Origin of the sequence: Streptomyces sp. NPDC060031, assembly GCF_042736805.1 — a bacterium.
Classification (GTDB): domain Bacteria; phylum Actinomycetota; class Actinomycetes; order Streptomycetales; family Streptomycetaceae; genus Streptomyces.
In genome coordinates this window covers 1-56,037 of the sequence record NZ_JBHWVM010000037.1, presented here as the reverse complement: position 1 = coordinate 56,037, position 56,037 = coordinate 1, and the positions used below count along the sequence as shown (strand labels likewise).

The 56,037-nt window shown below is 73.4% G+C and carries 47 protein-coding genes, 1 tRNA gene, 6 pseudogenes and 1 riboswitch (1 of these 55 only partly in view); of the genes and pseudogenes, 25 read left to right on the top strand and 29 right to left on the bottom strand.

What is annotated here, in order from left to right; all coding sequences use genetic code 11:
* A protein-coding gene (locus tag ACFWB8_RS18620) for a S8 family serine peptidase (RefSeq protein ID WP_385227620.1) crosses the window boundary here: on the bottom strand, nt 1-802 show its 5' end (the start). 2,765 nt of this gene lie to the left of the window's left edge; only the first 802 of its 3,567 coding nucleotides appear in the window; its start codon is at nt 800-802; its stop codon lies off the left edge, out of view.
* Nucleotides 803-960: 158 nt separating this feature from the next.
* Here ACFWB8_RS18620 and ACFWB8_RS18615 point away from each other — a divergent pair, with 158 nt between their 5' ends.
* The 5 genes and pseudogenes from ACFWB8_RS18615 (at nt 961) to ACFWB8_RS18595 (ending at nt 5,950) form a co-directional block, all read left to right on the top strand.
* Complete coding sequence (locus ACFWB8_RS18615; protein ID WP_385227617.1) at nt 961-2,451, top strand: MFS transporter; 1,491 nt, start codon at nt 961-963, stop codon at nt 2,449-2,451.
* 185 nt (nt 2,452-2,636) lie between these two features.
* A complete protein-coding gene (locus tag ACFWB8_RS18610; protein ID WP_385227614.1) occupies nt 2,637-3,776 on the top strand; it encodes an agmatine/peptidylarginine deiminase in 1,140 nt (379 codons plus the stop codon).
* A 20-nt stretch (nt 3,777-3,796) separates the two neighbouring features.
* Nucleotides 3,797-4,051: pseudogene (locus tag ACFWB8_RS18605) on the top strand (DUF6629 family protein); the annotation flags it as partial.
* Entirely contained in the window at nt 3,976-4,206 is a 231-nt protein-coding gene (locus ACFWB8_RS18600) for a DUF6629 family protein (protein ID WP_385227611.1), read from the top strand. The pseudogene ACFWB8_RS18605 and the gene ACFWB8_RS18600, both read left to right, overlap by 76 nt.
* Nucleotides 4,207-4,297: 91 nt before the next feature.
* Nucleotides 4,298-5,950, top strand: a complete 1,653-nt coding sequence (locus ACFWB8_RS18595) for a GMC oxidoreductase (protein WP_385227608.1) — start codon at nt 4,298-4,300, stop codon at nt 5,948-5,950.
* 75 nt (nt 5,951-6,025) lie between these two features.
* On the opposite strand, the gene ACFWB8_RS18590 is transcribed toward ACFWB8_RS18595, so the two are convergent.
* The 5 genes from ACFWB8_RS18590 to ACFWB8_RS18570 form a co-directional block, all read right to left on the bottom strand.
* On the bottom strand, nt 6,026-6,505 hold the full coding sequence (locus ACFWB8_RS18590; protein WP_385227605.1) for a carboxymuconolactone decarboxylase family protein: 480 nt from the start codon (nt 6,503-6,505) through the stop codon (nt 6,026-6,028).
* Nucleotides 6,502-7,584: a dihydrodipicolinate reductase gene (locus tag ACFWB8_RS18585; RefSeq protein ID WP_385227602.1), complete on the bottom strand. Its 1,083-nt coding sequence runs from the start codon at nt 7,582-7,584 to the stop codon at nt 6,502-6,504. Before ACFWB8_RS18585 ends, ACFWB8_RS18590 begins: the two co-directional genes overlap by 4 nt.
* A gap of 54 nt (nt 7,585-7,638) precedes the next feature.
* Nucleotides 7,639-7,911: a DUF6126 family protein gene (locus ACFWB8_RS18580; RefSeq protein ID WP_385227599.1), complete on the bottom strand. Its 273-nt coding sequence runs from the start codon at nt 7,909-7,911 to the stop codon at nt 7,639-7,641.
* A 16-nt stretch (nt 7,912-7,927) separates the two neighbouring features.
* Nucleotides 7,928-8,566, bottom strand: a complete 639-nt coding sequence (locus tag ACFWB8_RS18575) for a helix-turn-helix domain-containing protein (protein WP_385227596.1) — start codon at nt 8,564-8,566, stop codon at nt 7,928-7,930.
* A 71-nt stretch (nt 8,567-8,637) separates the two neighbouring features.
* Nucleotides 8,638-10,170 (bottom strand): ATP-dependent DNA ligase, encoded by a 1,533-nt coding sequence (locus ACFWB8_RS18570; protein WP_385227593.1) that lies wholly within the window; start codon nt 10,168-10,170, stop codon nt 8,638-8,640.
* A gap of 200 nt (nt 10,171-10,370) precedes the next feature.
* Here ACFWB8_RS18570 and ACFWB8_RS18565 point away from each other — a divergent pair, with 200 nt between their 5' ends.
* Both ACFWB8_RS18565 and ACFWB8_RS18560 read left to right on the top strand, forming a co-directional pair.
* Entirely contained in the window at nt 10,371-13,088 is a 2,718-nt protein-coding gene (locus tag ACFWB8_RS18565) for an alpha/beta fold hydrolase (protein ID WP_385227590.1), read from the top strand.
* Entirely contained in the window at nt 13,085-13,963 is an 879-nt protein-coding gene (locus tag ACFWB8_RS18560; protein WP_385227587.1) for an ABC transporter permease, read from the top strand. Before ACFWB8_RS18565 ends, ACFWB8_RS18560 begins: the two co-directional genes overlap by 4 nt.
* An 89-nt stretch (nt 13,964-14,052) precedes the next feature.
* Here ACFWB8_RS18560 and ACFWB8_RS18555 read toward each other — a convergent pair whose 3' ends face one another.
* The 3 genes and pseudogenes from ACFWB8_RS18555 to ACFWB8_RS18545 all read right to left on the bottom strand — a co-directional run.
* Nucleotides 14,053-15,000 carry an aldo/keto reductase gene (locus ACFWB8_RS18555; protein WP_385227584.1) on the bottom strand — a complete coding sequence of 316 codons (948 nt, stop codon included), beginning with the start codon at nt 14,998-15,000 and terminating at the stop codon, nt 14,053-14,055.
* Nucleotides 15,001-15,111: 111 nt separating this feature from the next.
* A complete protein-coding gene (locus tag ACFWB8_RS18550) occupies nt 15,112-15,357 on the bottom strand; it encodes a hypothetical protein (RefSeq protein ID WP_385227656.1) in 246 nt (81 codons plus the stop codon).
* 204 nt (nt 15,358-15,561) lie between these two features.
* Nucleotides 15,562-16,424: pseudogene (locus ACFWB8_RS18545) on the bottom strand (beta-galactosidase); the annotation flags it as partial.
* On the opposite strand from ACFWB8_RS18545, the pseudogene ACFWB8_RS18540 reads away from it, so the two are divergent.
* A pseudogene (locus ACFWB8_RS18540) lies at nt 16,413-17,545 on the top strand (substrate-binding domain-containing protein). The pseudogenes ACFWB8_RS18545 and ACFWB8_RS18540 overlap by 12 nt on opposite strands.
* Nucleotides 17,546-17,596: 51 nt before the next feature.
* Here ACFWB8_RS18540 and ACFWB8_RS18535 read toward each other — a convergent pair.
* Together ACFWB8_RS18535 and ACFWB8_RS18530 are read right to left on the bottom strand one after the other, a co-directional pair.
* The gene (locus ACFWB8_RS18535) at nt 17,597-18,391 is read right to left on the bottom strand and encodes a sugar phosphate isomerase/epimerase family protein (protein WP_385227581.1); all 795 of its coding nucleotides are present in this window, start codon (nt 18,389-18,391) and stop codon (nt 17,597-17,599) included.
* Nucleotides 18,388-19,470 carry a LacI family DNA-binding transcriptional regulator gene (locus tag ACFWB8_RS18530; protein WP_385227578.1) on the bottom strand — a complete coding sequence of 361 codons (1,083 nt, stop codon included), beginning with the start codon at nt 19,468-19,470 and terminating at the stop codon, nt 18,388-18,390. The genes ACFWB8_RS18535 and ACFWB8_RS18530 overlap by 4 nt, the downstream gene beginning before the upstream one ends.
* A 225-nt stretch (nt 19,471-19,695) precedes the next feature.
* On the opposite strand from ACFWB8_RS18530, the pseudogene ACFWB8_RS18525 reads away from it, so the two are divergent.
* The 5 genes and pseudogenes from ACFWB8_RS18525 to ACFWB8_RS18505 all read left to right on the top strand — a co-directional run.
* A pseudogene (locus tag ACFWB8_RS18525) lies at nt 19,696-20,070 on the top strand (Gfo/Idh/MocA family oxidoreductase); the annotation flags it as partial.
* Nucleotides 20,067-20,493, top strand: a pseudogene (locus ACFWB8_RS18520) (sugar phosphate isomerase/epimerase family protein); the annotation flags it as partial. The pseudogenes ACFWB8_RS18525 and ACFWB8_RS18520, both read left to right, overlap by 4 nt.
* 70 nt (nt 20,494-20,563) lie before the next feature.
* Complete coding sequence (gene cpt / locus ACFWB8_RS18515) at nt 20,564-21,097, top strand: chloramphenicol phosphotransferase CPT (protein ID WP_385227575.1); 534 nt, start codon at nt 20,564-20,566, stop codon at nt 21,095-21,097.
* 87 nt (nt 21,098-21,184) lie between these two features.
* A complete protein-coding gene (locus ACFWB8_RS18510) occupies nt 21,185-22,807 on the top strand; it encodes a N,N-dimethylformamidase beta subunit family domain-containing protein (RefSeq protein WP_385227571.1) in 1,623 nt (540 codons plus the stop codon).
* A 124-nt stretch (nt 22,808-22,931) separates the two neighbouring features.
* A complete protein-coding gene (locus ACFWB8_RS18505; protein ID WP_385227568.1) occupies nt 22,932-23,330 on the top strand; it encodes a VOC family protein in 399 nt (132 codons plus the stop codon).
* Here the strand turns inward: ACFWB8_RS18505 and ACFWB8_RS18500 are convergent.
* The 6 genes from ACFWB8_RS18500 to ACFWB8_RS18475 all read right to left on the bottom strand — a co-directional run bounded on the left by ACFWB8_RS18500 (nt 23,306) and on the right by ACFWB8_RS18475 (nt 28,055).
* On the bottom strand, nt 23,306-23,992 hold the full coding sequence (locus tag ACFWB8_RS18500; RefSeq protein ID WP_385227565.1) for a hypothetical protein: 687 nt from the start codon (nt 23,990-23,992) through the stop codon (nt 23,306-23,308). The genes ACFWB8_RS18505 and ACFWB8_RS18500 overlap by 25 nt on opposite strands.
* Before the next feature lie 69 nt (nt 23,993-24,061).
* Nucleotides 24,062-24,874 carry an ABC transporter ATP-binding protein gene (locus tag ACFWB8_RS18495; RefSeq protein ID WP_385227562.1) on the bottom strand — a complete coding sequence of 271 codons (813 nt, stop codon included), beginning with the start codon at nt 24,872-24,874 and terminating at the stop codon, nt 24,062-24,064.
* Nucleotides 24,871-25,926: a FecCD family ABC transporter permease gene (locus ACFWB8_RS18490; protein ID WP_385227560.1), complete on the bottom strand. Its 1,056-nt coding sequence runs from the start codon at nt 25,924-25,926 to the stop codon at nt 24,871-24,873. Before ACFWB8_RS18490 ends, ACFWB8_RS18495 begins: the two co-directional genes overlap by 4 nt.
* The gene (locus ACFWB8_RS18485; protein ID WP_385227557.1) at nt 25,923-26,912 is read right to left on the bottom strand and encodes an ABC transporter substrate-binding protein; all 990 of its coding nucleotides are present in this window, start codon (nt 26,910-26,912) and stop codon (nt 25,923-25,925) included. Before ACFWB8_RS18485 ends, ACFWB8_RS18490 begins: the two co-directional genes overlap by 4 nt.
* A 35-nt stretch (nt 26,913-26,947) precedes the next feature.
* A riboswitch (cobalamin riboswitch) is annotated at nt 26,948-27,086 on the bottom strand.
* 106 nt (nt 27,087-27,192) lie between these two features.
* Nucleotides 27,193-27,266 (bottom strand) — tRNA-Trp (locus ACFWB8_RS18480).
* Nucleotides 27,267-27,320: 54 nt separating this feature from the next.
* The gene (locus ACFWB8_RS18475; RefSeq protein WP_385227554.1) at nt 27,321-28,055 is read right to left on the bottom strand and encodes an ankyrin repeat domain-containing protein; all 735 of its coding nucleotides are present in this window, start codon (nt 28,053-28,055) and stop codon (nt 27,321-27,323) included.
* Between the two features lie 100 nt (nt 28,056-28,155).
* Between ACFWB8_RS18475 and ACFWB8_RS18470 the strand changes: the two genes are divergently transcribed.
* The 3 genes and pseudogenes from ACFWB8_RS18470 to ACFWB8_RS18460 all read left to right on the top strand — a co-directional run bounded on the left by ACFWB8_RS18470 (nt 28,156) and on the right by ACFWB8_RS18460 (nt 31,019).
* Nucleotides 28,156-28,647, top strand: coding sequence for a hypothetical protein (locus ACFWB8_RS18470; RefSeq protein WP_385227551.1), 492 nt, complete (start codon nt 28,156-28,158; stop codon nt 28,645-28,647).
* Nucleotides 28,648-28,782: 135 nt separating this feature from the next.
* A pseudogene (locus ACFWB8_RS18465) lies at nt 28,783-30,003 on the top strand (glycoside hydrolase family 18 protein); the annotation flags it as partial.
* A 131-nt stretch (nt 30,004-30,134) separates the two neighbouring features.
* Entirely contained in the window at nt 30,135-31,019 is an 885-nt protein-coding gene (locus ACFWB8_RS18460) for an aldo/keto reductase (protein WP_385227548.1), read from the top strand.
* 30 nt (nt 31,020-31,049) lie between these two features.
* Here ACFWB8_RS18460 and ACFWB8_RS18455 read toward each other — a convergent pair whose 3' ends face one another.
* Together ACFWB8_RS18455 and ACFWB8_RS18450 are read right to left on the bottom strand one after the other, a co-directional pair.
* Nucleotides 31,050-32,024, bottom strand: a complete 975-nt coding sequence (locus ACFWB8_RS18455; protein ID WP_385227545.1) for a PfkB family carbohydrate kinase — start codon at nt 32,022-32,024, stop codon at nt 31,050-31,052.
* Complete coding sequence (locus ACFWB8_RS18450) at nt 32,021-32,647, bottom strand: bifunctional 4-hydroxy-2-oxoglutarate aldolase/2-dehydro-3-deoxy-phosphogluconate aldolase (protein WP_385227542.1); 627 nt, start codon at nt 32,645-32,647, stop codon at nt 32,021-32,023. Before ACFWB8_RS18450 ends, ACFWB8_RS18455 begins: the two co-directional genes overlap by 4 nt.
* Before the next feature lie 153 nt (nt 32,648-32,800).
* On the opposite strand from ACFWB8_RS18450, the gene ACFWB8_RS18445 reads away from it, so the two are divergent.
* On the top strand, nt 32,801-33,583 hold the full coding sequence (locus ACFWB8_RS18445) for an IclR family transcriptional regulator (protein WP_385227539.1): 783 nt from the start codon (nt 32,801-32,803) through the stop codon (nt 33,581-33,583).
* Here ACFWB8_RS18445 and ACFWB8_RS18440 read toward each other — a convergent pair.
* Complete coding sequence (locus ACFWB8_RS18440) at nt 33,580-35,688, bottom strand: hypothetical protein (protein ID WP_385227536.1); 2,109 nt, start codon at nt 35,686-35,688, stop codon at nt 33,580-33,582. The genes ACFWB8_RS18445 and ACFWB8_RS18440 overlap by 4 nt on opposite strands.
* A 174-nt stretch (nt 35,689-35,862) precedes the next feature.
* On the opposite strand from ACFWB8_RS18440, the gene ACFWB8_RS18435 reads away from it, so the two are divergent.
* The 3 genes from ACFWB8_RS18435 (at nt 35,863) to ACFWB8_RS18425 (ending at nt 40,380) form a co-directional block, all read left to right on the top strand.
* Nucleotides 35,863-36,045: a hypothetical protein gene (locus ACFWB8_RS18435; RefSeq protein ID WP_385227533.1), complete on the top strand. Its 183-nt coding sequence runs from the start codon at nt 35,863-35,865 to the stop codon at nt 36,043-36,045.
* 76 nt (nt 36,046-36,121) lie between these two features.
* Entirely contained in the window at nt 36,122-37,810 is a 1,689-nt protein-coding gene (locus ACFWB8_RS18430) for a sigma-70 family RNA polymerase sigma factor (RefSeq protein WP_385227530.1), read from the top strand.
* Between the two features lie 149 nt (nt 37,811-37,959).
* On the top strand, nt 37,960-40,380 hold the full coding sequence (locus ACFWB8_RS18425; RefSeq protein ID WP_385227527.1) for a Helicase associated domain protein: 2,421 nt from the start codon (nt 37,960-37,962) through the stop codon (nt 40,378-40,380).
* 6 nt (nt 40,381-40,386) lie between these two features.
* On the opposite strand, the gene ACFWB8_RS18420 is transcribed toward ACFWB8_RS18425, so the two are convergent.
* The gene (locus ACFWB8_RS18420) at nt 40,387-41,778 is read right to left on the bottom strand and encodes a glutamate decarboxylase (RefSeq protein WP_385227524.1); all 1,392 of its coding nucleotides are present in this window, start codon (nt 41,776-41,778) and stop codon (nt 40,387-40,389) included.
* Nucleotides 41,779-42,034: 256 nt separating this feature from the next.
* Between ACFWB8_RS18420 and ACFWB8_RS18415 the strand changes: the two genes are divergently transcribed.
* On the top strand, nt 42,035-42,436 hold the full coding sequence (locus ACFWB8_RS18415) for a tyrosinase family oxidase copper chaperone (protein ID WP_385227521.1): 402 nt from the start codon (nt 42,035-42,037) through the stop codon (nt 42,434-42,436).
* Complete coding sequence (locus tag ACFWB8_RS18410; RefSeq protein ID WP_385227518.1) at nt 42,433-43,278, top strand: tyrosinase family protein; 846 nt, start codon at nt 42,433-42,435, stop codon at nt 43,276-43,278. Before ACFWB8_RS18415 ends, ACFWB8_RS18410 begins: the two co-directional genes overlap by 4 nt.
* Here the strand turns inward: ACFWB8_RS18410 and ACFWB8_RS18405 are convergent.
* Entirely contained in the window at nt 43,236-43,940 is a 705-nt protein-coding gene (locus tag ACFWB8_RS18405) for a response regulator (protein ID WP_385227515.1), read from the bottom strand. The genes ACFWB8_RS18410 and ACFWB8_RS18405 overlap by 43 nt on opposite strands.
* On the bottom strand, nt 43,937-45,553 hold the full coding sequence (locus ACFWB8_RS18400; protein ID WP_385227512.1) for an ATP-binding protein: 1,617 nt from the start codon (nt 45,551-45,553) through the stop codon (nt 43,937-43,939). Before ACFWB8_RS18400 ends, ACFWB8_RS18405 begins: the two co-directional genes overlap by 4 nt.
* A 105-nt stretch (nt 45,554-45,658) precedes the next feature.
* Here ACFWB8_RS18400 and ACFWB8_RS18395 point away from each other — a divergent pair, with 105 nt between their 5' ends.
* Complete coding sequence (locus ACFWB8_RS18395; protein ID WP_385227509.1) at nt 45,659-47,011, top strand: cation:dicarboxylate symporter family transporter; 1,353 nt, start codon at nt 45,659-45,661, stop codon at nt 47,009-47,011.
* 285 nt (nt 47,012-47,296) lie between these two features.
* Nucleotides 47,297-49,063, top strand: coding sequence for a S8 family serine peptidase (locus tag ACFWB8_RS18390; RefSeq protein WP_385227506.1), 1,767 nt, complete (start codon nt 47,297-47,299; stop codon nt 49,061-49,063).
* 6 nt (nt 49,064-49,069) lie between these two features.
* Here the strand turns inward: ACFWB8_RS18390 and ACFWB8_RS18385 are convergent, their stop codons facing one another.
* The 4 genes from ACFWB8_RS18385 to ACFWB8_RS18370 form a co-directional block, all read right to left on the bottom strand.
* Complete coding sequence (locus ACFWB8_RS18385; RefSeq protein ID WP_385227503.1) at nt 49,070-49,288, bottom strand: hypothetical protein; 219 nt, start codon at nt 49,286-49,288, stop codon at nt 49,070-49,072.
* Nucleotides 49,289-50,021: 733 nt separating this feature from the next.
* Nucleotides 50,022-50,690: a (2Fe-2S)-binding protein gene (locus tag ACFWB8_RS18380; RefSeq protein ID WP_385227500.1), complete on the bottom strand. Its 669-nt coding sequence runs from the start codon at nt 50,688-50,690 to the stop codon at nt 50,022-50,024.
* Nucleotides 50,691-50,734: 44 nt separating this feature from the next.
* The gene (locus ACFWB8_RS18375; protein ID WP_385227497.1) at nt 50,735-51,964 is read right to left on the bottom strand and encodes an MFS transporter; all 1,230 of its coding nucleotides are present in this window, start codon (nt 51,962-51,964) and stop codon (nt 50,735-50,737) included.
* A gap of 89 nt (nt 51,965-52,053) precedes the next feature.
* Nucleotides 52,054-52,854 carry an alpha/beta fold hydrolase gene (locus ACFWB8_RS18370; protein ID WP_385227494.1) on the bottom strand — a complete coding sequence of 267 codons (801 nt, stop codon included), beginning with the start codon at nt 52,852-52,854 and terminating at the stop codon, nt 52,054-52,056.
* A 140-nt stretch (nt 52,855-52,994) separates the two neighbouring features.
* Between ACFWB8_RS18370 and ACFWB8_RS18365 the strand changes: the two genes are divergently transcribed.
* The gene (locus ACFWB8_RS18365) at nt 52,995-53,681 is read left to right on the top strand and encodes a GNAT family N-acetyltransferase (RefSeq protein WP_385227491.1); all 687 of its coding nucleotides are present in this window, start codon (nt 52,995-52,997) and stop codon (nt 53,679-53,681) included.
* 42 nt (nt 53,682-53,723) lie between these two features.
* On the opposite strand, the gene ACFWB8_RS18360 is transcribed toward ACFWB8_RS18365, so the two are convergent.
* The gene (locus ACFWB8_RS18360; protein WP_385227487.1) at nt 53,724-54,752 is read right to left on the bottom strand and encodes a TolB family protein; all 1,029 of its coding nucleotides are present in this window, start codon (nt 54,750-54,752) and stop codon (nt 53,724-53,726) included.
* Nucleotides 54,753-54,792: 40 nt separating this feature from the next.
* Nucleotides 54,793-56,037, bottom strand: a 1,245-nt coding sequence (locus ACFWB8_RS18355) for an MFS transporter (RefSeq protein ID WP_385227484.1), incomplete at its 5' end; no start/stop codon positions are given.

Below are 56,037 nucleotides of genomic sequence, written 5' to 3'. Positions count from 1 at the left end.
CCGGGGCGACGCCGGTCTTGTTGGCCCCGCCGTCGTCGCCGACCATGGTGCCCATCGTGTGGGTTCCGTGGTCGTTGTTGTCGCAGGGCGCCGCGGTGGGGCAGACGCCGCCGGGGTCGAACCAGTTGTAGTTGTGGTCGTACGACCCGTCCGCGTTCTTGCCGCGGTACTGGTTGTTGACGGCCGGGTGCGTGTAGTCCACGCCGCTGTCGATGTTGGCGACGACGATGCCCTCGCCGCGCACCCCGAGCTGGTCCCACACCTGCGGGGCCTTGATCCGGTCGATGTTCCACTCGACGGCGTCGGCGGCGACCTGCTCGCGCCGGCCCTCGGCGGGCTTGGGGAGGGTGACCTTGTCGTCTGCGTCGATCCGGGAGACCTCGGGGCGCTGGGCGAGGGTCCCGGCGAGCTTCTCGCTGCCGACGACGCGCACCGCGTTGACGATCCAGTACGAGGTGTACTCGGCCTTCGCGCCGTCCAGGGCCTTGATCACCTCGGCCTGGGTGCGCGCGGCGTGGTCCTTCTTGAGCCGCAGCACCGTCTCGGCCTTCGCCGCGCGGGTCTGCTGCCTACCCGCGGAGCCGAGGTCGGCGGCGCTGTCGAGGTAGACCCAGAAGACGGCTTTGGCCGAGTCGTCGAGCTGGGCGCGGAGCTTGGGCTCGATCTTGCGCTCGGCCGCGCCGGGGGTGGGTCCCGGTTCCGGCGCCGCCGCGGCGACGCCCGCCCCGAGGGGCAGGAGCAGGACCGAGGTCAGCGCGGCGAGCGCCGTGCGTAAGGATCGTCGTCTGTTGCGTTGTGCCACGTGTGGTCTCCTCGTACGCCGTGTGCAGGTTGTGCGGGAAGGGAGTGCGTGACGTGCGCGGGTCATGGTGAAGGAGTAGTCATGGCCATTACAAGAGGGCGTCATGAGCCACGCCCCGCCCGGTGGCCCTTCCCGGCCGCGCACGCCAGCCTGGAGACATGACCGCGTCGCCCGACGAGCCGGCGTCCACCCCCGACGTGCGGCTCGGTACCGCGCAGGGCCGCTGGATCGTGCTGGCCACCGTGCTGGGGTCGAGCATGGCGCTGCTCGACTCGACCGTGGTCAACGTGGCCCTCCCCCGGATCGGGCAGGACCTCGGCGCCGATCTGGCCGTCCTGCAATGGACGGTCAACGCGTACCTGCTGACCCTGGCCGGACTGATCCTGGTCGGCGGGGCGCTGGGCGACCGGTTCGGGCGGCGCCGGATCTTCGTGCTCGGTGCGGTGTGGTTCGCGGTGGGCTCCCTGCTGTGCGGAATGGCCCCGAACGCCGGAGTACTGGTGGCCTCCCGCGCCCTTCAGGGCATCGGCGGCGCGCTGCTGACGCCCGGCTCGCTGGCGCTGATCCAGGGCTCGATCCACCCCGACGACCGGGGCCGTGCGGTGGGCCTGTGGTCCGGGCTCGGCGGGGCCGGCGCGGCCGTGGGGCCGTTCCTGGGCGGCTGGCTGGTGGACGGGCCCGGCTGGCGCTGGGTGTTCCTGCTGAACATCCCGGTGGCCGCGCTGTGTGTGCCGGTCGCACTGCGGCACGTACCGGAGTCACGGGATCCGCATGCGCGCGGCCGGTTCGACGTGCTCGGCGCCGTGCTGGGCGCGGCCTCGCTGGCGCTGTTGACCTATGCGCTGATCGAGGCCCGCTCCGGAAGCGCGCTGGTGGCGGGGGCGGCCGTGGGCGGCGTAATGCTGGGTGCCGCGTTCGTGTACGTGCAGCGGCACCGGGCCGAGCCGATGGTGCCGCCGGACATCTTCGCCTCCCGGCAGTTCACGGCCGTCAACCTGGTCACCCTGTGCGTGTACGCGGCCTTCGGCGGCTTCTTCTTCCTCGTCGTGCTCCAGTTGCAGGTGGTCTGCGGATACTCGGCACTGGCCGCCGGGGCCGCGCTGCTGCCGACCACCGCCCTGATGCTGCTGCTGTCGGCCCGGTCGGGGGAGCTCGGGGAACGGATCGGGCCGCGCATCCCGCTCACCGTCGGACCACTGCTGTGCGCGGCCGGAATGCTGCTGATGCTGCGCGTGGGGCCGGGCGCCTCGTACCTGCAGGACGTACTGCCCGCGCTGGTCGTGATGGGGATGGGCATGGTGACCCTGGTGGCTCCGCTGACGGCGACCGTGCTCGCCTCGGTGGACCCGGGGCGGGCCGGCCTGGCCAGCGGCATCAACAACGCCGCCGCCCGGGTCGCCGGGCTGCTCGCGGTGGCGGCCCTGCCGCTGCTGTCCGGGATGGGCCCGGACGCGTACCTCACGGCGGACCTGTTCGACGCCGCCTTCGGCCGGGCCATGCTCTGGTGCGCGGGCATGCTGGTGGTCGGCGCCGCGCTCGCCTGGGCCACCGTACGCACCCCCGCGCCCGGGGCCCCGCACCCGCAGTGCCGTACGCAGTGCGCGGTCACAGCTCCGCCGCTCGAACCCCCGCGGGCCGCGGAGCGATGAGGCCCGCCCGCGCCCGGGGCCGCCCTGCCAGGAGCCGGGCGCGGGCGGGACCACGACGGGCGGGCGGCGTCGCGGGGCCTCCACACGAGATCTACGGCGAGGGAGACGGAGGGAATTCTTGACTGAAAATTCAGTCAATGCCACAGTGCCGATACCTCTCATCCATCCCTCCTTCGGAGGTTCACATGCACCCAAGCCGCAGAACCGTGCTGCACTCGGCGGGCGCCGGAGCCGCCGGCCTCGCCCTGGGGACCCTCGCCCCACTGGCGGCGCACGCCGGGCAGTCCACGCAGGACGGGCAGGTGACGGCGGCCGCCCGCCGGATGACCGTGCCGCTCGACGACGTACCGCACGTCCGCACCTGGATGGCATGGCCGTCCAGCCGCTCGATCTGGGGCCCGGACCTGGCGGGGGTGCAGCAGGACATCGCCCTGATCGCCAAGACCGTCGCGCGCTACGAGCCGGTGCTGATGTGCGCGGCCGACGAGAGCGCGGCCGCCACCGCCCGAACCCGGTGCGGGTCCGCCGTCACCGTCATCTCCACCATCCCGGTGGACGACCTCTGGATGCGGGACACGGGCGCGGTCTTCCGCCGCGACGGTGCGGGCGCCGTCGACGCGATCGGCCTGAACTTCAACGGCTGGGGCAACAAGCAGACCCACCGCAAGGACGCCAAGGTGGCGCGGCTGCTCGCCGCGCGCGAGTCCCTGCCGTTCACCACCGCCGCCTTCACCGGCGAGGGCGGCGCGGTGGAGACGGACGGCGACGGCACCCTGATGGCCACCGAGAGCAGCCTGGTCAACAAGAACCGCAACGCGGGACTCAGCCGCGCTCAGGTGGAGGCCAAGGTGCTCGCCGCCTACGGCGCGGACAAGATGATCTGGACCCCGGGACTCAAGGGCCAGGACATCACGGACGACCACATCGACGTCACCTCCCGGTTCATCCGCCCCGGCGTGGTGATGGTCCAGGTGCCGCCCGCCGACCGCACCGACATCTGGGCCGAGGACGCCCGGGAGCAGCTCGCGATCCTGTCCGCCGCCACCGACGCCAAGGGCCGCCGGCTCCAGGTCCTCACGATGTCCGGCCCCGACACCCTGCGCTCCGACAACCCCGACTTCGTCGACTCCTACCTGAACTTCCATCTGGTCAACGGGGCGGTCATCACCTCGCAGTTCGGCGACCGGGCCAAGGACGCGGGGGCGAAGCAGGCACTGGCGGCGGCCTTCCCGGGCCGCACCGTGGTCCAGCTCGACGTGGACCGCCTGATGGGCGGCGGCGGGGGCATCCACTGCTCGACCGTGCAGCAGCCGACGGCGCAGTGACCATGCGGTGAGGCAGCGCCATGCGCCGGAGCGCCACGGCCGACCTGACGGCGGGCACGGCCATCACCGCCGTCGGGCCGTGTGCGTCATGCGCGTGCGGCGGGTCCGCGACGGGCGCGTATCTCTCGCGCTGCTTCGCGACCCGCCCGGTGAGCCCCGAGATCCGCGGCCACATTGTTGCTCACGGTGTGAATATTCCGTGGACACCGCCGGTTCTTGCGGGCTGCCTGCTCGCCGCTCCCGGCGCGCTGCTGATCTCCGCCGACCGGCGCCTCCAGGTGCTCGATGGGTGCCGGCCGCCGGGGCCCTGGCCTGCTCAGCGATGTGGAGGCTGGAATTCGCCTCCACCCGGTGCGCCTTCGCGGCGGCCGATGCGCTGCTGGTCCCGGGCTGGACACGGCACCCGGAACCGGCTTCTCCTGTTAGCTGATCGGCCAAAAGTTACCTAGACGTATGTAGTGACTTCACACGCACTCGGCAGTAGAACTCGTTCTCATTCCGCCGAGAGTGAGGAACGTCACATGAGTGGCAAATCCCTGCAACGAAACGGCTCCAAGGGCATTTCGCGTCGCGGATTCATAGCTAGAACGAGTTCTATTGCTGGAGCCATGGTCCTCGCGGGTCAGATCGCTCCGACTCAGGCACGGGCGCAGTCAGCCGTGACCGCCGCCGGTGCGATCGACAACGGCGCCCACGTGCCGGTCCTGGTGATCGGCACCGGGTACGGAGGTTCCGTCGCCGCCCTTCGCCTCGCGCAGGCGGGCGTCAATGTGCACATGATCGAGATGGGCATGGCCTGGGACACCCCGGGAAACGACGGCAAGATCTTCGCCAACACCACCAAGCCGGACTACCGGTCGTACTGGCTGCGCACCCGGACGAAGGCGCCGCTCAGCAACTTCCTCGGATTCCCGATCGACAAGGACGTCCCCAGGTACACGGGCATCCTGGACGCCGAGGAAATGGGCGGCATCATCGTCTACCAGGGCCGCGGCGTCGGCGGCGGTTCGCTCGTCAACGGCGGTATGGCCGTCACCCCCAAGCGGCAGAACTTCGGCGCCATCCTGCCCACGGTGGACGCGGACGAGATGTACAACACCTACTACCCGCGGGCCAACGCCGGACTCGGGGTGGGCCTCGTCGACCCGAACTGGTTCGAGACCGTCGACTGCTACCAGTTCGCCCGCGTCGGCCGCAAGCACGCCCAGCGCTCCGGCTTCCCCTTCGTCTTCGTGCCCGACGTATACGACTGGGACTACATGGAGGCCGAGGTGGCCGGCACCGTCCCCAAGTCCGCGGTGGACGGGGAAATCCTCTACGGCAACAACCACGGCAAGAAGTCGCTCCAGCAGACCTACATCGCGGCCGCCAAGGCCACGGGCAAGGTCACCATCTCCCCCCTGCACCGGGTCACTTCGGTCTCCCCCGCCTCCGGCGGCGGCTACACGGTCTCCATCGAGCAGCTGAACACCGACGGCAACGTCACGGCCACCAAGAGCGTGACCTCCGACCGGGTGTTCTTCGCGGCCGGCAGCGTCGGCACCAGCAAGCTGCTGGTCAGGCTGAAGGCGACCGGGGTACTGCCCCTCCTGAACGAGGAGATCGGCAAGGGCTGGGGCGACAACGGCAACGTCATGTGCGGCCGCGCCAACCACATGTGGGACGCCACCGGGAAGGTCCAGGCCGCCATCCCCTGCGGCGGAATCGACAACTGGGACGCGGGCGGCGCCTTCGCCGAGGTCGCGCCGCTGCCGACCGGCATCGAGACGTACGCCTCCTTCTACCTGTCCATCACCAAGAACCCGAACCGCGCCCGGTTCTCCTGGAACGCCGCCGCGAACAAGGTCGACCTGGACTGGCAGACGGCGTGGAAACAGCCGTCCATCGACATGGCCAAGACCATCTTCGACAAGATCAACTCGAAGGAGGGGACGATCTACCGGACCGACCTCTTCGGCACCAACAAGATCTGGGGCGACCACCTCACCTACCACCCCCTCGGCGGCGCGGTCCTGGGCAAGGCCACCGACAACTACGGCCGCCTGCACGGCTACACCGGCCTGTACGTGATCGACGGCGCGCTGATCCCCGGCAACACCAGCGTCAACCCGTTCGTCACCATCACCGCACTCGCGGAGCGCAACATCGAGAAGATCATCGCCACCGACCTCTAGCCGGTGCGGACCGCGCGACCGCAGAAGCACGAGAACCCGGGGCGGTCGGATTCACCGACCGGCCCCGGACCCATGTCAGTGGCCCGGCAGCATGCACACGCTGTCGAGGCCGAGCACGTGGTTCAGCCGGCCGAAGGCCAGCCAGGAGCCGATGCTCATCGTCAGCTCCACGATCTCCAACTGGCTGTAGTGCGCCGTCATCCGGTCCCAGAACTCGTCGTCGAGCCCGTGGTGGTCGAGCGTGTACCGCTCCGCGTACTCCGCCGCCAGCCGGGTGCGGTCGTCGAAGCGGTCCGTGGTGCGCCAGTCGGTGACGGCGTCGGAGAACTCCTCCTCGACCGTCTCCCCGTCCCGGTCGGTACGCCAGTCCAGGCAGAAGACGCACCCGTTGATCTGCGCGACCCGCAGCCGCGCGGCCTCGAACTCGCGGAGCCCCAGGGTGGTGTGGGCGTACACCGAAAGGGAGAAGTTGGCGGCGGCCATCCCGATGCCGGGGACCATGTCGCCCCACACGTACTCGATCGGGTGCTGACCTTCGGGAATGTCGATGTTCACGGCTGTTTCCTTCCGAGTTTGCCGATGGCGGGGCGCAGGGGGATGTCCAGGGCGTCGTAGAGTCCCGGTTCGGCCTCCACCAGCCAGTCGATGGCGCCGACGAGCCGGCCGACCGCGGTGGCGTTCCCGCCCGCGGAGCGGTTCTCTCCTTCGTCGGTCGCCTCGATGGTGACCTCGATGCGCGGGCGGCCCTCGATGATCACCCGGTGCGCGCCGTCGCCTCCGTCGGGCGGCGAAGGCCAGTCGGGGGCGCAGGAGGGGTGGATGCGGGTGACGTGCTCGATGACGATCCGGGCCTCGCCCTCGACGATGCCCTGGACCTCGAAGCGGATGGCGCCCTGGGTTCCGGCCTCGAACTCGCCCATCGTGCGGGTGGTCACGGTGGCATCGAGGGCCCGGCGGTCGACCGTCTCCAGGATGTCGTCCAGCTCGACCCCGAGGGCGCGGGCCATCATCCGTATCTGTCCGCCCCACACCATCGTCGGGATGGACGGCATGAGCATCATCGGCTCGAAGTCCATGGGCTGGCCCATGCCCACGAGGAGCCGGACCGAGTCCGGCTGGTCGTAGGTGGAGTAGTCGAATATCTCCTGGCAGCGGATGACGTCGATCCGGGTCCCGAGTCCGCTGAGCAGGAGCGGGAGCACGTCGTTGCCCCAGCCCGGGTCGACCCCGGAGGCGAAGAAGGAGCCGCCGCCCTCCGCGACGGCCAGGGCCACCGGATCGCGGAACTCCGGCGGGGCGTTGCGGTGGTCGTAGAGCGGGTACAGCGCGGGGCTGACCACGACCGCCCCGGCCCTGATGGCCCGGGTGATGTCGGCGAGGGCGTCATCGGGTCGGATGTCGCCGGAGGCCGCGTACACGACCGCCTGCGGACGGGCGGCGAGGACCGCCTCCATGTCGTCGGTGGCCGCGACCCCGATCACGTGGTCGAGGTCACCGAGTTCGCCGGCGTCTCGGCCGACCTTGGCGGGATCGTGGACGATGACGGCAGCCAATTTCAGCGCCGGATGGGCCTCTACGGCACGGATGGCCAAACGGCCGACGTTGCCGGTACCCCAGACAACCGTGGAAATCATGCGCGGAGGGTAGCGACAGGACCTGCAGGTTTCCAGAGTCGCGGGCCCCCGTCATCACTGGTTGCGGGCGCCCAGGACGAAGAGGAGGTAGACGAAGAAGGCGAAGAGGTGGCCCACGAACAAGTAGGCGATCAGCCTGATGACGAGACCGCGGGGGAACTTCGACTCCATGCGCCGCAATTTGGTCGGCGCGAGGGCCGGTTCGGTCGGTTCGGTCGGGGCGGCGGCCTCGGTCGGTTCGGCGGCCCCGCTCGGTTCGGCGGCCCCGCTCGGCTGGGTCGCCTCGATCGGCTCCGCCTCGGAATGCAGCGTCTCTCGCTGGGACATGGGTACGTCTCCTCGGCTATCGGTGGTGGTGCGTGGTTGCCCCGCCGCCCAGGCACAGCCCGGCGAGGCTGCTCTGCAGCAGGGTGTGGACGAAGAGCAGGTCGGCCCCGGCGGCGGTGGCCGCGCCGATCCGGTGCGGGGTGAGCGAGTCGAAGTGCGCGCTGTCCCCGGGCTCCAGCAGGTACTCGGTCTCCCCCAGGTGCAGCCGCAGCCGCCCCTGCAGCACGTACAGCCACTCCTCACCGGGGTGTACGCGGACCAGCTCGCCCGCGCCCCGGCTCTGCGGCACGTGCACGCGCAGTGCCTGCATCCCGCGGCCGGAGCCGCCGGCCGGCCAGTACGTCCAGCCGTCGGACTCGCGGGCCCCCGGGCCGCCGCCCCGTACGATGGGATCGGCCGCGGCCGGGGTCTCCCCGAGCAGCTCCGAGACCGTCGTGCCGTAGGTACGGGCCAGCCCGAGCAGCAGCGGCAGGGACGGCATCCGCTGTCCGGTCTCCAGCCGGGACAGGTGGGCCGGCGAGAGTTGGGCCCGCGCGGCGGCGGCCTCCAGGGTGAGCCCGGCACGGCGGCGCAGCTCGCGCAGTTGCGGGGCGACGGCGGGGAATTCCCCCACCGCGTCTTCGGGGCCGGGGCCACGGGCAGGACCGGTTGTCATGCCCCGATTGAGCCAGATTCTTGCCTGCCTGGCAATCTGGTTTGCCTCTGAGGCAAAAGCCTCCCCCCGCCCTACGCCACCCCGTCCGCCAGCACCGTCTCCACCGTGTCCGCCTGGTCCGCGCTCTTGTCGGGGCGGTGTCGCAGCACCCGCGCGAAACGCAGCGCGACCCCGGCCGGATAGCGCGGCGAGCGCTGCAGCCCGTCGTAGGCGATCTCCACGACCAGCTCGGGCCTGACCCGCACGGTGAACCCGTCGTCCGAGGTCGCCAGCTCGCCCAGCCGGGCGGACTGCCAGCGCAGCATCTCGTCGGTGAGCCCCTTGAAGGTCTTGCCGAGCATGGCGTACGAGCCGTCGGCGGCCCGCGCGCCCAGGTGCAGGTTCGACAGCAGCCCTGTGCGCCGCCCGTGGCCCCACTCGACGGCGAGGACCACCAGGTCGAGGGTGCGGACCGGTTTCACCTTGAGCCAGTGTTTGCCGCGCCGGCCGGCCGCGTAGGCAGAGTCGAGCGCCTTGACCATCACGCCCTCGTGGCCGCGACGCAGGGTCTCGGCCCAGAACTCCTCGGCCTCTTCCGCCTGCCCCGGCGGATCCTCGACGATCAGCCGCCGGACGCGATGGGTCTCGGGCACGAGCGCGGCGAGGGCCGCGTAACGCTCGCGGACCGGCAGGTCGAGGAGCACCCTGTCGCCGTCGGCCAGCACGTCGAAGAAATAGGGGACGACGGGGAGGGTCTGCCGGGCGGCGGCGACGTCGACGCGCGAGCCGACCCGGCTCGCGACCTCCTGGAAGGGCACCGGGCGGCCGTCCGGCGAGTGCCCGATCACCTCGCCGTCGAGGATGAACCGCTCCCCCGGCAGCGACCGGGCCAGCTCGGCCACCTCCGGCAGCCGGTCGGTGATCTCGTCCAGCGACCGCGTGTACAGCCGTACGTCGTCCCCCTCGCGGTGGACCTGTACGCGGATCCCGTCGAGCTTCTCCTCCACCGCGCAGGGCCCGAGCGCCGCCAGGGCCTCGGCCACCGACTTGGCGGTGTTCGCCAGCATGGGCTGTACGGGCTGACCGACGCGCAGGGTGACATCGCGCAGCGCCCGCGCCCCGTCGGCGAGGACGGCCGCCGCGACGCGGGGCAGCGAGCCGTCGAGCATCACGGCCCGGCGCAGCTCCGCGGCCGGCACCCCGGCAGCGGTGGCCACGCCCTCCAGTGCCACCGCGTCGAGCGCGCCCTGGCGCACCTCGCCGGAGAGCAGGCTGCGCAGGAACCGCTGCTCGGCTTCGGTGGCCGCGCCGAGCAGGCCGTCCAGGATCCGGCGCCGCTCGGCCTGCGCGCCCGCGCCCGCGACGGCGGCGAGCTCGGTCACCGCCGCGTCGACGCCGGCCACGGTCAGGGTGGGCTCGGCCGCGGGTTCGCTCTCCCGGGCCAGCGCGCGCCAGCCGATCCCCGGGCGGCCCTGCGGGAGCCGCCCGGCGAGGTACGAGATCACCAGCGCGGCCTCGTCCGCGGGGGCGGCGGCGAAGAGTTCCGCGAGCAGGGCGCTCTTCCGGGACCGGGCGGAGGTTTCGGCGACCTCCCGGGACACGCGCGCGACCTCGGCCAGCAGCATGCGGCCATCCTCCCGCCGGTCGGCGGCGCGCGCAGGTCGGCGGCGCGCGCAGGTCGGGCCGGGGCGCTCCCGCCCACCTCTGTCGCGGGCGGGTGTACCGCAGGCGCGGTATGCGCGGGCCGCGGCGTACTCCTCGAGAAGGTCCGGAGTTCAGCCTGCGGGGGCGCGGTCGGCGGGGGCCGGGCGTTTAGGGTTCCCGTATGAAGCTCCGACTGCCCCGGCGCCGCCGAAGCCGCCTGCTCGCGGGCGCGGCCGCCCTCGCCGTCGTCGCGGGGGCCGGCACACTGACGGCCACCGCCGCGGCCGGTGACTCCGCCACCGTGCACCGCCAGGACCAGGTGCTCGACATGCCCGGTGCCGCCATCGACACCTCATACTTCACCTCGGGCGGCGGGGAGAGACGCCCCGCCGTCCTCATCGGGCACGGCTTCGGCGGCAGCAAGGACGACGTCCGGGCGCAGGCCGAGCGGCTGGCCCGCGACGGCTACGCCGTCCTGACCTGGTCGGCGCGCGGCTTCGGCCGCTCCGGCGGCCGGATCGGGCTGAACGACCCCGACCACGAGGTCAAGGACGTCTCCCGGCTCATCGACTGGCTCGCGACCCGGCCCGAGGTGCGGCTCGACGCGAACGGTGACCCGCGCGTAGGCGTGACCGGCGGCTCCTACGGCGGGGCCATCTCCCTGCTGGCCGCCGGATACGACCCGCGCGTGGACGCCATCGCCCCGCAGATCACCTACTGGAACCTCGCGGACTCGCTCTTCCCGAACGACGTGTTCAAGAAGCTGTGGGCCGGCCTCTTCTTCACCACCGGCTCCGCGGGCGGGATGCAGCCGGGTCAGGCCGGAGCCCAGGCGCGCCCCGGGGCCGCCGACCCGCTCGCCGCGCCCGGCTGCGGGCGGTTCCAGCCCGAGCTGTGCGCCATGTACGAGCGGGTCGCGGTGGCCGGCAAGCCCGACGCCGAGGCCCGCGCCCTGCTGGAGAAGCGCAGCCCGTCGGCGGTCGGCGACCAGATCAAGGTCCCGACCCTCATCGTGCAGGGCCAGGACGATTCCCTCTTCCCGCTCGACCAGGCAGACGCCATGGCCAAGGCCATCGCCGCGAACGGCGCGCCCGTCTCCGTGGACTGGGCGGCCGGCGGACACGACGGCGGGATGCGCGAGGCCGACCGGGTCGGTGACCGGGTCAAGGCCTGGTTCGACCGCTACCTCAAGGACGACGAGGCAGTGGCGACCGGACCGGCGTTCCGCGTCACGCGCTCCGGCGGCATCGACTCCACCGACGGCGAGGTCAAACTGCGCGGGGCGAGCGGCGACAGCTACCCGGGTCTGCGGTCGGAACCGCGGGAGTTCGCCCTGGCCGGCCGGGAGCAGAGCTTCGGCAATCCGGCGGGCGGGGCGCCGCCGGCGCTGTCCTCGCTGCCCGGCATCGGCGGACAGCTCGCCGCCTTCGGAGCCGGGCTCTCGCTGGACTTCCCCGGGCAGAACGCCCGGTTCGAGACGGAGCCGCTGGACGCCGGGCTGCGGATCACGGGGACCCCGACCGTCACCCTGAAGGTGAGGTCGACGGCTGCGGACGGTTCGGCCGTGCTGTTCGGCAAGGTGTTCGACGTCGGGCCCGACGGCCGCCAGCAAGTGCTGCCGAATCAGCTGGTCGCCCCGGTGCGGGTGGAGAACGCCGGACAGGACGCGGCCGTCGAGCTGCGGCTCCCGGCGATCGATCACGCCGTCGAGGCCGGGCACCGGCTGCGGCTCGTGGTCGCCGCCACCGATCTCGGGTACGCGTCGCCGGCCGCGCCCGCCACGTACACCGTCTCGGCGCAGGGCCCGCTGGCCGTGCCCGTCGCGGACGGGGTACGGACCGCCTCGGCGGGGCTGCCCGCCTGGACCTGGGGGCTGCCGCTCGCGGCTCTGGCGCTGGCCGCGGGGTTGTTGGGAGTCCGGAGGACCGGCGGGGGCCGCGCCCGGGTGCGGGCGGGAGAACCGCAGCCCGAACCCGCGCTGGCCGACGTACCACTGGAAATCACCGGGCTGACGAAGCGCTACGCGAAGGCGCAGGACCGCTACGCCGTGCGGGACCTGTCCTTCCGGGTGGAGAAGGGACAGGTGCTCGGTCTGCTCGGGCCCAACGGTGCGGGCAAGACCACCACGCTGCGGATGCTGATGGGCCTGATCTCTCCGGACGCCGGGGAGATCCGGGTGTTCGGGCACGCGGTACGGGCCGGGGCGCCGGTGCTGTCGCGGGTCGGGGCGTTCGTGGAGGGCGCCGGCTTCCTGCCGCACCTGACGGGGCGCGCCAATCTGGAGCTGTACTGGCAGGCGACCGGCCGCCCCGCCGAGGACTCGCACATGGCGGAGGCGCTGGAGATCGCCGGGCTCGGCGACGCGCTGGAGCGCGCGGTGCGCACGTACTCGCAGGGCATGCGGCAGCGGCTCGCCATCGCGCAGGCCATGCTCGGCATGCCGGACCTGCTGATCCTCGACGAGCCGACGAACGGTCTGGACCCGCCGCAGATCCGCGAGATGCGGGACGTGATGATCCGTTACGCGGCGGGCGGGCGGACGGTCATCGTCTCCAGCCACCTGCTGTCGGAGGTGGAGCAGTCCTGCACGCACCTGGTGGTCATGGACCGCGGGCAGCGGGTGGCGGCCGGCGAGGTCGCCGAGATCACCGGCGGCGGGGACACCCTGCTGGTGACACTGGCCGAGCGCGTGGACGAAGGGATCGTGGAGAAGGTGGCCGCTCTGGAGGGAGTGGGTTCGGTGGTGCGCGCCGAGGACGGGCTGCTCGTACGGCTCGAAGGCGCGACGGCCGCCGCGCTGATCGCGGAACTCGTACGGCTGGAGGTGCCGGTGAGCGGAGTCGGTCCGCACCGCCGGCTGGAGGACGCCTTCCTCACCCTGATCGGAGGTCCGGCGTGAGTACGTCAGACGTGAGTACGGTCCAGGAGGTGGCCCCGGGCTACCACGCGGGCCGGACGCTGCCGCTGCGCGTGGAGGCGCTGCGGCAGTGGCGCCGGCGGCGGACGCTGGTGATGGGCGGGGTGCTGGCCGCGCTGCCGTTCGTCCTGATGATCGCGTTCGCGGTGGGCGGGGGTCCGGGCGGCGGCCCGGGCGGCGACGGCCGCATCACGCTCATCGACACGGCGACGGCCTCGGGCGCGAACTTCGCCGCCACCTGCCTGTTCGTGTCGGCCGGGTTCCTGCTGGTGGTGCCGGTGGCGCTGTTCTGCGGGGACACGGTCGCGTCGGAGGCCGGCTGGTCCTCGCTGCGCTACCTGCTGGCCTCGCCGGTGCCGCGGGCGCGGCTGCTGTGGAGCAAGCTGGTGGTCGCGCTCGGCTTCAGCCTGGCGGCGATGGTGCTGCTGCCGGTGGTGGCGCTGGCTGCGGGCACGGCCGCGTACGGGTGGGGACCGCTGAAGCTGCCGACGGGCGGCTCGCTGGCGGCCGGGGACACCGTGGGGCGGCTCGCGCTGGCCGTCGCGTTCGTTTTCGTGTCGCAGCTGGTCACGGCCGGGCTGGCGTTCTGGCTGTCGACCCGTACGGACGCGCCGCTGGGCGCGGTGGGCGGGGCGGTCGGGCTGACCATCGTGGGGAACGTGCTCGACGCGGTGACCGCGCTGGGGTCGTGGCGGGAGTTCTTGCCGGCGCACTGGCAGTTCGCCTGGGCCGACGCCTTGCAGCCGCAGCTGGAGTGGGGCGGGATGATCAAGGGGGCGGCGGTGTCGGTGTCGTACGCGGTGGTGCTGTTCGCCCTCGCGTTCCGGGGGTTCTCCCGCAAGGACATCGTGTCCTAGGCGCAGGTCAGGTCCTGCGGGAGAACCCGGGGCTGGTGTCAGCCGACGCCCGGAGTCAGCCAACTCCGGGTGTCAGCCGACTCCGGGTGTCAGCCCACGCCGGGTGCCACGGCGTCGATCTCGGCCAGCAGTTCGGGCTCCAGCGGGCGGTCGGCGACGGCCGCGTTGGCGCGGACCTGCTCGGCGGAGGTGGCGCCGGCGATGACCGAGGCGCAGCCCGGCTGGGCGGAGAGCCAGCCGATGGCGAGGTCCAGGACGGTGCGGCCGTGCTTCTCGGCGATGACGGCCAGCGCCTCGACGGTGTCGAGGCGCTCCTCGGTGAGGTACGCGTCTCGGCCTTCGAGGCGGGAGCCTGCCGGTACCGGCGCGCCCCGGCGGATCTTGCCGGTGAGCAGGCCGTTGGCGAGCGGGAAGTACGGCAGCACGCCGACGCCGTAGTTCAGGGCGGCCGGAACCAGCTCGCGCTCCGCCGACCGCTGGAGCAGTGACCACTCGTTCTGCGCGGAGACGAAGGGCGCCGAGCCGGTCTCCCGGGCGACGTGGGCGGCTTCGGCGAGCTGCCAGCCGCTGAAGTTGGAGTGGCCGATGTAGCGGATCTTGCCCTCGGCGACGAGCTCGGTGAGCGCGGCCAGGGTCTCGGCGACCGGGACGGTGGGGTCGGGGCTGTGCAGCTGGTAGAGGTCGATGTGGTCGGTCACCAGGCGGCGCAGGGACTCCTCGACAGCGCGCCGGATGTAGGCGCGGCCGCCCCGGGAGCCGGCGGCGGCTCCGTAACCCATGTCCATGCCGGCGAAGCCGAACTTGGTGGCGAGGACGACCTGGTCCCGGCGGCCCTTGAGGGCCTGGCCGAGGTGGGTTTCGGAGCCTCCGAGTCCGCCGTAGATGTCGGCGGTGTCGAGGAGGGTGATGCCCGCGTCGAGGGCGGCGTCGACCACGGCGCGGGTGGCCCGGGCGTCGAGGCGGCCGCCGAAATTGTTGCAGCCGAGCCCGACGGCGGACACCTGCAGACCTGAACTGCCAAGGGGGAGATGGCGCATGGGTTCCGTTCCTCCACTCACGACACTGACACTCATGAACACTCACGAGCGATCACACGAAGTTACCCCGCCGGCCGTGCCGCCCGGCGGCCGTGAGCACCCGCCTCCGCCTCACTCGAGGGTGACCACGGGCCCTGCCGCCCGGACCAGTACGTCGAGGACGACGCCGGCCTCGCCGACGGGCAGGTCGAGGCTCTCGTCGGGGGCGTTGCGGTCCAGGACGCCGAGCGGGACGCCGTCGGCGAAGACGTACCCGCGGTCGCCGAGGCCGTCGATCTGCACCGGCATGGCGGGGCGCGGGCCGGTGACGGTGGTGCGGTAGTGGATCAGACCGTGGTCCTGGCCGAGCTTCTCCATGGATTCGGGCGCGGGGCGCAGCACTGGCGGGCCGGCGAGGACGTCGAGGTGGGCGAGGAGCGGCGCCGTCCCCGCGGGGACGGCGAGGGCGGGCGTGATCCGCGACGGCGGCTGCGGCAGCGGACCGTCCGGGAGCGGGACGTACTTGCCGATGACCTCGCGGAACGCGTGGAACGTCGGGGTCAGTTCGCCGGCCTCGCCGATGGGTGCGTCGTAGTCGTAGCTGGTGACGGTGGGCTGGTAGCCGGGGTCTGCGGGGCGGGAGCCGGTGTGGTTGGCGCCGGCCCAGAAGCCGAAGTTGGTGCCGCCGTGAGCCGTCTAGAGGTTGACGGAGGCGCCGGTGGCGAGGAGTTCGTCGAGCGACTGCGCCGCCTCCTCGACAGCGCGGACGTGGTGCTCCTCGCCCCAGTGGTCGAACCAGCCGATCCAGAACTCCATGGCGGCGAGCGGGCCGCTCCGCTGGTAGCGGCGCAGGTGGGCGAGGCGTTCGGCGGGTTTGGCGCCGAAGGTGGCGGTGGCCAGCCGGCCGGGCACCATCCCGCCTTGGAGCATGGCGCTCTCGGGGCCGTCGGCGGTGAACAGCAGGCAGTCCACACCGCGTTCGACGAGGGCCTGTTCCACGTGGGCGCGGTAGCGGGTGTCGTTGCCGTACGAGCCGTACTCGTTCTCGATCTGTACGGCGACGACCGGTCCGCCGCGGCTCGCGAGCAGGGCAGCAGTTCGGGGACGACGAGGTCGAACCAGCCGTCCACCTCTGCCTCGAAGCGCGGGTCTGAGCAGCGCAGGTGGAGGCCGTCCACCGCGAGCAGCCGGGCGGGCAGGCCCCCGAACTCCCATTCGGCGCAGATGTACGGGCCGGGGCGGATGATCGCGTCGAGTCCGAGGTCCTGCGCGATGCGCAGGAAGCGGCCGAGGTCGCGCCAACCGGTGAAGTCGCCCTTGCCGGGAGCCGTCTCGTGGAAGCTCCAGGGGACGTAGGTGAAGTAGTGCCTGGTCGTGCGTGAGCATGCGCTGACTCTCGGGAGAGGTCGAGAAAGACCATAGGGGGATCTTCCTTGAGGCCACATGTAGACCAGCGTCAGGCACAGGTGCTCGCGCTCGTCCAGGAGCGGGGCAGCGCGCGCGTCACGGACCTGGCCCAGGAGCTCGGCGTCTCCCCGGTGACCCTGCGGCGGGACATCGAGACGATGGCGGCGCGGGGCGAAATCCTGCGGATGCACGGGGTGATCAGCCGGATGGAACCGGGCCGGACGGCGTTCGCCGCCACATCGGCCGCGTCGGCGGCGTCCGGGACGCGGGCCCGCACCGCGGCCGGCGCATCCAGCCCCTCGGCCGAGGGGCTGGTGATCGGGATGGTGGTGCCGACGACCGAGTACTACTACGCCGAAGTCGTACGGGCGGCCCGCGCGGTGGTCGAGGCGCGGGGCGCGCGCCTGAGGGTGGGACTGACCCGGTACCTGTCGGGCGAGGACCGGACCCAGGCGGACCGGCTGCTGTCCACCGGGGCGGACGGGCTGCTGCTGACGCCGAACTGGGACTCCGGCGCGCCCGGTCCGGGCGAGGGGGCATGGACGGCGGAACTGCCGGTTCCCACCGTGCTGGTGGAGCGGTGGGCCCCCCGCCGGGGCCTCCGGCGGCGGGTCTGGACCGTGTGACCTCGGACCACGCGCACGGCGCGGCGCGGGCGGTGCAGCACCTGGTGGAACTGGGGCACCGGCGGATCGCGCTGGCCAGCCGGGAGACGGCGACGACGGCGCGGCTGCGGGCCGGGTACGAGGCGGCCGTCGCCGCGCTCGGACTGGAGCCGGCGCCCGCGTGGCCGGCGGCCGGGGCCGGGCCGCTGTCGGACGCGGACCTGTTCGCCCGGACGCTGGACTACCTGCACGAGGCGGTGGCCAAGGGCGGGGTGACCGCGGCCCTGATCCACAGCGACACCGACGCGATCATGCTGATCCCGCGGCTCCAGGCGCGGGGCGTGCGGGTGCCCGAGGACCTGGCGGTGATCACGTACGACGACGAGGTGGCTGGGCTGGCCGACGTCGCGCTGTCGGCGGTGGCGCCGGCCAAGGGCGAGGTGGGCGCGCGGGCCGCGGGGCTGCTGCTGGACCGGCTGACGGCGGCCGGGACGGCGCAGGAGGGCACCCGGCAGCACCTGGAACTGCTTCCGCGGCTGACGATCCGCTCGTAGGGCACGGGCGGGGCGGGCGGGGCGAGTGACCGTTTCGATCGAGCCGCGCGTTCACTCGCGGCGACGGGCACGCACCAGCCCCGCCAGGTACTCCCGGCCCCCCGCGAGCTGTTCCGGCAGCTCGGCGGCGCCGGGGTGCCAGCGCTTCTCGTACTCCCAGCACAGCCAGCCGTCCGGATCGGCGGCGGCCGCGGCCTCGGCGAGCGGCAGTACTCCGGCGCCGAGCCCGAGCGGGGTCGGCTCCCCCGCCGACGCCACGTCCTTCACCTGTACGTAGCCCAGGTGCGCGGCGAGGGTCCGCCGCGACTCGGCCGGCGGCTCGCCACCGAGCCAGGTGTGCAGTACGTCCCACACTGCGCCCGTGCTCGGATGGGCGACCCGGTCGAGCACCCGGGCGGTGGCGGCCGCGGTGCGGTGCGAGTCGTGGGTTTCCAGCAGGATCCGCACCCCGTGGCGCTCGGCGAACGGGGCCGCGGCCAGCAGTCGGCGTACCGCGTGGTCGTCGGCGGCCGGGGCGGGCTGGTCGCCGCCGCCGGGGAAGACCCGGACGTAGGGGGCACGGAGGTCGGCGGCGAGCCCGATCAGGGCCCGGATCTCGGCGAGTACCGGCTCGTCCGGGCCGGCGGCCGCCACCCTCGCGTATCCCGCGACCCCCAGGACGGCGACCCCGGCGGCGGCCAGGGTCCGCAGTCCGACGGCGCGGTCGCCGGCCGGGCTGCCGGGGTGCAGGGGCTCCTCGGGGTGGGCGCGCAGCTCCAGGCCGTCGTACCCGTGGGCGGCGGCGAGTTCGGCGCTGCGCGCGAGCGGCGTGCCGGGCAGACCGAGCGTGGAGAACGCGTACCTCACGGACGGCTCCCCTCATGCCGGGGCGGCGGCGCGGTGGAGCCGCGCACCATCAGCTCGGCGGGCAGCGTCGTGATCCCGCCGGGCGGCAGCGGTCTGCGGCCGGTGACGAACTGCGCGGCGAGCGCGCCCGCCTCGCGCAGCGGCACGCGCACCGTGGTGAGCGGGGGCGCGGTGTCGAGGCAGACGGGCAGGTCGTCGAAGCCGGCGACGGAGACGTCTTCGGGGATGCGCAGGCCGGCCTCGCGCAGCGCGGCGGCGACTCCTGTGGCGACGGTGTCGTTGGCCGCGGCGACGACGGTGAAGGGGGCCCCGCGGCGCAGCAGTTCACGGGCGGCGTCGTACCCGGCGGACCGCTGGAGGCCGGCGTGGACGGTGAGGTCGGCGCAGCGGTCGGGCAGGCCGGGGTCGCGCCGATGCAGGGCTTCGTGGTGTCCGGCGAGGCGCTCCCGGGTGGTGCTCAGCCCCGGCGGACCGGCGACGTAGGCGATGCGGCGGTGGCCGAGCGACAGCAGGTGCTCGGCGAGGCGGAAGGCGCCGCCGTGGTCGTCGAACATGACGGTGGCGACGGGGAGTCCGGCGGGCACGGGCAGCGGGGGGCGGCCGCACAGGACCACCGGTGCCCCGGTGGCGGCGATCCGCGCGAGCCGGGCGGCGAGCGCGAGGGTGTGCCCCGGTTCCTCGACGGCGCTGCCGGTGAGGACGACTCCGCCGGCCCGCTGGCCCTCCAGGAGCGTGAGGTGGGCGAGCTCGGTCGCGGCGTCGCCCTCGGTGTTGCAGACGACGGCGAGACGGCGGGCGCCGGATTGCCCGGCGGGCGAGAGGGCGCTCTGGAAGGAGCCGGCGAGGATCCCGAAGAAGCTGTCGGCGATGTCGTGGACGAGGACGCCGACGAGGTCGGAGGGGGTGGCGGCCGCGAGCGCGCGGGCGGGGCCGTTGGCGATGTAACCGAGGTCTTCGACGGCCTGTTCCACACGGGTCCGGGTGGCGCCGGCCACCGGGTATCCGCCGTTCAGTACGCGCGAGACCGTCGCGGGCGACACGCCTGCCTGCGCCGCGACCTCGGCGAGGGTCACCGCCATCCGTACCCCTCCTTCTCTCTCGTCCGTCTCGTTGCCTTGTCGTGCTGCCGCGGGCTCATCGTCTCATCCGTGTGTGGATCTCCATGGTCGCGTATTCAGGAAGCGCTTTCCATCACCCGAAAGGGTCTTGCAGACCGTTGATGGATGACCCTAGCCTGATCGGAATGAAAGCGCTTTCTATCGTCGGCGGAGGAGGGGGACACCGTGGAGCGCAAGACCATCGAGATCGGCCTCGGCAACGGCACGGTCCTGTGGCCGGAGCCGGTGCTCGCGGCCGTCCTGGCCGATCCCGAGACCGAGGTCCATGTCGACGCGAAGGTCACCGGGGCCAGGGAGGCGGCCGTCCGGCAGGCCATAGCGGCGGGCAAGCACGTCTACTGCGAGAAGCCGACCACCCTGAGCTTCGAGTCCTCGCTGGAGCTGGCGCGGCTGGCCGCCGGGGCCGGGGTCAAGCACGGCGTGGTCCAGGACAAGCTGTTCCTGCCGGGCCTGCCGAAGCTCGAACGATTGATCGAGGGCGGGTTCTTCGACGAGGTCCTGTCCGTGCGCGAGGAGTTCGGCTACGGGGCCTTCGAGGGTGACTGGCAGCCCGCCGAGCGGGCGGGCTGCCCGAGGGCGACCGGGACCTGGTCGGGGCGCGCCGCCGGATCGCCGACATCCTGGGCGGGCTCGCGCCGTGGGCCGCCGCGCGCGGGGTGCGGCTGGGGATCGAGCCGTTGCGTCCGATGTACGCCTCGGACCGCTGTGTGGTCTCCACGCTCGGTCAGGCCCTGGACATCGCCGAGCAGTTCCCGGCGCGGGAGGTGGGGGTGGTGGCCGACTGGGTGACTCCGCTGCCCGAGGGCGTGCTGCCTGGCCGGGGGCAGTTGGGGGACGGCTGCATCGACCTGCGGGGTTTCCCGGAGCTGGCCGACGCGGCCGGATACCGGGGCCCGGTGGAGGTGGAGATCTTCCCCGGCGCTGTGGGCCCGGGACGGCGGGGACGTACTGCGGGAGGTGATCGACCGCTACCGCGAACACGTCGCGTGCGGCGGGCGCGGCCCCGGCCGGAAACTCGCTTCGCCCCTTGCCGCGATCCCCCTACTGTGGCGCGGTGACGACTCAGGTGATCGTGCTCAACGGCGGCTCCAGCTCGGGCAAGTCCGGGATCGCCCGGTGCCTGCAGGCCGTTCTGCCGGATCCGTGGCTGGCCTTCGGTGTCGACACGCTCATCGACGCGATGCCCGCGTCCCTGCGCAATGCGGACGCGTGGATCGAGTTCGCCCCGGGCGGCGAGGTGGTCGTCGGGCCGGAGTTCCGGGCGCTGGAAGCGGCATGGATCGAGGGGATCGCCGCCATGGCGCGCGCGGGTGCCCGGGTCGTCGTCGATGAGGTGTTCCTCGGCGGAGCGCAGTCCCAGCAGCGTTGGCAGCAGGCTTTGGGCGGGCTGCGGGTGTTGTGGGTCGGCGTCCGTTGCGAGAGCGCGGTCGCGGCGGGCCGCGAGGTGGCACGGGGCGACCGGGACATCGGGATGGCCGTGTCGCAGGCGGACATGGTCCACACGGGCGTGCTCTACGACGTCGAGGTGGACACGACGCACACCGAGTCGATGGAGTGCGCGCGGGCCATCGCCGCACGTGTCGAGTAGCTCGGCGCCCGGTGGCCGGCACGGGCCGACGGGACGAAGCCCGGGGCGGTAAAAGCCTGGGCCGAAGCGTGAAATAGCGTGCCCTCCATGGATCAGGAGTACATGGCCGGGGACGGCGAAGGCGCAGGCAGACGGCGGTTCCTCGCCATCGCGACGGGCGCGGCCACGGCAGCCGGGCTCGGTACGGTGGCCGGCTGCGCGAGCGGCGACGCCGGCGGGGCGAACATGGTGGACGGGGCGGGGTCCGGCAAGAACCCGAAGCCGTCCGGAGCGCCGGGCAAGGACGGGCCGCACGGCTTCGACGTCAAGGCCGAGAACGCCCGCCCCGCAAACGCCGACTGGCACGTGACCAAGGCCGGACCGGCGCGGGCCATCGAGGGGTTCGCGGACAAGGTCAGCGTGCTGCCCGGCGAGTCGTTCGGACTGCACGTGTCCACCACCGCGCCCCGGTTCACGGTCTCCGCCTACCGGATGGGCTGGTACGGCGGCGCCCGCGCCCGCCTGGTGTGGCGCTCCGAGGCGCTGCCCGGCGTGCGGCAGCCCGAGCACACCGTGGACCCCGGGACCCGGATGGTCCGCACCCGATGGGCCCGCACCACCACCGTCGAGACCAAGGACTGGCCCGAGGGCTGCTACCTGCTGCGGCTGGATGCGCAGGGCGGCGAGGGTCAGCGGTTCGTTCCGGTGACCGTCCGCTCGGCGGCCACGACAGGACGTACGGTCGTGGTCAACGCCGTGGCCACCTGGCAGGCGTACAACCGGTGGGGCGGCTACGGCAGCTACGACGGCCCCAACGGCGGCTACGCCTCGCGCTCGCTCGCCGTGTCCTTCGACCGCCCCTACGAGTACGACGACGGCGCGGGCCTGTTCCTCGTGTACGAGGCGCCGCTGCTCGCGCTCGCCGAGCGGCTCGGCATACCCCTGGCCTACACGACGACCACCGACGTGGCCCGGGAGAAGCGCCTCCTGGAGGGCGCCTCGGCGGTGCTCTCGCTCGGCCACGACGAGTACTGGTCGCCCGAGCAGCGCGCCCACTTCACCGCCGCCCGCGACGCCGGGACGAACATCGCGATCCTGGGGGCGAACTGCTGCTTCCGCCGTATCCGGCTGGAGCCCTCCGACCTGGGGCCGGACCGTACGCTGGTCTGCTACAAGTCCTCCTACGACCAGGACCCCGGTTTCAAACGCGGCCATCCGGCCACCGTCGACTTCCGCTCGCCGCCGGCCGCGGACCCGGAGAGCTCGCTGCTGGGCGTGATCTACGACGGCTACCCGGTGGACGCCCCGTACATCGTGACGAACCCGGGCCACTGGCTGTTCGAGGGCACCGGGGCCAAGGCGGGCGACCGTTTCGCGCACCTGGTCGGCGTGGAGTACGACAAGGTCAACACCGGTTTCCCGACGCCCCGTCCGATCGAGATCCTGGCCCACTCCCCCGTGGTCTGCGAGGGCCGCCCCAGCCACCAGGACACGGCGTACTACACGGTGCCGAGCGGCGCCGGGGTCTTCGCGACCGGGACGATGCGGTGGGTGGAGGCCCTCGACGCGACGGGCGACGGGCGCAGCGGCGCCAACCACGGCCTGGACGCACGGTCGGGGGCGCTGACCACCCGGGTGACGGAGAACCTGCTGCGGACCTTCGCCGCGGGCCCGGCCGGCCGCACCCACCCGGCGCAAGACAACGTCAAGGCGGTTTACGGGGGTTCGTGATGGCGCGATTGCGGTGGACTCCACCCGGAAGGGCTGTTTAGGATCACGTCACGGCATCGCGTGTCGGTCACCGACCGGGTGAGGCATGGAGGCGCCGTGACGTGCCTTTCGGAGGCATCCATACATGTCGGTACAGCTGAACCACACGATCGTCCACTCCCGTGACAACCGGGAGTCCGCCGAGTTCCTGGCGCACGTTCTCGGCCTCGAGGTCGGAACCGAGTGGGGACCGTTCATCCCCGTCGAAACCGCGAACGGCGTCACCCTGGACTTCGCGACCATCCCGGCCGCGTCCATCAGCGTGCAGCACTACGCCTTCCTGATCTCGGAGGCGGAGTTCGACGCCTCGTTCGAGAAGATCCAGGCCGCCGGGATCCCGTACTTCGCGGACCCGCACCGCAAGCACCCGGGCGAGATCAACCACAACGACGGCGGCCGCGGGGTCTACTTCCTGGACCCCAGCGGTCACGCGATGGAGATCATCACCCGCCCGTACGGCTACCAGCCGGACCCTGCCGAGTAGGCCGAAGGCCGGTCCCCCCTTCGCCGTGAACCCGGCGGGCGTGCGCCTCCTGCCCGCCGGGGAGCGGCCGGACGATGCGCGGATGCGGCAAGTCGCGGACGAGGGCCAATACGGGGGGCGGGCAGCCGGGGGTGGCGGCCCGCCGCGTCCCGTACCCCTGCCTGCGGGTCGGCGAGGAGGCGGAGCACCGGTTCCGCGGACAGCCGCGGGTCGGTGGCGGCCCGCTGCCGGACTTTCTCCTGCCCGTCCCGGCTGAAGCGTTCCACCAGCCCGGCCGTCGAGTCCGGGTCGTCGAGCGCCGGCTGCCGAAGCCGCGGGTGCGGGGCCTCGGCGAAGCGGAGCAGGTCGCGCCGCGGGAAGTTCGGTTGCCCGTACGGCCGGTCGGGCGCGGAGAAGCTCCCGTTCCACCACTGCCACACCTCGAGCAGCATCTCGGCGGGCGCGTCGTCACACTTCTCGGCGAGGAAGAGCCGTACGACCCGGTCCTCGTCCCGCGCCAGCCGCCGGGCCGTCGCCACGCTGCTGCGCACCAGCAGGTGCGCCGAGCCCGCGAGGCGTCGCATCGCCTCCGGGTCCTCGTGCAGGGCCACCACCCACGGGACCGGATTCCGCATCCCGCCGGGGGCGACGTCCACGGCCCCGGCGGCCCGGTTGCGGCTCAAGCCGTCCAGCCAGTCCGGGGCAGCCTGCTTCCCGCGTCCTCGCCGTACTCCAGGCGGCCCCAGACCTCGTCAGTCGCCCGCTCGTGCTCCATCCACCGGAAGGTAGACGATGTTCGCCGCGCCGGTGTCCGGGTGGATCGCGATGCGCGTGCGCACGCCATAGACCTCGCGCAGCAGTTCCTCCGTGAGGACCGCGTCCGGTGTCCCGGAGGCGGCCACCCGCCCGTCGCGGACCACGTACAGCCGGTCGCAGAAGGCGGCGGCGAGGTTGAGGTCGTGCAGGACGAGCAGCCCGGTCGCGGGCAGGGAGCGGACCAGGGCCAGGATCTCCAGCTGGTAGCGGATGTCCAGGTGGTTGGTCGGTTCGTCGAGGGCGAGCAGGCCGGCGTCCTGGACGAGGGCGCGGGCCACCAGGGCGCGCTGGCGTTCGCCGCCGGAGAGCTCCTCGAAGCGGCGCGCGGCAAAGCCGGCCGCACCCACGGTCTCCAGGGCCTCGGCGACCCTGCGCGCGTCGTCCGGGCCGTCCTGTTCCCAGAACCGCTTGTGGGGGCTGCGCCCCATGGCCACGACCTCGCGCACGGTCAGCCCGAAGGTGCCGCCGGCGTCCTGCGGCACGACCGCCACCCGCCGGGCGCGGTCCTTGACCCCCAGCTCGGCCACGTCCACGCCGTCCAGCAGTACGCGGCCGGCCGCGGGCCGCAGAGCGCCGTAGACGCAGCGCAGCAGCGTCGTCTTGCCACTGCCGTTGGGGCCGACCACGCCGACCGTCTCGCCGGGGCGGGCGATGAGGTCGACTCCGTGCAGCAGCGTGTGCCCGTCGGTCTCGTAACGCACGGCCTCTACCGCGAGTTCCAGCGGCCGGGATCCCGGTCCCGCCGTCATCCCGCCACCCCCTCGGTACGGGTGGACCTGCGCAGCAGCCACAGGAAACACGGTCCGCCGACCAGCGCCGTGACCACGCCGACCGGGATCTCCTCGGGCGCGGCGGCGGTACGGGCGACCAGGTCGGCCAGGGTCAGGAACACCGCCCCGCCCAGCGCGGCCACCGGCAGCAGCGCGCGGTGTCCGGCGCCGACGACCATCCGGGCGGCGTGCGGAACCATCAGCCCCACGAAGCCGATCGCCCCGCTGTACGCCACCAGAACCCCGATGACCAGGGAGGTCAGGACGAACACGGCGGCGCGGAACCGTCCGGTGTCCAGGCCCAGCGTCCGCGCGCCCTCCTCGCCCGCGAGCAGCAGGTCGAGCGGCCTGGCCAGGGCGATGAGCAGGCCGGTGCCGACGAGGAGCCCGGCGGCGGGCAGGGCCAGTTCGTCCCAGCGGGCGCCGCCCAGGCCGCCGAGGGTCCAGAACAGGACGCTGCGGATCTGGTCGGGGTGCGCGGCGAGCACCAGTACCAGGCTGGTGAGGGCGGACAGGACGTACTGGACGGCGACCCCGGCGAGGATCAGCCGGCCGGTGCTCATGGTGCCGCCGCGCCGGGCCAAGGCGTAGACGGCGACGAGCGCGCCCATCGACCCGGCGAAGGCGGCGAGCGGCACCCCCACGCCGCTGGCGATGCCCCCGGCTCCCGCACCCGCCCCCGCCCCCGCCCCCGCCCCGAGCACGATGACCGCGACCGCACCCGCCGAGGCCCCTGAGGAGGCCCCGAGCAGGAAGGGGTCGGCCAGCTGGTTGCGTACGAGGGCCTGCAGCACGGTGCCCGCGACGGCCAGCCCGGCGCCGACGAAGGCCCCGAGCAGCACCCGTGGCATGCGTACGTCCCACACGATGGAACCAAAGGCTCCGCTGCCCGGGCCCGGTCCGGCGAGCAGGATGTCGAGCACCTGGCCGGGGGCGATCCGTACCGGCCCGAGGGCCAGGCCCGCGACGGCGGACGCGGCCAGTGCGCAGGCGAGCACGACGAGGACGAGCGGGGTGCGGCGCCGCCTCACGCGGCGTCGGGGTGGAGCTGGCGGGCCAGGGACTCGACGGCGTCGGCGACGCGTACGCCGAGCACGGCCGAGGACAGCGGGAGCACGACGAAGCGCTGGTTCTTGATCGCGGGAACCTGCGCCAGCGCCGGGTCGTTCAACAGGCGCTGCTTCTTGGCTTCGACGGTGGTGCCGCCGTAGTCGTAGATGAGGACCACCTCGGGCCGGCGCTCGATGACCTTCTCCCACGACACGTCACCGAAGGTGTCCTTGAGGTCGGCGAAGGCGTTCGTCCCGCCGGCCAGCGAGACGATCTGATTGCCGATTCCGTTGCCTCCCGAGGTGAAGGCGGAGGCCTCGCCGGAGTCGTAGACGAAGACGGACGGCTTGGCCCGGCCCTTCACCCGCGCGGTGACGGCGTCGATGCGGCGCTGCTCGTCCTCGATGAGCTCGGCGCCGCGCTCGGGTACGCCGAAGGTCCGCGCCACCTCGGTGATCTCGGTCTTGAGCTGGTCGAGGCCGACCGGCCCCTCGGTGCAGTACTCCACGCTGAGCCGCGAGTTGATGCCGGACTTGGCGAGTCCCTCGCGGTCGCGGCCCTGGGCCTTGTCGAAAGCGCTGGAGTAACCCCCGTAGACGAAGTCGGGGTTGGCTCCGAGGAGGATCTCCTTGGAGGGGTACTCCTTGGCCAGCACCTTGAGCTCGTCGTAGGCGGGCCGGTAGGCGGGGAGCACCGCGTCGTCCAGGTAGGCGGTCCCGGCGATCTTCTCCTCCAGCCCGAGGGCGAGGAGGATCTCGGTCGCGTGCTGGTTCATGGTGACGGCCCGTCGGGGCGGGGCCTGGTAGGTGCTGGTCGTCCCGCAGTTCGTGACGGTGTACGGGAATCCGGGCCCGGCGGTGGCTCCTGACGGCCGGTCCCCCGCATTCGGGGAGCCGCCGCAGGCGGCCAGGGGTATCAGCAGTGAAACCGGCACACATGCGCGCAGGAGGGCGCGGGAACGCGACATCGCGAAGCCTCTCCGGGGGATCCGCGTCCCCTGGCCGAAGTGAAGAGGCGGTGCGTCAGTGTCTGACTCCCGGTTCCCGCGGGCGGGCTCCGGTCACAGTGGCGGGACCGCACCGGATTCGCACCGGTTTCCTGTCCTGCACCGCCTGGGATGACCCGCCCCAGTCTGCCAGACGCCGGCCGACGGGCCCCGCGGGGAAACGACGAACGCCCAGGGCGAGGGATCTCGCGCCTGGGCGTCCACGGTTGGGCGTTCACGACAGAGCCGTTGTACAGCGTTGCAGGGGCGGCAGGATTCGAACCTGCGGCCTTCGGTTTTGGAGACCGGCGCTCTGACCAGCTGAGCTACACCCCTTCGGTGGGACCAACCATGGCACGACGCAGGCCGAAGATCCACCGAATTCAGGGGTCAACTCGCGGGAATCTCGGCGCCGGTGTGCGCGCCGGCGGACCGCAGCCAGGCGATCAAGGGTCCGTCTTCGCTGGTCAGAGCAATATCGAGAGGTGTCAGGCCGCCGTGGCCGATCCAGTCGACGTCCGCGCCTTGAGACAGCAGGTATTGGGCTGTGGACAGCCGGCCTCCGTGACAGGCCCCCCAGAAGGCACTCGTGACGTCTTCCCGGGGCACGCCGGCGGCGAGGAACTCCTCGACGCGTTCCAGGAGTCCGAGGGCCGCGGCGTCCTCGAGGCCGGGGCGGGCGCCGTGCTCGATGAGGCGGCGCGCGGCGCGCCACTGGCCGAAGCCCGTCGCGTCGGCGAGCGGGGTGCCGCCGCCGAGGAGGCCGCCCGGCGCCTCGATGTCGGCGCCCACCGCGATGAGGGCGTCGACGGCGGCCACGTCGTCGTTGCTGGCGGCCCAGTGCAGCGGGGTCTCCGCGTGCGCCCCGACGAACCGGGCCCCGGGGTCCGCCCCGGCGGCGACGAGGGCGTGGATCACCTCCGTGGTCTGCGGGTAGTGGCCAGGCCAGTCGGTCGCGACGTGCAGCAGGCTGCGCTCCCCGGCCGCCGCGCCCCGCCGCACGATGCGGCAGGTCGCGAGCCCGGGGTGCGCGTCCAGGAGTCGCCGCAGCTCCGACAGGTCGCCGGCGCGGATCGCGGCCGAGACGGAGACGGCGAGCGGGTCGCCGGATTCGAGGGAGAGCATGGGCCCAGGCTACGAGGGCCCGCGCCGCTACGGCGGGTGGCGGGACCGGGGGACGCGGAGGATCGTGGGCAGGGTGATCCGTGGAACAGCAGGTTCCGCCATGCGCCGGCGCGGGCGGCCCGGCCCCGGGACACGGCTGCGGGCGCCCCTGGCCGCCATCGTCCTGCTGCTTCCCGCCCTGCTGGGCGCGGCCGGCCCCTCCGGTCAGACCGTCCCGCTGTCCGGCAACGGCCCGGGCGAGCGGCTCGACGTCACATTGAGCCAGGTGGTGGATCCGGCGAGCCCCGCGCCCGAGGATTCCGACCGGCTGGTCTCCGTACAGTTCCACCTGGAGAACACCGGGACCGCCGTGTACAAGGACTCCCCGGCCCCCGCCGCGCACCTGCTGGACGCGTACGGGCAGCGTTACACCGGCTCCAACGCCTCGACGGAGGCCGGTGCGGTCTTCCCCGACACCGTCACGCTCAGCCCCGGCGGCACGGCGTCCGGCTTCGTCACCTTCCGACTGCCCGAGGACGCTCCGCTCGCCGCGGTGCAGTTCGCCCTCAACGGCGGCCTGGCCGACGACGTCGGCCAGTGGAGCCTGTCCTGACCCCACGTCCGCACCCGCCCCGCCCCGCCCGCCCCCTTGACCAATTCTGGTCCAGACCAATAGTTTCCGCATGCACAGCGCACGCACAGCACGGCTCAGGAGCACCACTCCCCCGCCTCCGCCGCCCACGGCGCCACCCCGTACAAAAGGGTCGGGTACTTCACCCAATGGGGCGTCTACGGACGGGACTTCCAGGTACAGGACCTCGAGGCGAACGGCAGCGCCGGCAAGCTCACCCACATCAACTACGCCTTCGGCAACATCGGCGCGGACGGCAAGTGCTTCACCGGCAACGTGCCCGGTGAGGCCGACGCCTGGGCCGGCTACGTCCGCCCGCTCGACGCCGAGAACTCCGTGGACGGCGTCGCCGACGACGGGGAGCAGCCCCTCGCCGGCAGCTTCAACCAGCTGCGCGAGCTCAAGGCCAGGAACCCCGGCCTCAAGGTCCTGCTCTCGCTGGGCGGTTGGAGCTGGTCCACGCACTTCTCCGACGCCGCGCTCACCCCGGCCTCCCGCAAGGCGCTCGTGGCGTCCTGCATCGACCTCTACATCAAGGGGAATCTGCCGCGGGACGGCGCCCGCGGGGGCGCGGGGGCGGCCGCCGGGGTCTTCGACGGGATCGACCTCGACTGGGAGTGGCCCGGATCGGCCGGCGACACCGACACCACCCACCGGCCGCAGGACAAGCGCAACTTCGCCGAGCTGGTCAAGGAGTTCCGCACCCAGCTGGACGCGTACGCCCGCAGCCAGAGGAAGCGGACCACGTACGAGCTGACGGCCTTCGTCCCCACCGCCCCCGCCAAGATCGACGCGGGCTTCGACGTCCGCCGGATCATGTGCGACCTCGACTTCGTGACCCTCCAGGGCTACGACTTCCACGTCTCCGGCGAGCAGAGGACGGCGCAGCAGTCCGCGCTGTACGCCCGGGACGACTTCAGCGTGGCCGGCACGGTCGAGGCCTGGGAGCGGCGCGGCGCGCCCGCGCGCAAGCTGGTGATGGGCATGCCGTTCTACGGACAGGGCTGGACCGGCGTCAGCGGCGGCGGGGACGGCATGGGCCGGCCGGCCACGGGCCCGGCGCCGGCCACCTGGGCGGCCGGGTACGAGGACTACAAGGCGCTGAAGAAACTGGCCGACGCGGGCCCGTACGAGGTGTACCGCGACCGGCGCGGCGGCCACGCCTGGCTGTTCGACGGCAGCACGCTGTGGACGTACGACGACCCGCAGGTACTGCGCACCAAGACCCGGTACATCCGCGAAGAGGGCCTGGGCGGCGCCATGTTCTGGTCCCTGGACGCCGACACCGCCGACGGCGAGCTGATGACGGCCGTCGACCAGGGCCTGCGCGGCCGCTGAGCCCCCCCGGGCGGACCCCCGACAGCGCCGCCGGGCCGCGGAATCGACCGGCCCGGCGGCGCGCAAACCCTCGCCCAGCCCCTGCCGAGCCCGTACCCGGCCCGGCCGCGGGGGCCGGTTACCCTCACCGGATGACTTCAGACAAGATCGACGCCGCGGACGCGGGCACCTGGCGGCTCGGCGACCTGACCGTCAACCGCATGGGATTCGGCGCGATGCGCCTCACCCATCTCGCGGACGGCTCCCCCAGCGACCGGGAGCGGGTCACCGGCGTACTGCGCCGCGCCGTCGGGCTGGGGGTCAACCACATCGACACCGCCGCGTTCTACTTCTCCCCGACCCGCTCGGCGAACGAGCTGATCAACCGCGCCCTCGCCCCGTACGGCGACGAGCTCGTCATCACCACCAAGGTCGGCCCCGGCCGGGACCCGGCGGGGAACTGGTGGTGGGCCGAGCCCGGACAGCTGCGCGGGCAGGTCGAGGAGAATCTGCGCCAGTTGGGCCGGGACCACCTGGACGTGGTCAACCTGCGCCTGCCGCCCTCGGCCGCCCGCAAGCCGCTCGCCGAGCACTTCGGGGTCCTCGCAGACCTGCGTACGGCCGGGCTCATCCGGCACCTCGGGATCTCCAACGTCGCCGCCCACCACCTCACCGAGGCCCGGGCCATCGCACCGGTGGTGTGCGTGCAGAACGCGTACGGGATCGGGGCCCCGGCCGAGGAGAACGCCCTCCTGAACGCCTGTGGGGAACAGGGCATCGCCTTCGTGCCGTTCTTCGCCATCGCGGGAGCCGGCCGGGAGGCCGGCGTCGTCGCGTCCGAGGACGAGCGGGTACGGCGAGTCGCCGGGGCCCACGGGGTTTCACCGGCCCAGCTGCGCCTGGCGTGGACGCTGAACCGCGGCCCCCACGTGCTGGCGATCCCCGGCACCGGGAACCCGGAGCACCTCGTCGAGAACATCGCCGCGGGTGCGGTGCGCCTGTCGGCGGCGGAGATCGCCCTGCTCGAAGCCGCGTGACGGCGTAGCGTCCCGACGCGACGGCTGCGGTCAGCGGCGTACGGCGGCCAGGGCGGCCGTATCGGCGAAGGCGGGGATCCCTCCGGTGCCCCCGCGCCCGGACACCGAGAGGGAGGCGGCCGCCAGCCCGTAGGCGACGGCGTCCGCGAGGGTGTCGCCGAGCGCGAGCCGTGCGGTGGCGGTGCCGGTGAAGCAGTCCCCGGCGCCGGTCGCGTCGACCGGGCGGGGGTTGACGGGCACGGGGTGGTAAGCCGCCCCCGCGCCGTCGTCCAGCAGCAGCCGGTCGGCGCCCGCGGTGACGGCGACGCTGCGGGCGCCGAGCGCGCGGTAGCGGGCGGCGGCGGTGACGGGGTCGCAGGTGTCGACCAGGGCCAGCGCGTCGGCCGGGCAGGAGGTCTTGAGCAGCCCGGTCAGCGGCGCGATCCGGGCCAGCAGCTCCCGGGCCTTGCTCCGACCGGTGAGCCGGGGGCGGAAGTTCGGGTCGTACGAGAGGTGGCCGCCGGCCTCGTGCACCAGCCGGGCGGCGGCCAGCACCGCGTCACGGCTGCTCGGCGACAGGGCGCCCGCGATACCGCTGGTGATGAGCGCCCCGGAGCCGGCGAGCAGCTCGCGCCAGGACTCGATGTGCTCCGCGCTGAGCGTGGAACCGGCGCTGCGGGTGCGCCAGTACACGAACTCCCGGTCGCCCTCGGTGTCGGCGCAGAGCAGGTAGGCGCCGTTGGGGTACGGGGCGCGGCGTACGTGCGAGACGTCCACGCCGAGCTCGGCGGCGCGGGCCAGCAGCGGGACGCTGAGCTCGTCGTCGCCGACGACCGCGAGCAGCGCGGTACGGGCCCCGGCTGCCGCCGCGGCGGCCGCCGCGTTGAGGGCGTCGCCGGAATAGGAGATGCGGGCGGGGGTGCCGTCGGCGGCGTCCCGCAGGGTGGTGTCGGCGTGGATCTCCACGAGGACCTCGCCGAGCACGAGGACGTCGTACATCGCGGCCGAGGTCGCGGGCAGGGTCACGGTCGCGCCTTCCGGTCCGCACAGGCACCGCGCCCGCAGCAGGGCAGGGCCAGCTCGGCGAATACGGCGGCCAGTTCGGCGGGGTCGGCCGGCAGGCCGCTGCCGATGCCGACGGCGGCCGCCCCGGCGGCGAGCCAGTCGCCGACCTCGGCGGGCGCGATGCCGCCGGTCGGGATGATCAGGGCGTCGGGGAGGACCGCCGTGAGGGAGCGGATGAAGCGCGGGCCGCCGACGTGGGCGGGGAAGACCTTCGCGGCGCCGGCGGACCGGGCGGCGGAGGCGATCTCGCCGGGGGTGAAGCCGCCTTCGACGAAGACGGCTCGGCGCTCCGCGGCGACTTCTCGGACCTCGGGGGCCGGGTAGGGGGAGACGAGGAAGGCGGCGCCTGCGTCGAGCGCGGTGCGCGCGTGTTCGGCGGTGGTCACGGTGCCGACACCGATCAGCGCGGGGCGGCCGCGTGCGTCGGTGAGCGGAGCGGTGCGGGCGACGGCCTCGGCCCAGCCGGGCGTGGAGGTGGTGAGCTCGACGGCGCGGCAGGCGGCCGCGAGCAGGACCGCGGTCCGGCGGACGGCCTCGTCCGCGTCGGCGTCACGCAGCACGGGAAGCAGGCGCTGGGCTGCCATGACCGCGTACGGATGGCAGCGCGACGCGGACGGCACAGGTGATGCGGACGATGCGGACGGCACGGCAGCCCCCTCCATTTGTTCCACGTAGTGGAACTCGGTATCGTGTACCGGAACGATCTGGTCTAGACCCTACACAGGCTGGGAGACCCCGTGTCAACGGAAGAAGCCGCCGGCGGCGCACGCGGGGGCCGGACCTCGGCGGCCGGCTCCGCACTGGAGAAGTCCCTGAGGATCCTGGAGGCGGTGGCCGCGCCCGGAGGCCCGCACCGGCTCACCGATGTGACGGCGGCCGCCGCGGTGCCGAAGTCGAGCACGTTCCGGATCCTGGCCTCGCTGGTCGAGCAGGGTTTCGTACGCCCCGAGGGCGACGGCCGGTACGGGGTCGGACCCCGGCTCCGCGCCCTGTCCGCCGTGGTCACCGGCGGGGAGCCGGCGAGCATCGAGGAGATCCTGTACGAGCTCCGGCAGACCACCGGCCAGGCCGTGCACCTCGCCCTGCACAGCGGGGAGAGCATCACCTACATCCGGAAGCTGGAGAGCGCCCAGCCCTTCCGGACGGCCTCCCGGGTCGGCATGCGGATGCCGCTGCACACGACGGCCATCGGCAAGAGCATCCTGGCCCACCTGCCGGCCGCGGAAGCGGCGGAGCTGATCTCCGCCGCCGGGCTGCCGCGCCGGACGCCGAACACGCTCACCACGCCGGAGGCGCTGCGCGCCGAGCTGGCGGCCGTACGGGACCGGGGGTTCGCGCTCGACGACGAGGAGAACGAACCCACGATCCGCTGCATCGGCGCCGCGATCCTGGGGCCGACGGGCCGCCCGGTCGGCGGCGTCAGCGTCACCACGGTCACCTTCCTGGTCTCCCGCGAGGAGATCGAGTCGTACGCCCCGGCCCTGCACGCGGCGACCCGGGCCTTGGCCCCGCTGCTCTAGCACCCGGCCGCCGGCCCGTCGGCCAGGAGTTCGCGGGCGGTCCGCAGGTGCCGGTGGCCCGGCTCCAGGACGGGCTCGGCCTGCGCCAGGACTGCGGTCAACAGTGCCCCGGCCTCGGCCGGGCGGCCTTGGGCGATCAGGGCCCGGGCCCACTCCAGCCGGGAGTGGATCACGTGCGGGTGGCCCTCGCCGAGCACCCGGGCCCGGTCGGCGGCGAGCGCGCCCCAGGCCTCGGCCGCCTCGGCGGTGGCTCCGGCCCGGGCGGCCAGTGCCGCCAGGCTGCCCCGGATGGCCAGGGTGTGCGGATCGTCGGGGCCGATGCGTTCCTCGGCGTCGGTCAGCAGCTCCGTCAACGCCCCCTCGGTCTCGGCCGGTTCCCCCGGGCGGAACCAGATCAGGCTGCGACGGGTGGCCAGCACCTGCGGGTGCCCGGCGCCCTGGACGCGCAGCCGGTCGGACAGCAGCGCCTCCAACTGCCGGGCCGCCGTGCGCGGGTCGCCCGCCTCGCCGGTGAAGTAGGCCAGCTGGTGGCGGGTCGCCAGGGTGTCCGGGTGGTCGGGACCCAGCACCTCCCCGGTGTCCGCCGCCAGGGCCGCGAATTTGGCCGCCGCGGCCCGGGGGTCGCCGGACTCCCCGGTGAAGAAGGCCAGCTGGTGCCGGGCGGCCAGGGTGTCCGGGTGCCGGGGGCCGAGCCGGTCCGTACGCCGCCGGACGATCCCGGCGAGGTCCGCGGCGGCCCGGCGCGGCTGCCCCGAGTCCCCGATCGCGGTGGCCAGCGGCAGTTCGGCGCCCGGGACCCCGCCGCGCCGGGCGAACGCGAGTGCTTCGACGGCCCGGGCGAGGCGCCCCTCCTGGTGGGCGACCAAACCCATGTCGTAGGCGTCCGCGGGCTCCACCCGGGCCAGCAGGCCCCGCCACAGGTGGTCGGGAACCGCGCCCTGGCCCGGCGCGTTCAGCAGGTAGTCGAAGGCCGTGAAGCCGGCCCCGTAGTTGCCGACGAGCAGGCCGCTCGTGGCGTAGGCGGCCGCGCAGGCCCACTCCATCGCCGCGGCGAAGGGCTCCGGCTGGAGGTCCCCGCCGCCGCGCGCCGCCAGGTAGGGGGCGTGCAGTTCCCGCAGCCACTCCCGGGTGACGGGGCGGCGCAGCCCCGCCCGGCGGCAGTCCACCGCCGCCGTCACCACGGCGGCGCCGCGCGGATTGGCTCCGGGCGCCCAGGCGTTGTCCCAGGAGGCCAGCAGCTCCGGCCCGGCGGCCAGCACCTCCGCGACCCCGAACCGCTCCCCGGCGCGCAGCGCGGCGCCGATCCGCGGGTCGCCCCCGTGGGCGGCGGCCCGGTCACGCTCGCGCGGGGACCAGTGCCGGGGCAGCCGGATGACGGCGGCGTGCTGGAGCAGGTCCCGCTGGGCCCGCCAGGCGTCCCGGTCGGAGCCGGTGAGCCGGCTCTCCTCACGGGCGTCGTAGCGGCGGTACTCCTGGACCCGCATCGTCGCGATCACCACCGCCCGGCGGAGCGAAGCCAGTTGGGCGGCCGTGAGCCCGCCGGCGCCGAGGTGGTCCTCCAGGTCGTCGAGCCACAGCACGGCGCGGCGCCGCCGCGCGGCGATCCGTACCGCCTCGGGCAGCGCGGCGCGGGACAGCGGCCGGACGAAGGCGTGCCGGGGGTATCGGGTGCGGGCCACCTCGTAGGCGAGCCGGGTCTTGCCGGCCGTGGACTCCCCGACCACGAGCACGAAAGGGGCCCGGTCCAGGGCCTCGCGCAGCCGCGGTTCGGCGTCGCGCTCGATGTACGCGGGCGGCGGGTGCCCGGGGCCTTCGGCGGGGTGGGCGCCGGCCAGTTCGGGCCGGTCCACGCTCCGCAGCCGCGGGATCCGCCCGGCCGGGGTGCGCAGCACCTCTCCCGGGGCGGCGCCGTGCGGCTCCGCGGGGCTCATCCGTTCCGCGACGAGTCCGGAGAGGGTGGTCACCGCCGCGCCGATCCCGGCGGCCCAGGCCCCCGAGGTCCACACGGCCGCGAGCGCCACCGCGCCCGCGCCCAGCCCGACCGCACCGAGGTAGCCGAGCCAGCCCCTGGCCCGGCCGGAACCCCGTAATGGCAACGCCGACATGCCGCCCCCCACACGCCCCGTGGTCCTCCCCATTGTGACCCCGCCCGCACGTTCGGACACCCCAACGGAGAGCGGCAGTCCCGCGGTTCCCCGCAAGGGCCGTCTCCCCGCCGCCGGGCCCGCGGCGGGCGTCCGGTACGCGGCCGGGACCGGCCGGAGCAGCCGGAGGAGCTGGTGGAGGAGCTGGTGGAGCGGGCGGTGGCGGACGCCGTGCCGGGGGATGCGATGCTGGCTGCCCTGCGGCGGATCACCCGGATGGACGCCTCGGCACGGGGCTCCACCCTGGTGGCCGATCCCGCGCAGGACCGTCCCTCGCCCGGCCACCCGCCGCAGGCCGGGAACGTGTTTTGCGGATAAGTGTTATCGGGGCCCCTCTCGACGGTCTCCCAGGTATTGGGCATCATCGACCGCCGGCACGGACAGGGAACATCACATGACTACTGAGCACACGGCAGCGCTGGTCGCCGCGGCCCGCGCGGGCGATCCCCGTGCGCAGGACGAACTGGTCGGCACCTATCTGCCGCTCGTCTACAACATCGTCGGGCGGGCTCTGAACGGATCCTGCGACGTGGACGACGTGGTGCAGGACACGATGCTGCGGGCGCTCGACGGGCTGGGCGGCCTGCGCGCGGACGAGAGCTTCCGGTCCTGGCTGGTGGCGATCACGATGAACCGGGTGCGGGCGCACTGGCAGGCCCGGCAGAGCGCCCCCGGCGAGAGCGGCCTGGAGGCCGCGTGGGAGCTGGCCGACCCGGGCGCCGACTTCGTGGACCTGACCGTCACACGGCTCCAGCTGGAGGGACAGCGGCGCGAGACGGCCCGGGCCACGCGCTGGCTGGAGCCGGACGACCGGGCGCTGCTGTCGCTGTGGTGGCTGGAGTGCGCCGGTGAGCTGACCCGGGCCGAGATGGCGGTGGCGCTGGAGCTGTCCCCGCAGCACACCGCGGTACGGGTGCAGCGGATGAAGGCGCAGCTGGAGTCGGCCCGGGTGGTGGAGCGGGCGCTCGACACGCAGCCGCCCTGCGAGGGGCTTCGGACGGTGGCGGCGAGCTGGGACGGCCTGCCTTCGGCCCTGTGGCGCAAGCGAATAGCCCGGCACGCCCGGGAGTGCGTACGGTGCTCCGGGCTGTGGGGCGGTCTGATGCCGGCCGAGGGGCTGCTGGCCGGGCTGGCGCTGGTGCCGGTCTCGGCGGCCCTGCTGGCGGGCGTACGGTCGGCCGCGGCGGCCGGCTTCGACCTCGCGGGCGCGGGCTTCGACCTCTCGGGGGCGGGCTTCGACCTCTCGGGTGCGGGCTTCGCCGACGGCGCTGCCGGCGGGGGCCCCGCCGATGCGCCGACGCAGCTCACCCCGGTCCAGAGCTCGGCCGAGGGCCCGGCCGGCGGACGCGGCGCGCAGCGCAGGCGGCGCAGGAACCGGCGCCGGGTGATCGGCGGCGCGGTGCTCGCCGCCTGCGTCGCGGGCGGCGGTCTGGTGTACCTCGGCACCCTGCCCGGCAGTGGCGACTCCGAGGCGGGCGGCGCGCCCGCGGCCCCGCTGGCCGCTCTGTCGGCCACGGACGGCGCCGGGGTTCCCTCCCAGTCGGCTTCCGCGTCCCCGTCCCCGACTCCGTCCCCGTCGGCCTCCGCCTCGCCGAGCCCGTCGGCCGAGAGCCCGAGCCCCACTCCGACGCCGACCCCGTCGCAGACCCGCTCGACCCCGCCGCCCAGCCGCGCCCCCGCCCCGGCCCCCGCGCCGCAGGGCGGCACCGCCTCCCAGGTCGTGGCACTGGTCAACTCCGAACGGGCGGCGGCCGGCTGTGGTCCGCTCAAGGAGGACTCGCAGCTGCGTACAGCCGCCCAGGGGCACTCCGACGACATGGCCAAGCGGAGCTTCTTCTCGCACACCAACCCCGACGGCTCCGACCCGGGGCAGCGGACGACGGCCGCCGGGTACCGCTGGTCGACGTACGGGGAGAACATCGCGCAGGGCCAGCAGACTCCCCAGCAGGTCATGGACGCCTGGATGAAGAGCCCGGGGCACCGCGCGAACATCCTCAACTGCTCGTTCAAGGACATCGGCGTCGGCATCCACCAGGGCGCGGGCGGCCCGTGGTGGACGCAGAACTTCGGGGCCCGCCAGTGACCTGCCGGTAACCTGACGGTAGCGCGTCCCCGACGGTCTGCCCCGCCGCCTGCGCCCGGTGGCGCACCCCGCCTCCCGCCCCTGCTTCAAAACCGGGGCAAGATAGGTGCTGGAGGCAAACGGGCAGATCACGGGGTGAGGTGACGCGCATGGCTCGCAAGAAGCTCCGTCCCCACCAGCGCGAGGCGGTCGACGCCGTGGTGCGGGCCCTCGAGCTGCCCGCCGGGGGCGGGGTCCCCCGGGCGGGTCTGCGGACGCAGGTCATCATGGCGACGGGCTCCGGCAAGTCCCTGGTCGCGGTGCACGCGGCCGAGCAGATGCGGGCCGGCCGGGTCCTGGTGCTGGTTCCCTCCCTCGACCTGCTGGTGCAGACCGCGACGGCCTGGCGGGAGGGCGGCCGGACGGGGCGCGCCTTCGCGGTGTGCTCGCTGCGCGGTGAGGACGCGGGCGTGCCCACCACCACCGATCCGGCCGCGTTGGCCCGCTGGGCCGGGCGGGGGGTGGACCGGGTGACGGTGTTCGCCACGTACGCCTCGCTGGGCCTGGGCACCGTCGAGCGGGCCCATCGCGAAGGGCTGCCGGGCTGGGACCTGATCGTGGTCGACGAGGCGCACCGCACCTCGGGGCGGATCGGCAAGCCCTGGGCGGTGGTGCACGACAACAGCCGGATCCCGGCGGTCCGGCGGCTGTACATGACGGCCACGCCCCGGGTGTGGCAGGACGGCGAGGAGACGCAGGAGGGCGACGGGCCGGCGCCCAAGGGGCGGGGCGATCTCGTGGCGTCCATGGAGGACGACGCGGACGGCCCGTTCGGTGCGCGCTGTTACACCCTGACCCTCGCGGAGGCCATCGACCGGGGGATATGCGCCCCGTACCAGATCGTCTGCGTGGACGTCACCGATCCGGGGTTCCAGGCGGCCGTGCTGCTCGGTCCGGACGGGCGCTCGGACGCGGTGCGCGGGGCGCGGCTGGCCGCGTTGCAGACGGCGCTGGTGAAGGCGGCCGCCGAGCAGGGGTTTCGGCGGACGCTGGTCTTCCACCACCTGACGAGGGAGGCCGAGGCCTTCGCCGCCGGGCTGCCCGCGGTGGCGGCGCGGCTGCGGGCCGCGAACCGCTCCCCGCAGCCGGTGTATCCCCGTACCGTCTGGGCGGACTGGCTGTGCGGGCAGCACACCCCGGCGCACCGGCGGCGGGTGCTGGACGCCTTCGCCGCGTACCGGGTCGCCGACAAGGCGTTCCTCGGGAGTGTGCGGGTGCTGGGCGAGGGCGTGGACACCAAGGAGTGCGACTCGGTGTACTGGGCCGACGTACGGGGATCCATGCCCGACCTGGTCCAGGCGGTGGGGCGGGCGCTGCGGATCCGGCCCGGCGAGGGCAAGATCGCCTCGCTGGTGGTGCCGGTGCTGCTGGGGCCGGGCGAGTCCCCGGAGACGATGCTGACCTCCCGTGCGTACGGGGACCTCGCGCGGCTGCTGGAGGCGCTGCGGGCGCACGACACCCGCATGGTGGAGTCCCTGGCGCAGCCGCAGGCACCGAGCCGGCGCGGGGTGCAGGGCGCGGCGGACACGGGTCTGCGGGCGGGGGCGCGGTCCCTGCTGAGCTTTTCCAGTCCCCGCGATCCGGCGCTGCTGGCGGCCTTCATCCGGCTGCGGGTGCTGCGCCCGGAGCGCGAGCACTGGCGGCGCGGGGTGGAGGCCGCCCGGATCTACGCGGGCGCCTTCGGGGACCTGAAGGTGCCGTTCGCGTACAAGGTGCCCGCGGCCGGGGAGGAGTGGCCGCCGGGGCTGGCCGGTTTCCCGCTCGGCCAGTGGATCGCGGACGCCCGGCGTACGAACCGGCGCGGGGCGCTGGGCCGGGAGCGCCGGGCTCAGCTCGACGAACTGGGCATGGTGTGGAGCCACTTCGACGTGACCTTCGAGGAGGGGCTCGCGGCGGCCCGCGGCTGGGCGGCGGAGCACGGGCACCTGCTGCCGCCGGTGGACGCCACCTGGCGCGGCTCCCCGGTCGGGGTGTGGGTCAAGAACCAGCGGGCCGCCGCCCGCCGGGAGGGGCCGGGCGCGCTGTCGGCCGAGCGCCGCGCGGCGCTGGAGGCGGTGGACCCGGCCTGGTGTCCGGCCTGGGAGATCTCCTGGCAGCGGGCCTTCCACCTGACCCGGGTGCACCTGGAGGCGGGCGGCCGGCTCCCGGGCGGCCCCGGTGAGGCCGTGGTGCAGGGCGAGGACCTCGGGGTGTGGCTGCGGGCCCAGCGGCAGTCGTGGGACCGGCTGACCGGGGTCCAGCGCTGGATGCTGGAGCACACCCTGGGCGTGGCCCCGGACCCCGGCGGGCAACGGCCGCGGCAGCGGCTCGGCCATGGCGCCGCGTGGGCCGCGCATCTGGAGGCGGCCCGGCGGTTCCACGCCCGCGAGCGGCACCTGTTGGTCCCCCGTACGCATGTGGAGCGGGTCGGCGACCAGGAGTTCCGCCTGGGCTCCTGGATCGCCAACCAGCGTTCCCGCGCCGCCTCCCTCAGCCCGGAGCGCGCCGGGGCACTGACCGCGCTGGGCATGCGGTGGTCGGCGTCGGGGTGAGCGTCCTCAGTGGTGGAAGCCGGAGCGGGGTTCGGTGGCGGGCACGGGCGGCGGGGTCGCGGTGAGGTGTTCCACCGCGCGCCGCAGGTCGGCGACGAGCAGGGCGATCTGGTCGCGGGTCACCCCGTGGCGGATCAGGACCCGCTGGATGACCGTCTCCTGTCGGTCGGCCGGCAGCGGGTACGAGGGCACCTGCCAGCCGCGCATGCGCAGCCGGTCGGAGAGGTCGTAGAGGCTGAAGCCGGCGGCGGCCGGGTCGGTGAGCGCGTAGGAGACGGCGGGCAGTGCGCCCTCGCCGTCGTAGAGGAGGGTGAAGGGTCCCATCTCGGCGATCTCGCGGGCCAGGTAGCGGGCGGTGTCGGCGCACGCCTGCTGGACGCGCCGGTAGCCGCCGCGGCCCAGGCGCAGGAAGAGGTAGTACTGGGCGATGACCTCGCCGCCGGGCCGGGAGAAGTTGAGGGCGAAGGTGGGCATGTCGCCGCCCAGGTAGTCCACGTCGAAGACGAGGTCGGCAGGCAGCAGGTCGGCGCTGCGCCACACGATCCAGCCGACGCCGAGCGGGGCGAGTCCGTACTTGTGCCCGGAGGTGTTGACGGAGGCCACCCGCGGGAGCCGGAAGTCCCACACCACGTCGGGGTGGAGGAAGGGGGCCACGAAGCCGCCGCTCGCGCCGTCCACGTGGATGGGGACGTCCCAGCCGTGCTCGGCCTCGATGCGGTCGAGGGCGGCGGCGAGCTCGGCGACGGGCTCGTAGTCGCAGGTGTAGGTGACGCCGAGGATGGCGACGACCCCGATGGTGTTCTCGTCGACGTGCGCGGCGAGCTGATGGGGCTGCAGGCCGGTGGCGCCGGGTTCCAGGGGGATCTGGCGCAGTTCGACGTCGAAGTAGCGGGCGAACTTCTCCCAGCAGATCTGGACCGGCCCGCACACCAGGTTGGGACGGTCGACGGGGAGTCCGGCGGCGCGGCGGCGCTCGCGCCAGCGCCACTTGAGGGTGAGGCCGCCGAGCATGGCGGCCTCGCTGGAGCCGGTGGTGGAGCAGCCGGTGGCGGCGTTCGTGGCCGGGGCGTTCCACAGGTCGGCCAGGATGTTGACGCAGCGGGCCTCGATCTCGGCGGTCTGCGGGTACTCGTCCTTGTCGATCATGTTCTTGTCGAGGCACTCGGCCATCAGGCGGCGTACGCCGTCGTCGGACCAGGTGGTGCAGAAGGTGGCCAGGTTCTGGGCGGCGTTGCCGTCGAGGAGCAGCTCGTTGTGGAGCAGCTCGTAGACGACCTCGGAGGGTGAGTGGTCGTCAGGCATCCTGTTTTTGGGGAGGATCTGGCCGCTCAGTACGGACGCGAACACGTCCGTGTCAGCGTCGCGGGCGTGTGCGTCCTTCGTCTTATGGAGAGCCATATCAGGACTATAGGGGAATATCGCCCATGCACCGCGATGCACCTTCCGGCCGACTCCGGGTATGTGATCCCCTCCATAGGGATGTCGCGCAACCGAAAAAATTACTGATGAGTAGGATGTTCGCAGCAGATCTTCCCGTCCGGGCCGCTGGATCCGGACCGAACGGGAAGATCCCACTAATCGTTCTATATGAAACTTATCCGATGATGTCCGGATAGCGGTCAACTGGTGCCGCCGCCCTGATAGTTCTTCGGCCATGAAGAAGATCACCCGCCGGCAGGCCTTGGGCACCACTGCCGGTGCACTCACCGTCCTCGGCATCGCAGGCGCCACCGCGCACGCCGCCACCGCCGACCCCCGCGCGGCCACCACACCCGCCGGCACGGTCGACGAGGTGTACCAGGGCCGGCGCATCCAGATAACCCCTGCCGCGGCGGGCGGGGGCGGCCACCACGGCGGCCACCACTCCCCCGGCATGCCCACCGTCCGGATAGACGGCCGCGAACTGCACGTGATGCAGAACGCCGACGGCACCTGGATCAGCGTGGTCAACCACTACGAAACCTTCGCCAGCCCCGCCTCGCTCGCCCGCGCCGCCGTGCGGGAGCTCCAGGGCGCGACCCTCCTCCCGTTCGCCCCGATGGGAGGCACGGCATGACCGTCCGCAAGAACCAGGCCACGCTCACTCCCGAGGAGAAGCGCGCCTTCACCAACGCGCTGCTGGAGCTGAAGCGCACCGGCCGCTACGACCGGTTCGTCACCACCCACAACGGCTTCATCATGGCCGACACGGACTCGGGCGACCGGGTGGGCCACCGCTCCCCCTCCTTCCTGCCCTGGCACCGTCGCTTTCTGCTCGAATTCGAGGCGGCTCTGCAGGCGGTGGACGCGAGCGTTTCGATCCCGTACTGGGACTGGAGCGCCGACCGCACCACCCGCTCCTCGCTCTGGGCCGCCGACTTCCTCGGCGGCACCGGACGGGCCCGCGACGGGCAGGTCCTCGACGGGCCGTTCGCGTACGCGACGGGCAAGTGGGACATAGCCGTACGGGTCGACGGGCGCGCCTACCTGCGCCGGGCGCTCGGCGCCGGCGTGGCCGAGCTGCCGACCAAGGCCGAGGTGGACGCGGTGCTCGCCATGCCCGTGTACGACACGGCCCCCTGGAACAGTTCCTCCAGCGGCTTCCGCAACAACCTGGAGGGCTGGCGCGGAGCCAACCTGCACAACCGGGTGCACGTCTGGGTGGGCGGCCAGATGGCCACCGGCGTCTCCCCCAACGACCCGGTGTTCTGGATGCACCACGCCTTCGTGGACAAGCTGTGGGCCGACTGGCAGGCCCGGCACCCGCAGTCCACCTACCTGCCCGCCGCCGGCACCCCGAACGTCGTGGACCTGCGCGACACGATGCGGCCGTGGAACGACGTGACCCCGGCGGACATGCTCGATCACCGCAAGTTCTACACCTTCGACACCGAGCCGGCCGCGGCCAGCCAGCGGTAGTGCAGTTCGGGGCGGCCGACCTGGCCGTACCGGGGGGTCCGGCCCGCGCGGCCGGTGTCCACCAGGTGCTCCAGGTAGCGGCGGGCGGTGATCCGGGAGATCCCGGCCGCCCCGGCCGCCCCGGCCGCGGTCAGCCCCTCGGGGGCCGACCGCAGGAGCGCGGCGACCCGGTCCAGGGTCGGCGCGCTCAGCCCTTTGGGGAGTTCGGCCGGGCGGGGCGCGCGCAGGGCCGCCATCGCCCGGTCCACATCGTCCTGCCCGGCCGCCTCGCCCGCGGCCGTCGCCCGGAACTCCGCGTAGCGCAGCAGCCGTTCGCGCAGGGTGGGGAAGGCGAAGGGCTTCAGTACGTACTGGACGACGCCCAGCGAGACGCTCTCGCGGACCACGCTCAAGTCCCGCGCGGAGGTCACCACGATGACGTCGGCGGGGTGTCCGGCGGCCCGCAGCCCGCGCGCGAACCGCAGCCCGTGCCCGTCGGGCAGGGCGAGGTCGAGCAGCAGCAGGTCGACCCGGGTCCGCTCCAGGACGCGGGTGGCCTCGGCGAGGGAGTGGACGGCGCCGACGGCGGTGAAACCGGGCACCCGGCCGACGTACAGCGCGTGCGCGTCGGCGGCGACGGGATCGTCCTCGACCACCAGGACCCGCACCTCGGGCGCGCTCATACGGACCCGCCTTCGCCCCGCGCGGCGGACTGCGCCATCGGCAGCCGTACGGTGAACTCCGCGCCCCCACACGGACGTTGGGCAGCGACCACCGCTCCACCGTAGCGCTGGGCCACCTGACGGACCAGCGCCAGGCCGAGGCCGCGGCCCTCGCCCTTGCCCGACCAGCCCCTGAGGAACACGTCCACCCCCTCGGGCAGCCCGGGGCCGTTGTCGGCCACCCGCAGCAGCAGCTCGTCCCCCTCGGGCCGCAGGGTCACCGCGATCCGCGCCCCCGGTACGGCGGTCACCGCGTCGGCGGCGTTGTCGATGAGGTTGCCCAGTACGGTGACCAGGTCGCGGGCCGGAGGCAGCCCGGCGCCGTCGGCGAGGCTGCGGCTGTCCGGGGTGACGACCAGCTCGACGCCCCGCTCGTGCGCCTGGGCGGCCTTGCCCAGCAGCAGCGCCACGAGCACCGGCTCGCCGACGGCGGTGACGACCTCGTCGGTGAGCGCCTGGGCGAGCCTGAGTTCGGCCGTGGCGAAGTCCACCGCCTCCTCGGCGCGCCCGAGTTCGATGAGGGAGACGACGGTGTGCAGCCGGTTGGCCGCCTCGTGGGCCTGCGAGCGCAGGGCTTCACTGAAACCGCGCTCGTGGTCCAACTCACCGGCGAGCGACTGCAGTTCGGTGTGGTCCCGCAGGGTGACCACGGTGCCCCGGCGGCCGCCGCCGGCCACCGGCGAGCTGTTGACCACCAGGACCCGGTCGGCGCTCAGGTGCACCTCGTCCACCCGGGGCCGGTCGGCGAGCAGCGCGCCGGTGAGCGGAGCGGGCAGCCCGAGGTCGGCGACGCCGGCGCCCTTGAGCTCACCGCGCAGGCCGAGCAGTTCGCGTCCGGCGTCGTTGATGAGGGTGATCCGGCGCTGCCCGTCGAGCATCAGCAGGCCTTCGCGGACCCCGTGCAGGGCCGCCTGGTGGTAGTCGTACATCCGGCTCAGCTCGGCGGCGTTCATGCCGTGGGTGTGCCGGCGCAGCCGGGCGTTGACGACGTACGTGCCCAGGCCGCCGAGGGCGAGGGCGCCGCCCGCGACCCAGATCAGGGCGGTGAGCTGCTCGGCGAGCCGGGCGCTGATCGCCCGCACCGTGATGCCTGCGCTGACCATGCCGATGACGCGGCCGCCGTCCGTCAGCGGGGTGACCACGCGGATGGAGGGGCCGAGGGTGCCGGTGTAGGTCTCGCTGAAGGTCTCGCCGCGCAGGGCGGGGGCGGTGTTGCCGAGGAACCGCTCGCCGATGCGCCTCGGGTCGGGGTGGGTCCAGCGCCGCCCGTCCGGGGCCATGATCGTCACGAAGTCCACGCCCGAGTCGGTGCGCACCCGCTCGGCGTAGGGCTGGAGCGCGGCCGAGGGGTCGGCGCCGCGTACGGATTCCCGTACGGCCTCCAGTACCGACGGGGAGTCGGCGACCGCTCGGGCCACCGCCCGGGCCTGGCGCCGGGCGGCCTCCTCGGCCTGGCCGCGGGCGGTCGCGTAGGCGAAGACGGCACATCCGGCCACGACCACGGCGACCAGCAGCACCTGCATGGCGAAGAGCTGGCCGGCGAGGCTGCGCGGCGGTCGGGGGAAGCGGAGCATGGCGTTCAGTGTGCACCCGGCCGTGAACTCAATGAACGCAAGGGTGACCGGGGTCACAAGCTCGGGCGATGGTCTCCCGGAACGTATTCACCACCAGGAGGCACCGTGGCCGCCAGGCGCGACAAGACCCACTATCTCTACATCGCTGTGATCGGCGCGGTACTGCTCGGCATCACCGTCGGTTTCACCGCTCCCGGCGTGGCCGTGGAGCTCAAGCCGCTGGGCACCGGCTTCGTCAACCTCATCAAGATGATGATCTCGCCCGTGATCTTCTGCACGATCGTGCTGGGCATCGGATCGGTGCGCAAGGCCGCCAAGGTGGGCGCGGTCGGCGGACTGGCCCTCGGCTATTTCATGGTCATGTCCACCGTCGCGCTGGCGATCGGCCTGGTGGTGGGGAACCTGCTGGAGCCCGGAAGCGGGCTGCACCTGACCGAGGCCGTGCGGCACGCCGGCGAGGCGCAGGCCACGGCGGGGGCGGCAAAGAGCACGCCCGAGTTCCTGCTGGGGATCATCCCGACCACCATGGTGTCCGCCTTCACCGGGGGCGAGGTGCTCCAGACCCTGCTGGTGGCGCTGCTGTGCGGGTTCGCGCTCCAGGCCATGGGCACGGCGGGCGAGCCGGTGCTGCGCGGGATCGGGCACGTGCAGAAGCTGGTGTTCCGCGTGCTCGCGATGATCATGTGGGCGGCGCCGGTGGGCGCCTTCGGTGCCATCGCGGCCGTGGTCGGGGCGACCGGCATCGACGCGCTCAAATCGCTCGCGGTCATCATGATCGGCTTCTACACCACCTGTCTGCTCTTCGTGTTCGTGGTGCTCGGCACGCTGCTGCGGGTCTGCACCGGGATCAGCGTGTTCGCCCTGCTGCGCTACCTGGGCCGGGAGTTCCTGCTGATCCTGTCCACCTCGTCCTCGGAGTCGGCGCTGCCGCGGCTGATCGCGAAGATGGAGCACCTGGGGGTGTCGAGGCCGGTCACCGGGATCACGGTGCCGACCGGGTACTCCTTCAACCTGGACGGGACCGCGATCTACCTGACCATGTCCTCGCTGTTCGTCGCCGAGGCGATGGGCAAGCCGCTCGCACTGGGCGAGCAGATCTCCCTGCTGCTGTTCATGATCGTGGCGTCGAAGGGCGCGGCCGGGGTGACCGGCGCGGGCCTGGCCACGCTCGCGGGCGGACTCCAGTCGCACCGGCCGGAACTGGTGGACGGGGTCGGGCTGATCGTGGGCATCGACCGGTTCATGAGCGAGGCCCGGGCGATGACGAACTTCGCGGGCAACGCCGTCGCCACGGTGCTGATCGGCACCTGGACGAAGGAGTTCGACCGGGAGCGGGCCGGTGACGTGCTCGCGGGGCGGCTGCCGTTCGACGAATCCACGCTGGTCGACGACGGACACGAGGCCCCCGCCCCCGTGCCGGCCCAGTCGGCCGACGCCAAGGACGGCGTACCGGTGTGAGCGCGCGGTAGCGCAGCCGGTACGCGGCGGCGACCGGCCGGGCAGGGCTCGCCCCCACGGTGCCCCACCCGGCCGGTCTTCAACATTTGCACGCCATGGTCGAGTTTCGGCCAAGCCCGGTTTGACTCTCGTGCTGTAAAAGGTACTTCCATCCCGTGGCATGCATCTGACATCTTGCGTCCACCACTCGTTTCGTACGGCCCGGTAGGTGCCACCCGCACCGCCGGGTCGTCTTCGGAGGACGCATTGATACCCCACATATCCAGCCGACCTCGACGTACTCTCGTGCTGGCCGCCGCCCTCGGCGCGGCGCTGGCCTTCGGGGCTCCCGCCGCGCTCGCCGGCACGGCGCCGGTCTCTCCTTCCGGCACGGTCGTCCCGTCCGCCCCCGCCAAGGCCTCGGCCGCGGCGCCGACTTCCCAGAGTGCGACCTGGGCTGCCGGCACCCGCGCCTACCTGGTGATCACCGCCCCCGGTGACAGCTCGGCCGTCCGCTCGGCCGTCGCCGCCAACGGGGGTTCGGTCTTCTCGTACTACGACGCCATCGGCGTGATCGTGGCCCACTCCACCTCCAGCACCTTCGCGACGACCCTGCGCGGCGTCAGCGGGGTCCAGAAGGTGGGTGCCACCCGCACCTCGGACGTTCCGGCCGACGCCTACAACCCGGCGCTGCCCGCCAACCCGGCGCAGTCGAGCACCGCCGCCGGCGAGCCGGTCCGCGTCGACATGAGCCAGATCAAGGCCGACCAGGCCTGGGCCGTCAACCCCGGTTCCGCCTCCGTCAAGGTCGGCATCCTCGACACCGGCGTGGACGACCAGCACCAGGACCTGGCGCCGAACTTCAACGCCGCCGACTCCGCGTCCTGCGCGTACGGCAAGGCGGACACCCGGGTCGGCGCCTGGCGGGACGTGGACACCCACGGCACCCACGTGGCGGGCACCGTCGCCGCCGCCAAGAACGGCAAGGGCGTCGTCGGCGTGGCTCCGGGCGTGAAGATCTCCTCGGTCCGCGTGGCCGAGCCCGGCAACTCGTTCTTCTTCGCCGAGAACACCATCTGCGCCTTCGTCTGGTCCGGCGACCACGGCTTCAAGGTCACCAACAACAGCTATTACACGGACCCGTGGCAGTTCAACTGCCCCGACAACATCGACCAGGCCGCCATCATCGAGGGCGTCAAGCGCGCCCAGGAGTACGCGGAGAGCAAGGGCTCCCTCCAGGTCGCCGCCGCGGGCAACGAGGACTACGACCTCGCGCACAAGACGACCGACTCGGCGAGCCCGAACGACTCGACCCCGGTCACCCGCACCATCACCAACGCGTGCATGGACATCCCGACCGAACTCCCGGGCGTGGTCACGGTCGCGGCGAACGGCACCGGCGTCACCAAGGCCTCGTTCTCCAACTTCGGCCAGGGCGTCATCGACGTCGCGGCGCCCGGCAGCAACGTCTACTCCACCGCCCCGGGCGGCGGGTACAGCACCAAGAGCGGCACCTCGATGGCCACCCCGCACGTGGTGGGCGTCGCCGCGCTCATCGCGAGCGCCAACCCGGGCATCACCCCGGCGCAGATCCGCGACAAGCTGGCCACCCAGGCCAACGACGTCGCCTGCCCGTCGGACAGCCGCTGCACCGGGACGACGGCCAACAACGGCTTCTTCGGTGAGGGCCAGGTCGACGCGCTGAAGGCGGTCGGCGCCACCCCGCCGCCCGGGAAGTACTTCGAGAACCTCGGGGACTTCGCGGTCAACGACAACGCGACCGTGGAGAGCCCGATCACCGTCAGCGGTGTGACCGGCAACGCGCCGGCCACCCTCAAGGTGGGCGTGGACATCAAGCACACCTACATCGGTGACCTCAAGGTCGACCTGGTGGCGCCCGACGGCACCGTCTACACCCTGCACAACCACACGGGCAGCGGCACCGACAACATCGCCCAGACCTACACCGTCAACGCCTCCTCCGAGGTCGCGAACGGCGTCTGGAAGCTGCGCGTCAACGACAACGCCAGCCAGGACACCGGCAAGATCGACGCCTGGAACCTGACCTTCTAGTCACCGTCAGCGCCGCAGGACGTCGGCCAGCCAGTCGAAGACGACGTCGCAGTGCTGTTGTGGGGCCATCGGGGAGCAGTGCAACTGCGCCCCGGTGGCCGCCGTCAGTTTCACGTACTCGCGCCGCGAGCGGAGCAGGTCGTACATCTGCCGCGGCTGGCCCGGGTAGAACTGCTCGAAGTCGTAGTCGAGGACCAGCGTCGGAACCTTGATCCTCGGGACCACCGCGGTGACGTCGAGGCCGATCGCCGTCTGGGCCGGGGTCCACAGGTCCTTGAAGACCCGGCCGGCGCGCGCCTCGCGCAGGGCCTCCTTCGAGAAGAACGAAGCCGAGCCACGGGCTCAGGCATCCCGGCATGCTCACCACGGCCGCGAGGCGCGGTTCGAAGGCGGCGGCGCGGGCGACCAGGTTGCCGCCCGTGCTGAGGCCGGTGAGGGCGATCCGGCTGCCGTCCACGTCCCCCCGTCGCTCCAGCCAGTCGATCAGCGGCCCGACCACCTTCTCCCAGCGTGTGGTGAAGGGCACCTCCTCCACGAAGAGCAACTGCCCCTGGCCGGGACGCGCCGGCCGTGTTGATCTCGTTGACGGCGCTCAGCACCTCGCCGACCTCGGAGGCGCGCATCCCGGCGGCGCCCAGGGCGAAGAGGCCGGCGAACTCGAACCCCGGATCGGTGAAGAGCCCCATGGCTCCGGGGGCGGGATCGGGAGCCGCGGAGGCCGTGGGCGCGGCGGCAGCGGCTGCCCCGGCCGCGGTTCCTGTGGCCGCGGTGCCCGGGACGGCGAGGGCGCCGGCCCCCGCCGCGAGTCCGGTCAGGGCCGCCCGGCGGGAGATCCCGGACGGCCGCGGCTGGTGCGGTGCGCGAGCGTGCGTCATGGCAGGGACCGTAGGAGGCTCCCCCGGCGGGCCGCCCGCCGCCACACCCGTCACTGCCCCGAACGGACCCGCGTCCCCGGCCGCTACCGGGTCCGCAGTACGCAGTCCCCGCAGAAGCCGCCGCCGGGGACCTTGTAGTAGAGGCAGCAGCTGCGCCGCACGAAGGCCACACCGAGCCCCTCCTCGTGGAGGAAGGTGCCGGTGCCCCCGAGCGGGCCGCGGTCGGCCAGCAGCCCGGCGGCCGCCTCCACCGCCGCGCCGCCGGGGACCCGGTCGATCAGCACCCGCAGCGCCCCGACGAGTGCGGAAGCGGTGTTCCCGCGCAGCACCTTGGGTGAGACCCCGAACCGCTCCCGCAGCGCCGCGTCGAGCACTTCGAGGTTGCCCAGCACGTTCTCCCCGAGCTCTGCGGCCGGGAGGTACGCCGGCTCCGGCAGCCAGAGCTGGAGCGACCCCGCGACGGGCAGCCGCCACCACACCCGGTCGGCGGCGAGGTCGGGCACGCTCCCCGACAGGGCCGCGCAGCCCAGCCCGAGCGACCAGAGCCGGGAGGCGATCCCGAGCTGCGCGGTCGAGCCGGCCACCCGGCCCGGCCCGCTCCCGATCCGCCGCCCCACCTCGGTGACGTACGGCGCGAGTTGCCCGGCGTACAGCTGCGCCAGCGGCCGGAAGCCGGGCCCGGGCGGCTCCTTCCCGTACGGCACGGCGAAGAAGGGCCCTACGCCCGCCAACTGCCCCAGTACCTCGTCCATGCCCGGATGATCTCAGGCGGTGGAGGCCCGCGGGCCCGCGGGCCTCAGCTCCGGACGCCGGGCGAAAGGCCCTGCTTCGACGCGTCGGCCAGCCGCACCGCCGGACCCATCCCGTACGAGGCGGCCAGCAGCAGCGCGCCGAGCAGCAGCCAGCCGGGAATGCCCCACATCAGGAGCAGCGAGGTCAGCACCAGCGGGCCCAGGGTCCGGGCGACCGGCACCCCCGTGCCGAAGAAGCCCTGGTACTGGCCGATCCGCTCGGGCGGTGCCAGCTCGAAGCCGATCTGCCAGGAGCCGGCGGACTGCCGCATCTCGGCGTCCACCTGGAGCGCCGCGCCCACCACGAGCACGGCCGCGGCCGCCCAGCCCGCCTCGGGCAGCGCGGAGACGGCGAACACGGCGCAGGAGGCGGCCATCACCAGCCCGGAGACGCGCAGCGCGCGCCGGGCGCTGTCCAGGTCGGTCACCGGCCGGGCGGTGCGCACCTGGAACAGCATCACGGCAACGGTGTTGAGCACGAACAGCGCCGACACCAGCCAGCCGGGGGCGTTGGTGCGCTCCACGATCCACAGCGGGATCGCGAGGCTGAGCAGCGGCATCCGCAGCAGCAGGACCGCGTTCAGCAGGGTCACCAGCGCGTACGGCCGGTCCCGCAGCACCGCCAGCCGCGGCTCCCCCGCCGCCCGCTCCGGTACGGGAGCCACCACCGGCAGCGACAGCAGTACGGCGGCGCAGACCAGGAAGCTGGCGGCGTCGAGCACGAACACCGCGAGGTACGCCCGCTCGGTGTCGGCGCTCAGCGCGATGCCGCCGAGGGCCGCGCCCAGGGCCAGGCCGGCGTTGAGGACGGCCTGGAGGTGGGCCAGTACGCCGGTCCGCTCCTGCGGGGTCACGATCCCCGCGAGCAGCGCCTGCCGGGCGGCCGCCAGGCCGCACTGGGCGGTGGCGTACACGACGACGGCGGCCAGGAAGGCCCAGAAGGAGCGGATGAACAGGAAGGACGCCACCGACGCGGCAGTGGCCACCGCCAGCGCCACGGAGGTGCCGCGCGGCCCCCGCCGGTCGGCGAGCGCGCCCAGCGGCACCCCCGCGACCGATCCGACGGCCCAGGCGGCCGTCAGGCCGAGGCCGATCTGGGCGGGCGAGAGACCGACCACCCGGGTGAAATAGAGCGCCGAACAGACGTAGTAGGCACCGTCTCCGACGGAATTGCTGAGCTGGGCGGCCGCCAGTCGGCGCGGCGCTCCGGGCGGGGGCAGGATCCGTATCGTCACGGCCTCATTGGATCAGCCGCAGTGGCCCCCCGGACAGGTCCAATGAAGACCCTCTGGGGCGGGCCACTCGGCGTGGCCGCACGGACGGATCAGAGCCTTGCGAGGAACTCCAGGAGCGCCTGGTTGAAAGCCTGCGGCTGCTCCACGCCCGGCAGGTGCCCGGCCCGCTCGATGACGCGGAGCACCGAGTGCGGCATCAGGGCCTGCAGGGCCTCGGCCTCCGCGACCGGGGTGTAGACGTCGTCCCGTCCGACCAGGACGAGGCAGGGTTCGGTGAGCGCGGCGAGCACCGGCCGGTAGTCGGGGCGCTCCGCCCGCCCGCGCAGGGCGGCGGCCGCGCCCTCGGGGTCGGTCGCGAGCATCATGGCGCTCACGTGCGCCGCGGCCCACGGGTTGCCGGTCACGTTGTACGGCGCGAGCATCTTGTCGATGACCTCCCGCGCGTACGGCTCCATGCCCTCCGCGAGCAGCCGGTCGGCGAGCTCCCGGCGGAACTTCTTGCCGTCTTCGGTCTCCGGTACGGGGGAGGTGTCGGCGAGCACCAGGGCCCGAATCCGACCCGGGTGGCGCAGCCGCGTCTCCATGGCGATCTGCCCGCCCATGGACACTCCGCCGACGACCGCCTGTTCGATGTCCAGGCGGTCGAGGAGCGCGGCGAGATCGTCGGCGAAGACGGCGAACGGCGTCTTGCCGGGCACAGCCGGGTTCTCCCCGTATCCCCGCAGGTCAGGGGCGATGACGCGGTATCCGGCGGCTGCGAGGGCAGCCGTCTGGGGGGCCCACATCGTGCGGTTGAACGGATGTCCGTGGATCAGGATTACGGCCGCTCCGTCGCGGGGACCCAAGTCATCGAAAAACAGTGCCGCGCCATTGCCAAATTGGGGGTTCATGAGAGGACTTTAAGGGGCTACATTGAGCCACTCGCGTTCACCTGACAGCCCGTTGCCTTTCACCCGTGTTTTGCACGGGGGGCGACGTCAGGGACGCAGACTGTGCAACCACCCCACCGCCCAGAAGGACCGAAGGCTCCGTGCCCGTACCCGTACTCCTCGCCGGCCGCTCCGTGCGGCTCGAGCCCCTCGCCCCCCACCACACCGAGGCCTTGGCCATGGCCGGGGCCGAGGATCGTACGACTTACGCCTTCACCCCCGTACCCCACGGCGTGCAGGCGTCCCACGAGTACATCGACCGTGCCCTCGCCGATCAGGCGGCGGGTCGATCGGTCCCGTTCGCGGTGGTCAGAGCCACCGACGGGCGGGTTGTCGGTTCGACCCGGTTCCTGGAACTGGACTACTGGCAGGGGCCGCTCGTGTGGCCCGCCGTGCCGGGGGTCCCGTTCGGCGATCCGGCCACGTCGATCCCCGATGCCGCCGAGATCGGCAATACCTGGCTGTCCCCGGGCGCCCAGGGCACCGGCATCAACACCGAGGCGAAGCTGCTCATGCTCCGCCATGCCTTCGAGACCTGGGGCGTCCGGCGCATCTCGCTGCGCGCGGACGCCCGCAACGGACGCTCGCGGGCCGCGATGGAACGGCTCGGGTTCACCTGTGAAGGGGTCCGCCGGGCCCATTCCCGGGGGCTCGACGGAGCGGTCCGCAGTACGGCCTTCTACTCGATCCTCGACGAGGAGTGGCCGGCCGTACGGTCGATCATCGAGCTGAGGCTGTCGGCGGGCGCGCAGCGCAAGCGCCGCCGCAAGACGCTCATTCCGGCGTAACGGTCCTGCCCCGACGGCCCCCGTCCCCCGCCTTCCCGGGCGTCATCCCAGGAAGGCGGGGGCGAGTGCCGATGCCATCAGCCGGGCGGGGGCGCCACTGCCGTCGGCCGGCACGGAGTACAGGTCGGCGCCGAAGTCCCCGGGCAGCGAGTAGACCACCGTGTGGTCGTCCGTCCACACCACCTGGTCGTCGACGCTGCGCTCCTCCGCGAGCGGGGTCTCCCGCATCGAGGCGAGGTCCAGGACGTGGAGCCGCCAGGGCGCGTCGGCCGACAGGCCCGGTACGCGCTTCTTGAACACCAGCCGGGTCCCGTCGGGCGACAGGGACGGGCATTCCAGGTTCTCGCGCAGCGTCGTCACCGTGCGCTCGGTCAGGTCTCCGCGGACCAGGTAGGTCTGGCCGCCGGTGGCGAGGGTCGCGTAGAAGGTCTTCTCGTCGGCGGCGAAGGTGACCCCCCAGAAGTTCACGTCGGCGTTGCGGTACGTCTTGCCGTCCTTGCGGATCGTGAAGTCCTCCAGGGAGGCGTCGTACTTCCCGGTGCGCAGGTCGAGCAGCGAGGTCCGGGTGGAGAAGTTCGTGCCGGCGTAGCTGTCCCCGCCCACGAAGACCGTCCAGGCGGCGAGGTGGCCGCCGGGCGAGACCCGCGCCCGGGTGGGGATGCCGGCCAGCGGGTGGCCGGCCACCTCCTTGAGGCGGGCGTCGAGGACGACGGCCTTGTAGCCGTCCTGGACCCCGCCCTTGTCGGCCTGAAGGCAGACCCCGGTGCCCGCGGCGGAGTAGAAGCGCAGGCAGCTCACCCCGGAGGCGGTACGGGGCCCTTCGGGCGCGTCGGCCGGCACGCTGGCGAGCTCGTCGCGGTGCGGACCCCAGGCCATGTTCCGGAACACGATCCGCCGACCGCCCTCGCCCGGGGCGAGCGTGAGCTCGCCCCGGGTGATCTGCGGTCCGCCGGCCTGGGGCCGGTCCTTCTCGTCGGCCCGCGAGGAGGCCCGTACGACGGCCAGCACCCCCACGGCGGCGAGCAGGACGACGGCGCAGGCGAGGATCAGGATCCGGCGGCGGAGGGTCATGGGCGGCCTTTCGGTCGTACGGGGATCGAGGCGTCGGGGATCAGGCGTCGGCAGCGCTGTCCGCGCTGTCCGCGCCTGCCGGGCGGAGCCGTACGCACAGGACGGTGGCCGCGGCCAGCAGCGCGGCGGCGACGGCGAGCGCGGGGCGGGCGCCCCACACGGTCCAGGCGGCGCCGAAGCCGATCGAGGCGGTGAACCGGGCGAGGGCCTGCCCGGTCTGCACGAGGGCGAGCCCGCCGCCGCGGTGCTCCTCGGGCACGGCTCCGGCCGCGGCGGCCATCAGCACCCCGTCGGTGGCGGCGTAGAAGCCGCCGTGGAGCAGGAGCACGGCGTAGGGCAGTGCGGGATGGTGCCCGTCGGCGAGGAGGATCGCGTACGCGGCGAGCAGCGCGAGGTGCCCGCCGAGGAAGACGCGCCAGCGGCCGATCCGGTCGGCGAGCCGCCCGAGCGGCAGCGCGAGCAGGAAGAACGCGGCGGCGGTGCCCAGTGGCAGCAGGGCGAACCAGCGGTCGGTGATCCCGGTGGTGTGCTGGAGCAGCAGGAAGACGAAGGCGTCGCTGACGGTGCACAGGCCGAGCAGCAGCGCGCACAGACCGATCCGGCGCAGGTCGCGGCGGCGCAGCAGCCCGAGGGAGGCCCGCAGGGAGACGGGCCCGGTGTCGGAGGCGGCGGGCGTGCCCGGCGGGGGTCCCGGTCGGCGGCCCGGTACGAAGAGCACCAGCACCAGTACGCCGAGCGCGGCGACGCAGGCGCTGACGGTGAAGACGGCGTCGTAGCCGTCGGCGGCGCCGCGCAGGATGAGGAAGGCGAGGATCGGCCCGATCAGCGCGCCGGCGGTGTCCATGGCCCGGTGCACGCCGAAGGCCCGGCCGCGTTCCCCGGGGGCGGCGGAGAGCGAGATGAGCGCGTCGCGGGGGGCGGTGCGCAGGCCCTTGCCGGTGCGGTCGAGGGCGAGGACGGCCCCGATGGCGGGCAGGGTGTGCACGAACAGCAGCAGCGGCTTGCACAGCGCGGAGAGGCCGTAGCCGATCCCGGCGAGGGCCTTGTGGCGGCCGAAGCGGTCGCCGAGGTGGCCGCCGGTGAGCCGGACCAGGGCGCTGACCCCGTTGTAGAGGCCGTCGAGCAGTCCGAAGCCGAGCGGGGTGAGCCCGAGCCCGGCGACGAGGTAGAGCGGGAGCACGGCCGTGACCATCTCGGAGGAGACGTCGGTGATCAGGCTGACCGTGCCGAGGGCGAGCACCGTGGGGGCGAGGGCGGGGCGCCGCCCCGGGCGGGTGCCCGGGGC

What these genes read in the sequence shown, in the direction of transcription:
- ACFWB8_RS18615 (WP_385227617.1), top strand. Translation starts at nt 961, where the DNA reads ATGACCGCGTCGCCCGACGAGCCGGCGTCCACCCCCGACGTGCGGCTC.
- ACFWB8_RS18610 (WP_385227614.1), top strand. Translation starts at nt 2,637, where the DNA reads ATGCACCCAAGCCGCAGAACCGTGCTGCACTCGGCGGGCGCCGGAGCC.
- ACFWB8_RS18595 (WP_385227608.1), top strand. Translation starts at nt 4,298, where the DNA reads ATGAGTGGCAAATCCCTGCAACGAAACGGCTCCAAGGGCATTTCGCGT.
- ACFWB8_RS18585 (WP_385227602.1), bottom strand. Translation starts at nt 7,584, where the DNA reads ATGATTTCCACGGTTGTCTGGGGTACCGGCAACGTCGGCCGTTTGGCC.
- ACFWB8_RS18580 (WP_385227599.1), bottom strand. Translation starts at nt 7,911, where the DNA reads ATGTCCCAGCGAGAGACGCTGCATTCCGAGGCGGAGCCGATCGAGGCG.
- ACFWB8_RS18575 (WP_385227596.1), bottom strand. Translation starts at nt 8,566, where the DNA reads ATGACAACCGGTCCTGCCCGTGGCCCCGGCCCCGAAGACGCGGTGGGG.
- ACFWB8_RS18570 (WP_385227593.1), bottom strand. Translation starts at nt 10,170, where the DNA reads ATGCTGCTGGCCGAGGTCGCGCGCGTGTCCCGGGAGGTCGCCGAAACC.
- ACFWB8_RS18565 (WP_385227590.1), top strand. Translation starts at nt 10,371, where the DNA reads ATGAAGCTCCGACTGCCCCGGCGCCGCCGAAGCCGCCTGCTCGCGGGC.
- ACFWB8_RS18555 (WP_385227584.1), bottom strand. Translation starts at nt 15,000, where the DNA reads ATGCGCCATCTCCCCCTTGGCAGTTCAGGTCTGCAGGTGTCCGCCGTC.
- ACFWB8_RS18550 (WP_385227656.1), bottom strand. Translation starts at nt 15,357, where the DNA reads ATGGAGAAGCTCGGCCAGGACCACGGTCTGATCCACTACCGCACCACC.
- ACFWB8_RS18530 (WP_385227578.1), bottom strand. Translation starts at nt 19,470, where the DNA reads ATGGCGGTGACCCTCGCCGAGGTCGCGGCGCAGGCAGGCGTGTCGCCC.
- ACFWB8_RS18510 (WP_385227571.1), top strand. Translation starts at nt 21,185, where the DNA reads ATGGATCAGGAGTACATGGCCGGGGACGGCGAAGGCGCAGGCAGACGG.
- ACFWB8_RS18505 (WP_385227568.1), top strand. Translation starts at nt 22,932, where the DNA reads ATGTCGGTACAGCTGAACCACACGATCGTCCACTCCCGTGACAACCGG.
- ACFWB8_RS18495 (WP_385227562.1), bottom strand. Translation starts at nt 24,874, where the DNA reads ATGACGGCGGGACCGGGATCCCGGCCGCTGGAACTCGCGGTAGAGGCC.
- ACFWB8_RS18485 (WP_385227557.1), bottom strand. Translation starts at nt 26,912, where the DNA reads ATGTCGCGTTCCCGCGCCCTCCTGCGCGCATGTGTGCCGGTTTCACTG.
- ACFWB8_RS18475 (WP_385227554.1), bottom strand. Translation starts at nt 28,055, where the DNA reads ATGCTCTCCCTCGAATCCGGCGACCCGCTCGCCGTCTCCGTCTCGGCC.
- ACFWB8_RS18470 (WP_385227551.1), top strand. Translation starts at nt 28,156, where the DNA reads ATGCGCCGGCGCGGGCGGCCCGGCCCCGGGACACGGCTGCGGGCGCCC.
- ACFWB8_RS18460 (WP_385227548.1), top strand. Translation starts at nt 30,135, where the DNA reads ATGACTTCAGACAAGATCGACGCCGCGGACGCGGGCACCTGGCGGCTC.
- ACFWB8_RS18450 (WP_385227542.1), bottom strand. Translation starts at nt 32,647, where the DNA reads ATGGCAGCCCAGCGCCTGCTTCCCGTGCTGCGTGACGCCGACGCGGAC.
- ACFWB8_RS18440 (WP_385227536.1), bottom strand. Translation starts at nt 35,688, where the DNA reads ATGTCGGCGTTGCCATTACGGGGTTCCGGCCGGGCCAGGGGCTGGCTC.
- ACFWB8_RS18430 (WP_385227530.1), top strand. Translation starts at nt 36,122, where the DNA reads ATGACTACTGAGCACACGGCAGCGCTGGTCGCCGCGGCCCGCGCGGGC.
- ACFWB8_RS18425 (WP_385227527.1), top strand. Translation starts at nt 37,960, where the DNA reads ATGGCTCGCAAGAAGCTCCGTCCCCACCAGCGCGAGGCGGTCGACGCC.
- ACFWB8_RS18420 (WP_385227524.1), bottom strand. Translation starts at nt 41,778, where the DNA reads ATGGCTCTCCATAAGACGAAGGACGCACACGCCCGCGACGCTGACACG.
- ACFWB8_RS18415 (WP_385227521.1), top strand. Translation starts at nt 42,035, where the DNA reads ATGAAGAAGATCACCCGCCGGCAGGCCTTGGGCACCACTGCCGGTGCA.
- ACFWB8_RS18410 (WP_385227518.1), top strand. Translation starts at nt 42,433, where the DNA reads ATGACCGTCCGCAAGAACCAGGCCACGCTCACTCCCGAGGAGAAGCGC.
- ACFWB8_RS18405 (WP_385227515.1), bottom strand. Translation starts at nt 43,940, where the DNA reads ATGAGCGCGCCCGAGGTGCGGGTCCTGGTGGTCGAGGACGATCCCGTC.
- ACFWB8_RS18400 (WP_385227512.1), bottom strand. Translation starts at nt 45,553, where the DNA reads ATGCTCCGCTTCCCCCGACCGCCGCGCAGCCTCGCCGGCCAGCTCTTC.
- ACFWB8_RS18380 (WP_385227500.1), bottom strand. Translation starts at nt 50,690, where the DNA reads ATGGACGAGGTACTGGGGCAGTTGGCGGGCGTAGGGCCCTTCTTCGCC.
- ACFWB8_RS18370 (WP_385227494.1), bottom strand. Translation starts at nt 52,854, where the DNA reads ATGAACCCCCAATTTGGCAATGGCGCGGCACTGTTTTTCGATGACTTG.
- ACFWB8_RS18360 (WP_385227487.1), bottom strand. Translation starts at nt 54,752, where the DNA reads ATGACCCTCCGCCGCCGGATCCTGATCCTCGCCTGCGCCGTCGTCCTG.